Raw genomic sequence first — 55,588 nt, forward strand, 5'->3', positions numbered from 1 at the left:
ACTTGAACCAGGGACCCTTCATGCGGCCGGCCTGGTAGATGCTGTCGCGGCGCTTGATCATCACGCCTTCGATGACGGGATCGGGCGGCGCGGCGCGCAAAGCGTCGAGCTCTTCCCAGGATGAGAAAGGCACGAGCGGCGACAGATCGAAACGATCATGGGGGGCGCGATCGATGATCTCAGCCAGGCGATCGCGGCGATCCACATAGGTGTGGCCGCGAATGTCCTCCTCGCCGTCAAACAGCAGGTCATAGGCGCGGATGAAGGCGGGGTAGTCGTCGAGCATCCTCGCCGTCACCGTCTTACGGTTCAACCGCTGCTGCAGGTCGGAGAATGTGCGGGTCGGGCTGTTGGAGCGGGCGGTGCCGCCGACCAAGAGCTCGCCGTCGACAACGCCGGAAAAATCGATCGCCTCGAGAATGTCGGGAAAGGCGCCCGAAATGTCGTCGCCGGAGCGGGAATAGATCTTGCGCCGGTCGCCGGAGCGGGAAAGCTGGACGCGGATGCCGTCCCATTTCCATTCTGCGGCATAGTCGGCCGGGTCGAGGGCGGTAAGATCGCCCTCCTCCACTGCATTGGCGAGCATGACGGAGTGGAAGATCGCCGGCGTCGCCAGCGCCGGTTTCTCGCCGCCGCCCGCCAGCCACGCGAACAATGTCTCGTAAGGCGGCTGCAGGCCGTGCCAGAGGGTTTCGATCTCGGTAACGTCCTTGCCGCCGAGGTCGGCGAGCGCCTGTTTGGCAAGACGGGCGGAGACGCCGATGCGCATGGCGCCGGTCGCCAGTTTGATGAAGGCGAAGCGGCCGGAGGAATCCAGCCGGTCGAGCAGGTCGCGGACATAGCCGCGCACTTCGGTGCGCCCGAGCCCGTTCATGCGGGTGACGACCTCGCCGAGGCGCGGCTGGGAAAGGGCCGAGCGGTCGATATCCCGCTCATTGTCCCAGACCAGCGAGATGGTTTCGGCGAGATCGCCGACATAATCATAGGAATAGCGGAACAGCACCTCGTCCATGCGCTCCAGCACCAGCTCGCGCAGCATGGCCGGCTTGACGTTGCGCACCTCCAGCGTGCCGGCAATGGCGGCCAGGCCATAGCCGCGGTCTGGATTGGGCGTATCGCGGAAATAGTCGGTCAGCAGCTTGAGTTTGCCGTTGCGGCTGGGCGTCAGCACCAGGCGGTCGAGGAGGTCGGCGAAGGCTTTCATGCGGGCCTCCGGGCTTGGGAAGAAGACCCCTCCCCAACCCCTCCCCACAAGGGGGAGGGACTAACTCGTGGCGCTGCCCTGCCCTTTTTCGACTTCAGCGTTCCCGGGGGTGATTTTGCAGTGGGATGGCGCGGCAGATCTAGCCCCTCCCCCTTGTGGGGAGGGGTTGGGGAGGGGTTTTGATCCACCACACCGCTCATCTCAATCCGCCTCGTCTTCATAGCCCACGAGATGCAGCGGTTTCGCCTTGATGCCCTGCAATTGGCACCAGCGCACCAGCGCCTCCTCGCGGCCGTGGGTTACCCAGACCTCGGCCGGGTGCAGCTCACGGATCGTTTCTGTCAGCTCCGGCCAGTCGCAATGGTCGGAGATGACGAGCGGCAATTCGACGCCGAGCTGTTTGGCGCGCTGGCGCACCAGCATCCAGCCGGAGGCGAAGGCCGGCAGCGGTTCGTTGAAGCGGCGCGCCCATCGATCGGCGAAGGCCGAGGACGGGCCGATGACGACGGCGCCCTTGAAGGCGGATCTGTCGCGGCTTTCGATGGTCGCCGGCAGCAGCTCGCCGAGATCGATGCCCTCGCCGACATAATAGTCGCAGAGTTTTTCCATGGCGCCGTGAATATAGATCGGCTCGGCATAACCGGCGTCGCGCAGCAGGCGGATGACGCGCTGGGCCTTGCCCAGCGCATAGGCGCCGACCAGATGCGTGCGCTCCGGAAATTGCCTGAGCGAGGCCAGCAGCTTGCCGGTTTCGTCCATCGGATCGGGATGGTGGAAGACCGGCAGGCCGAAGGTCGCCTCGGTGATGAAAACATCGCAGGCAACCGGCTCGTAGGCCGCACAGGTCGGGTCGGGGCGTCGCTTGTAATCGCCGGAGACGACGATGCGGGTGCCGTTCCTCTCGATGGCGATCTGGGCCGAGCCGAGCACATGGCCGGCGGGATGAAAGCTCACCTTGACGCCGTTGATCAGCAGTTCCTCGCCGAAACCGGCAATCTGCTCGCTGGCGCAGAAGCCGTCGCCGTAGCGCAAACGCATGATGTCGAGCGTCTGGCGGGTGGCGAGCACGTTCACGTGACCGGGCCGGGCGTGATCGGAATGGCCGTGGGTGACGAGCGCCCGTTCCACCGGCCGCACAGGATCGACATAAAATCCGCCTTCCGGGCAATAGAGCCCTTCCGGGGCGGGATAAAGCAGGGCGTCAGCTCTCATGCAGCAAGAGATAGCGGCAAATGGACGCGAGGCCAGAGGGAGCGATTCATCAAGGAAGCCCGTCGAGGAAGGACAGCACTGCGGCGTTGAACTCGGCCGGCCGCTGCAGCGGCGCAAAGTGGCTGACGCCCCTGAGATAGATCATCTGAGCGTCTGGAATGCTGCGGGCGAGATATTCGGCATGCTCGGGCTTGATGAACTCGTCGTGTTCGCCGAGCACGATCGCAACCGGCACGCCGATGCGGCCGAGGTCTTCGGCCTGATAATTCGGCTCCGTGCGCATCATCAGGCTCACCGCCTCGACGAAGCCATTGAAATCGTCCGGCGTGGCGGACAATGCCGCATAATCCTTGGCGTGACGGCTGAAGCATCGGTCGATGACCGGCGTCGGATTAAATTCCAGCGTGCCGCTCGGATCCATGTTGCAGGCGAAGAAGAACACGCCCTCGACACGCGACGGCGCCGCCGCGGCGAGGATCAGGGCGATGCAGGCGCCGTCGCTCCAGCCGACGAATGCCGCCTGTTCCAGAGAGAGTTCGTCCATGACCGCAAGGACGTCGGCGGCCATCAGCTCATAGGTATAGGGACGGGCATCGCGCGTGCTGCGGCCATGACCGCGGCTGTCGATCAGCACGACGCGGCGGCCACCTTGGAGCAGCGCCGGGACCTGATAGCCCCAGTTGCCGCTATGACCGAGGCCGCCGTGCAGCAGGATGACGGCCGGCCCGGCGCCGTAGCTCGCATACCAGATGCGGGCGCCCTCGCGCCCGACATGGCCTTCGACTGCGGCCGGCGGCAAGGGGGCAGCGCCTTGGGCTTCGAAATGGATGAGCTCGTCGTCGTGTCGTTCCATGGCGATGACAGTCCTTTCGGGTTTATAGGCGGCCAGCATAGAAAAGCCGGAAAACAGCCCAAGAACAACCGGAATCGCTTTCTAGCTGTTGCGTCCTTCGATGCAATCAGGGGGAGCAACATGGGCAGGAGGCTTTTCTATTGCGCCGGCGCAATCGCGCTCGCCGCGGCCGGGATCTACCTCAACAATACCAGCCTTTTGGCGGAGCACCGTTCGGGTAAGCCGGTGCTGCTCGCCCATCGCGGCATCGCCCAACGCTTCGACGAGACCGATTTGAAGAATGACACCTGCACGGCGAGCCGCATGCTGCCGCCGAAACATGATTATCTCGAAAATACCATCCCCTCGATGCAGGCGGGCTTTGCGGCCGGCGCCGATATCGTCGAGATTGACGTGCACCCGACGACGGACGGGCAATTCGCCGTCTTTCACGACTGGACGCTCGACTGCCGCACCGACGGCCACGGTGTCACTCGCGAGCATTCGATGGAGGAGATGCGGAAGCTCGACATCGGCTATGGCTACACCGCCGATGGCGGCAAGACCTTTCCGTTCCGCGGCCGCGGCATCGGCATGATGCCGACGCTGGCGCAAGTGCTGTCGACCTTTCCGGATCGGCGTTTCCTCATCAACGTCAAGAGCCGCGATCCGTCCGAGGGCGAAAAGCTCGCCGTCGTGCTCAACGGGCTTTCCACCGGGCGACGGGCCGAGATCATCGTCTACGGCGGCGACGAACCGATCGACGTCATCCGCCGGCGCGTGCCCGATATCAAGACCGCCTCGCGCCAGAGCCTGAAGGGCTGCCTCACCGGCTATATCGGCTATGGCTGGACCAGCCTGCTACCGGATGCCTGCAAGCAGCGGATGATGCTGGTGCCGATCAATATCGCGCCCTGGCTCTGGGGCTGGCCGGACCGTTTCCTCAACCGGATGGCGGATGCCGGCACCGAAGTTTTCGTGCTCGGCCCTTATCGAGGCGGTGAATTTTCCACCGGTATCGAGGACCCCGCGCAGTTGGCGCGACTGCCGCAAAACTATGCGGCAGGCATTTGGACGAATGAGATCGAGACGATCGGACGGCTCCTGGAATGAGGCGGAGCGCCACTCGCCTCAGAACTCCTCCCAGTCGCCGCCGGCGACTGCCGCGTTGCCATGGAAGGCTGCGCCCACTTTTGCAGCCATTGCCCGCGGCGCCGATGCGACGGGCCTGGAAGCGGCAGTTGCCACGGCGGGGCGCTGCTGGCGTGAGGCTGGGCCGCCGATATTGAACTGGCCCAGCAGCTGGAAAAGCGCGTCGGCTTCCTTGGCGAGGCTATGTGCGGCAGCCGTCGATTCCTCGACCATAGCGGCGTTCTGCTGCGTGCCCTGGTCCATGGTGTTGACCGCGGTGTTGATTTCCTTCAACCCCGTCGCCTGCTCCTTTGAACTCTCGACGATCGCAAGAACATTGCTGTTGACCTGCTGAACCTGGGCGACGATCTCTTCGAGAGCCTTGCCGGTTTCGCCGACCAGCGTCACTCCGCTCTTCACATGCTCGTTGGAGGCCCCGATCAGCTCCTTGATCTCCTTTGCCGCCTTGGCCGATCTCTGAGCAAGCTCGCGAACCTCTTGCGCGACCACCGCAAACCCCTTGCCGGCATCGCCCGCGCGCGCCGCCTCGACGCCCGCGTTCAGCGCCAGGAGATTGGTCTGGAAGGCGATTTCGTCGATGACGCCGATGATGTTGCCGATCTCTGCGGACGATGTCTCGATCTTGCCCATCGCATCGACGGCGCTGCGGACCACCGCGCCGGAACGCTCGGCATTCTCGCGAGTTCTTCGAACCAGCTGGCCGGCTTCCTGGGCGCGGTTGCTCGAATCAGAGACCGTTGTGGTGATCTCTTCAAGGGCGGCTGCGGTTTCCTCGACGGAAGCCGCCTGCTGTTCCGTACGCTTCGACAAATCGTCGGAGGCTGAACGAACCTGCTGGGCGCTGGCAGCGATGCCCGTTGCGTTTTGAGCCACGACCTGCATCGCTGTGCGCAGCTTGGTGGCCGCTGCATTAAAATCGGTGCGGAGCCTTTCCAGTGTCGGAATGAATGGCGTTGCGACCTCCTGGGTCAAATCGCCGCCGGCCAGGCCCATCAAAGACGCCGCCAGCTGATCGACATTGTTGACGCGGGCAGTAACGTCAGTCGCGAATTTGACGACCTTGAACACCCTGCCGTTCATGTCGAGGATCGGATTGTAGGTGGCCTGGATGTAGATCCTTTTGCCGCCCTTGCCGATGCGCAGGAACTCATCCGCCACGAATTCACCCGCTGCCAGGCGCTCCCAGAACCGCCGATAATCCTCGCTGTTTGCATAGGCGCTCTCGCAGAACATGGAATGGTGGCGGCCCTGGATATCGGCAAGCTGATAGCCGAGCGCCGACAGGAAATTCTCGTTCGCCGTCAGAATCTCTCCTTTCGGCGTGAATTCGATAACAGCCTGGGCGCGCGACAGCGCGTTTAACTTGCCGGCATCTTCGGCGCTCTGCAGTTTCTGCTTGGTGATATCGGTCGCGAATTTCACCACTTTATACGGCTTTCCGCCACTGAAGACGGGATTATAGGAAGCTTCAATCCAGATTTCCCTGCCGCCCTTGCCGATGCGCTTGTATTGGCGCTGATCAAACTCGCCTCGTCTGAGCTTTGCCCAAAACTCGCGATAGTCGGCCGACGAGGCTTCTGCCGGCTCGACGAACATCCGGTGGTGCTGGCCGACAATCTCTGACAATTCGTAACCGAGCGCGGCGCAGAAATTGGCGTTGGCCGTCAGAATCTTGCCGGTGAGGTCAAATTCGATGATGGCCTGTGACCTGCTCATCGCCGCCAGTACGGCCTTGGCATCCGAACCGAAGCCGAATCCTAGTGTCTTCATGCTGTTCCCCTTAACTCAGCTCTTAAGCGAATGACTGCCGCGACCCCACCGGACTTGCGTTGGATGAGCGATCTGGGAATAGAATCCGGTAAATTCTTTAAGTTTCCATTAACCCCACCTTCGCCCAACAGGAGCCCCCGCGCCCCGGCACAAAGGCAGAAGAATTACAAATAAAATCAGTTATTTGAACAAAGATTTTCGGAGGGTCGGCTTCGGCACAGCATGTGCCGGCGGGGATTCCGAGCGTGAAGACAGCGTTTTTTCACCTTTGCCTGCCCTGAAAATTCTAAGAACGGTTTACTCTTTGTTAAGCAATCATCCGCCCCTTATCTTCGTATGTCCGGCGCTGAACGGCCTTTCTGTTTTCCCGCTACAAGTGCATATTCCATCGTCCGTCGAGCGTGCAGAATCATTTTCCGATACGGCCGGATTGCTGGACACGTCAGCCGCGAAGCGCTGGATGCGATTGTTGATCGGAGAAAGACATGATGCTCGAGGATGAGTTCAATCGAATTGAGGAAGTCGCTGCAGGCTTCAAGACGCATTACGAAGTGTTCAAATATATGAAGGGCCTCACACAGGACCTTGGAATGAATGCTTTCCTGTTCATGACACTGCCGACGGTCGACATAGTTGAGATCGGCGCGACCAAGATCATCACCAATTGGCCGGCGGAAATGGTGGATTACTATGATGCCCATAATCTGATGATCGACAGCCCGGTCATCCGCCGGATGATGAGGTCGACCAGCCCCTTCAACTATGATGTCGAAGCGATCAATACCAATCGTGGAGGAGGCAAGAAGTCGACGGTCATCGAGCTGTTCAACCGATATGGCATGGAAAAAGGGGCCTATTTCCCCGTTCACGACGCGGCGGGCGGACGTGGCTCCATGTCGATTTCGGGTTCTCGGAATTTCAGCATGATCGAAATGGCGAAGCTCCTGTTCATCGCCACGCTCATCTATGACCGGCTCTCGCAGCTCACATTGAACGAGAAGCACAAACCCATCGAGTTTACGCGGAGCGAACTGGACTGTCTCAGGCTCACCGCCGGCGGCAGGAAGGGCAACGAAATTGCAAAGCTTCTCGATCTCACCGAAAATGCGGTCAACAATCATATCGGCAGCGTGATCAAGAAGCTCGGATGCACGACGAGAACACAGGCGGTCGTCAGCGCTCTGCGTCTCAATATCATTCGGGTTTAGATTGCGGCGATCAGCAGGCTTATGAAATGACGTTCAGAGGTCCCGCGCCCGCAGCAATGCCGGGATCTCTTCCGGAGAGACGGGCTTGGAAAAGCGATAACCCTGCGCCTCCTCGCAATGCGCCTGCCGCAGGAAATCCATCTGGGCATCGGTTTCGACGCCTTCGGCAAGCACCGAAAGCTTCAGCGTCTGCGCCAGCGAAATCACCGCCGAGGCGATGGCGACGGCGGTCTTGTCGCCCGGCAGCGCCTCGACCAGCGAACGATCCGTCTTCAGCCGGTCGAAGGGGAAGGTCTTCAGCGCCGCAAGGCTGGAATAGCCGGAGCCGAAATCGTCGATCGACAGGCGCACACCGAGCGCCCGCAGCGATGCCATCATCGCAAGCGCGCGTTCGGCATCCTGCATCACCACGCTTTCGGTGACCTCGAGCTCCAGCCAATGGGATTGCAGGCCGTGGCGCTCCAGCGCCTCGGCGACATGGCTTGCGAAATCCGGATCGGCGAATTGCTTGGCCGAGACGTTGACGGCGATCGTCAGCGGCGTCAGGCCCAAATCCTGCCAGGCGCGCGCCTGGCGGCAGGCCTCGTTCAGCACCCAGAGCCCGAGGGGAACGATGAGGCCGGTCTCTTCGGCGAGCGGGATGAAATTGACCGGCGGCACCCTGCCCTTGGCCGGATGGTTCCAGCGGACCAGCGCCTCGATGCCGGTGATGCGGCCGGTGGCGACATCGACCTGCGGCTGATATTCGAGGAACAGCTGATCGCCTGTTATCGCCTGGTGGAGCTCCTCCTGCTCGCCGAGCGGCATGCCGACCGGTGTGCCGGCGCCATCGTGATGCTGCAGCGTATTGCGGCCGAGCTGCTTGGCCCGGTACATGGCGCGATCGGCATTGGCGAGGAGCTCTTCGGCGGTTGCGCCGTCGACGGGGAAGGCGGCAACGCCGATACTCGAGGTGATGGCGATGTCACCGCTCTCGCCGCGCATCGGCCGGTTGATCGCCTTCTGCAATTCGCGCAGGCGCCGCGCGATGCCGGCGTCGTGGCTCGACTGGTGGACGAGCACCACGAGGAATTCGTCGCCGCCGAGCCGCACCACCATATCCGAGGCGCGGACGCTGTTGGCCATGCGGGTGGCGATCTCCTTCAGCACTTCGTCGCCGGCGGCGTGGCCGCGGCCGTCATTGACGTCCTTGAAATTGTCGAGATCGATATAGGCGACGGTGACCTTGCGATTGTTGCGCCGGGCCTGATCGAGGATGCTGGCCAGCCTTTCCTTCAGGAAGGCGCGGTTCGGCAGGCCGGTCAAATCATCATGATGAGCCATGAAATGGATGCGGTCATCGACGCGCTTGCGCTCGATGGCGATGCCGGCGATGTGCGTGGCGAGCGCCACCAGCTTCATCTCATGCTCGCTGGGACGGCGGACTTCCCTGGAATAGAGGGCGAAGGTGCCGAGCACATTATTCTCAGAGGTGGCGATCGGCGTCGACCAGCAGGAGCGGAAGCCGAAGGGGGCAATCAGCGCGCGGAAATCCTCCCAGAGCGGATCGCTCATCACGTCTTCGACGATCACGGTCTGGCCGCGCCAGGCGGCCGTGCCGCAGGAGCCGACCTTGGGGCCGATGGTGACGCCGTCGATCAGGCGGCTGTAGCCGCCGGGCAGATTGGGAGCTGCCCCGTGATAGAGCCTGGTGCCCTCGCTGTCGAGCAGCAGCACCGATCCGTCGATGCCGGTCAGCTGCGCCTCGATCATCAGCACCAGCGCTTCGAGGATCATCGGCAACGGCTCGTTGCGGGCGATCATTTCGAGCAGTTTCGCCTGGCCGCGATGGAGATCTTCCTGGAGCTTGCGTTCGGTGATATCGCGGGAAACACCGATCAACCCGATGATTTCGCCGCGATCGTTGCGCAGCGGAATCTTCGACGTCAGCCGGCAGACCGGCCTGGGGCTGCCGGGAAGAACGACCGTTTCCTCCATGTCGATCCGGGCCTGGCCGGTCGCCATGATCTGCTGCTCAATGTCGAAATGACGGCGCGCCACCTCGAATTCGAACAGGTCAAAATCGCGCTTGCCGGTGATCTCATCGGCGCTCTTGAAGCCAAGGTTGCTGGCGGTGACGGCGTTGGCGAAGACGAAGCGGCTGTCGCGATCCTTGACGTAGAGGAAATCGGGCAGTTCGTGGATGATCGCCTTCAGGCGCAGGTTCTCGACGCCATCGGAGAGGTGGTGGGCGCTCGAGGCCATCATCGCCTCGGTCGCGGCGACGAAGCGCCGCGTCTCGGCCGTCAGAGCCTCGGGCGATTCCCATCGCCTGGCACTCGTTTCGTGCATGACGCCATTTCTCCCCGGCCCCGCAATCGTCATTTCCCTTCAAAGTAGTCCCGAAGTCCTTCGGCTTGCTTAAGTGATAGAGTGAACAACACGCCAAAATAAGCGGCGAGATCCTGCCCTCAACCCCGCCTGCAAGCGCAATTTCGCGCGCCAGGGAAAAGTCTGTGCCAAAAGAGGACAGGCGGGATGGCACGTTTCCTGCTACGGGCAGGCCATGACAAGCGCCCGAATGCCTTCACGCCGCGACATGCTTCTCTTTCTCGCCGCCTCGGCGGTTGCGGGCGGGACATCGCGCGCGTTTGCCTCACCGCTGACGGCCGCCGCCCAGCCCGATCTGCGCGGTGCGATCGACGCGGTGGAATATCGCGCCATTCCCGAAAGCGGCGACCGCAAGGCCCGCAACCTGGAGCAGATGATCAAACAGGCGGCCGCCGAGAATGTGCCGGTCTTTCTGCCTCCCGGCACATACCGGATCTCCAATCTCACTTTGCCCGACAACACCCGCATCACGGGCGTGCCGGGTGCTTCGCGGATCGTCTATTCCGGCGAAGGCCACCTGTTTGCGGCCGAAAATGTGCGGCGCATCGAGCTTTCCAATCTCGTCATCGATGGCGGCAACCGCTGGCTCGGGGATTATGCCGGCGGGCTCGTGCAATTTACCGGCGTCGACGAGGTGCTGATCGACAATTGCGAGATAGCAGGCAGCCGCAAGCACGGCCTGCAGCTGGAGCGCTGCGGCGGGCGGATCGAACGCAGCCGAATCTCGGGTGCGGCTCAATCCGGGCTTTACGCGATCGATTCCGCCAATCTTTCGGTCATCGGAAACACGATCGCCGATTGCGGCAATGGCGGCATTCTCGTGCATCGCTGGAAGAAGGCGGAAGACGGCACGGTCGTTTCCGGCAACCGCATTTCCAATATCCACGCCAATGACGGCGGCACCGGCCAGAACGGCAATGGCATCAACATCTTCCGCGCCGACGGCGTGATGGTGGTGAACAACCATATCTCCGATTGCGCCTTTACGGCAATCCGCGCCAACTCGGCCTCGGACATCCAGATCAACAGCAACCAGTGCCGCCGCTCCGGCGAGACGGCGATCTATGTCGAATTCGCCTTCGAGGGTGCGGTTGTGTCCGCCAACATGATCGACGGGGCGGCCAACGGCATCTCGATCGCCAATTTTGACGAAGGCGGCAGGCTCTCCAGCGTCACCGGCAATGTCGTGCGCAACCTGACGCTGAAGGGCCCCTACCAGCACGAGGTCGGCTTCGGCATCGGTATCGCGGCGGAGGCCGATACGCTGGTGTCGGGCAATGTGATCGAAGGCGCGCCGCGCTGGGGAATGCAGATCGGCTGGGGCGCCTATCTGCGCAATGTCGTCGTCAGCGGCAATGTCGTGCGCAAGGCCCCGGTCGGTTGCGCCGTCTCGGTGGCCGACGGCGCCGGCACCGCCGTCATCACCGACAATGTTTTCCAAGAAACCACCGGCGGCGCGGTTCTCGGCTTCGAGTGGGAGAAAAAAGTCTCCGGCGAGCTGGCGAACGGCGGCTCGCCCTATGCGCAGCTCACCATCGAGCGCAACCGCATGTCCTGACGGACGGGGCGGCTTTCGACCGCCGGCGGTAAGACCTCACGCACTTGAATTCATAGTGTCGTCACTGCGTCTGATAGGTGCCGGTGATGGTCGCTTCCGCCAAGGCATGTTTCTTTGCCTCCGCCCACATGGCGCTGATGCCGGCGGCATCGGGTGTCAGAAGCTTCGGCACGTCGAGGGCGGCGAGGCGGAAGATATAATGATGCGGGCGATCGCCGGCCGGCGGTTGCGGGCCGTCGTAGCGGGCATTGCCGAAATCGTTCTTGTAGAAGCGCGGCGCCTGTTCGGGTGCGGTGTCGACGCTTTCGGCAAGCTCAGTCCACTGCGCCGGGATATTGGCGATACCGCAGTGGCGGAAGGTGCCACGAGGGGCATCCGGATCCTCGACCACCAGAGCAAAGCTCCTGGTCTCGTCGGGGGCGCCGCTCCAGGCAAGCGGCGGAAAGAGATTCTCGCCCGCGCGCGCATATTTCTTAGGGATTGGCTGATCCTGCGCGAAGGCTTTGCTGATCAATGTCAAAGTCATGACATTCTCCTTTGTCTCCTCAGGGACGGCCTCTTCCCTTCTTATGCTCGCTTTCCTGGTTGCGGCCGCGCATGATCGCGCGATCGTCGTTTCCGGTATCCGGATCCGGCTTCAGATCGCCTCCCTTGCGATGCGCCTGCCTCGCCTGTGGATTGCGCTGCAGATCTGCTGCGGCATCGAAATCCTCACCGGCATTTGCCGTCTTCTCGCGTTTTTCGATGACGCGAAGCTGCTGTTCATGCGTCTTCTTCCCCGTCATGACATTCCTCCTTGCTGAGAACGCACTCCTGCTTTCGACGCCTTGACGGCGCCAGCCTCTGAGGCTCGAACCCGCTGGCCTACGCATTGTTCCGCCAGCCCGGGCGTATCAAAAGCTTTCATCGTCCCATCAGTGGCGGAGGCTTTTCCGCGGGAGGTGCGGCGTTTACGATTTCTCCCGACACATCGAGGGGATATGGTCATGCTGACAATCTATGGGGTCTATCGATCGCGCGCCTCGCGCGTTTACTGGGTGGCGGAAGAGCTCGGGCTCGAGTTCCGCTCGGTGCCGGTGCTGCAGGCCAGGCGGCTCGCCGATCCGCTCGCCGCAGAAGCGCCGCTCAACACGCACTCGGCCGATTTCACCGCCGTCAACCCAATGGCGCAGATCCCCAGCATTCGCGACGGCGACTTCGTCATGCACGAATCACTGGCGATCACTCTCTACCTCGCTCGCAAACACGGCGGGCCGCTTTCCGGACAAACCGTCGAGGAAGACGGATTGCTGACGATGTGGACGGTCTGGGCGGCCTCCCAGGTCGAGCTGCATTCGGTCAGGATCGTGCTGACCTATGATAACGGCCTCGAAAACAGCGCCGAGGGCAAGGAAACCATCGCCGCCGCATGTTATGGCCTGCGCCGGCCGCTCGCGGCGCTCGAAGGCCAGCTTTCAGGCCGGCAATGGATCGTCGGCGACCGCTTCACTGTCGCTGACCTCAACCTCGCCGAGGTGCTGCGTTATGCCCAGAGCGAGGCAGAGCTTTTCGATGCGCATCCGAACATCAAGGCGTGGATCGAGCGCTGCCAGTCCCGCCCCGCCTACAAGGCAATGCAGGCGGCCCGCAGCAAGGAACCGGTCGAGGTCTGAGGGCGACGGTAGAATTCAGCGTCCCGTGCGCTCGGGCACGATCCGGAATTCAGGCCGGCACCGGCTGACATCACCACCTTCTATTGCAGCAGCGATGCCAGACCGTAGAAGGATGCAGACACCGCTGCAGCCGCCGGCATCGTGACAATCCAGGCGATCACGATGTTGCCAGCCAGCCCCCAGCGCACGGCTGAAACACGGCGTGCAGCGCCCACTCCGATGATTGCGCCGGTGATGGTGTGCGTGGTCGAGACGGGAATGCCGAGCCAAGTCGCCCCGAATAGCGTCAATGCACCGCCCGTCTCGGCGCAGAACCCCTGCATCGGATTGAGCCGCGTGATTTTCGACCCCATGGTATGAACGATCCGCCAACCGCCAAAGAGCGTTCCGAGCGCCATCGCCGCTTGGCAGGAAATGACAACCCAGAACGGCACGTAGAAGGTCGAGCCGAGATATCCCTGGCTGAACAGGAGCACTGAGATGATGCCCATCGTCTTCTGCGCATCGTTTCCGCCGTGGCCGAGCGAATAGAGCGATGCTGAAACGAACTGCATCACGCGAAAGGTCCGATCGACCGCAAAGGGCGTCTGCCGAATGAACGACCACGAGACGGTGAGCACCAGCAGCAGCGCCAGGAAGAAGCCGATGGCCGGGGAAAGGAAAATCGCGCCGACCGTCTTGAGAAGCCCGCTCCAGACAATCGCGCTGAAGCCCACCTTGGCCAAACCGGCGCCCACCAGTCCGCCGATAAGCGCATGCGACGAGCTGGACGGAATTCCGAAGATCCAGGTGAGGATGTTCCAGATGATCGCCCCCATCAGCGCGGAGAAGATCACTTGCGGCGATACGATCGCTGGGTCGATGATGCCGGTCCCCAGCGTCTCAGCCACATGCAAGCCGAAAAACAGGAAGGCAATGAAGTTGAAGAATGCCGCCCAGGCGACTGCATATTGTGGTCGAAGCACGCGGGTCGACACGATAGTGGCGATGGAATTGGCCGCATCGTGGAGGCCGTTGAGAAAGTCGAAGAAAAGGGCGACAAGAACCAGGCCGGCGAGCAGCGGGAAAGCGAGAGACGCATCCATCAGACGTTCTCGATGAGGATGCCGCTGATCTCATTGGCGACATCCTCGAAGCGGTCGACGACTTTCTCCAGCTCCGCGTAGATTTCGCTGCCGATCAGGTAGGCCATCGCATTGCCGGCAGCGCCATGATGCAAGAACAGCTCCTTCAGTCCTTGGTCATAGAGTTCGTCGGAACGGCCTTCCACCCGCGTAACCTCTTCCGCAATGGCGGAAAGACGCTGCGCATTGGCGCCCACCCTGTTGAGAAGCGGTATCGCTTCGGCGATCAACTTCGCAGCCTTGACGATTTCGCCGCCCATCTGCTGCATGAGCGGATCGAAGCTCGACTGCTCGAACAGGCGGATAGTCTTGACCGTCTTATGCATCATGTCGATTGCATCATCCATCGACTGGATCAGGTCCTTGATGTCGCCACGGTCAAAAGGTGTGATGAAGCTTCGACGGACGGCGAGGAGAACCTCGCGGGTGACGTCGTCGGCTTCGCTTTCCAAGACGACGATGCGTTTGCAGTTTTTCTCGACGTCATTGCCTTTCAAAAGTTCGTCCAAGGCGTGCGCCGCAGCAACGACGGTTCTCGAGTGGGTGGAAAACATTTCGAAGAACTTATCTTCCCGTGGCATCAGCCTGCGAAAAATGCTCATCATGCCAGCGGACCTTCCTCGTGCGGCTGATTGTCATAAATCTGTCATAAACACGCCCGGACTGGTGAAGCAACAGGCAAATTCGGCACACTCATCGCCATGAAGTCCGCAAAAAAACGCAGCAAGCCCCGACCGGACAAGTCTCAGCCATTGCTACGGCAGCTTGCCGCCGTCCCGGCCAAGTTGTTCTCCGGCGCCTTTCGCCAACAGTACGGCGCGCTCTGCTTCCGCCACGCTAAAGGTGGTGCCGGGATTGAGATTCTGGTGATTACATCGCGCGAAAGCGCGCGCTGGGTTATTCCGAAGGGATGGCCGATGAAAGGCAAAAAGCCTTTCGAAGCGGCGGCAATCGAAGCCTGGGAGGAGGCCGGCGTGAGCGGAGCGGTGAGGAAGAAACCGGTCGGCCACTATACCTATCTAAAAGAATTGGACGATGGCGACGTCGTCCCCTGCATCGTCGACGTGTTCCAGGTTGAGGTCACCGAGATCAGCGACGGCTTCAAGGAGCACGGCCAGCGGGTTCTGGCATGGGTCAGCCCCGATGAGGCGGCAAGACGTGTTCGCGAGATCGAACTCAAATCGCTGCTCGTGGACTTCAAGGTTCGCGGTCGCAAGAAGGCCGCCCGTAACAAATTAAACCCGGAAGGATGAGGCAAAGGCCGATTACAGGCTATCGGAACAGCGTCAGCGTGCCGGCCATTTCCTGACGGATCCAGGCCTTGAAATCCCTGACCTTCTTGGGCTCACGCGCACCCTCGGCGGTGATGAAATAATGGCCGAAGCCGGTCTTTGCGCGGATGCCGAACGGGGCCGCCAGCCGACCTTCGGCAAGCGCAAAGTGGGCGAGGGTCTGCCAGGCAAGCATGACGCCCTGGCCGGCGATCGCCGCATCGAGGCAGAGCGAGGCGTCGTTGAAGACATGGCGCGTCGCAAGCGTCGCGCCCGACAGTCCCGCTTCCCGCATCCAGACTTCCCAGCTGAACATGGCGCGGCCATCGATGATGGCAGGCAATGTCAGGATATCGGCGGGCTCTTTCAATGTCGCCGCCATCTCGGGCGAGCAGACCGGAAAGACCTCCTGTTGCAGCAGCAGCTCGGCCTTCACGTCAGGCCATCTGCCAGTACCGACGCGGATGCCGATATCGACATCGCCGAGAGCGGGTTTGACGAGATTGGTCGTCGCATCCAGCCGCAGCTTAATGTCGGGATGGCGCTCGGCGAAGCGGTCGAGCCGGCAGACGAGCCAGCGGGCGGCAAAGACCGGGGCGACCGAGATGGTCAGGATCGTATCGTCCTTGCGGCTGGCGATCGACACCGCCGCCGAAAGTCGGGCGAAACCCTCGTCGAGTGCTGAAAGCACCGGCCGGCCGGCTTCGGTGGCGATCATGCCGCGAGCGGTGCGCTCGAAGATCACCTGCCCCAGCTGTGCCTCAGCCTTGATCACCTGCTGGCTGACGGCGCCGACCGAGACGCCAAGCTCTTCGGCGGCCGCCTGCAGCGAGCCGAGACGGCCGACCGCCTCCAGCGCCCTGAGGCCGTTGAGATGGACCGTGTTGAGGTTCTTCATATAGTTTTTCTATAGCAGCGCCGCGGTAAACTCAATTGAAATTCCGCCCAAGTAAGCCGAGATTACAGCATACGATCATGACCCAGCACCGCTGGAGAAAGCGAGGCCTGCCGTGTCGTTTCTGAAGTTTTTCTTGAAGCCTATTGGTGCTATCAGCAGGACGCAACCTGCCAATACCCCGACCTGGGAGGAGGATCCGCTGCGCCATCCAGAGGTCGAGCGCATGTCGCTGCGCGAAATCGCCGATCTGCCGCTTGGGGCGGAGACCGGTTTTCATGCAGAGGCGAAACCGCCCCTGGCGAAATGCGCGTGACATCGTGCTAAGTTTCCCCCGAAAAAAGGGGCGGGACAATGGCCGGCGAAGTCGACCTTATCTTCGGGCGCTTGAAGCGGCTGGCGGCGGAGGGCGGCCTGCCCGCGGTCGAGGAGAGCACCTCCTACGGCAATCCGGCGCTGAAGGCTGCCGGCAAGAGTTTTGTGGCGGTGAAAAACCCCGAGACGATCGTCATCTCGATTTCGCTCGACGACAAGGATCACCTCCTGGAAATGGCACCCGAGATCTACTTCCAGACCGATCATTATGTCGGCTGGCCGTATTTGCCGGTACGCGCCGCCCTGATCGGCGACGAGGAATTGCGGCTGCGGCTGATCGGCGCCTGGCTGTTCCGGGCGCCGAAGAAGTTGGCCGATCGTTTCGGGCGTCAGCCGCAGTCATAGGCGGGCGCGCTGGATGGCGGGCGCCGCAACCGCGGGCGTGGGCGCTGATCTTTTGAAGCAAAAAAGCAGGAGAGCGAATCTGAAAGATCGCGCCTTGCTTCAGGCAACGGTCTCGCAAAAAGCGATCGCGCAGGGTAAGCCTCTCTGGCAATATACGCATCTCCGCATCGATCGACAGTCCATCCAGGAGGCCCAGCATGAACGCCGACGTCGCCTTGGTCACCGGCGCAAGCCGCGGCATTGGCCGCGGCATCGCACTTGCTTTGCTTGCCGAAGGGTTCACGGTGCATGTGACCGCCAGGACGCGTTTCGAGGCAGAGGCACAGCAAGCCGGATCGGCGGGCTCACTCGAGGGGCTCGAGCTCGAAGCGGCAAAACTGCCGGGACGCATCGTCGTCCACCGATGCGATCACGGCAAGGAGGCCGACACCGAGCGTGTGGCCGACGCCATACGGGCGGGCGGCAGGCTCGATATTCTGGTGAACAATGCCTGGCCGGGTTACGAGAACATGGTCGAAGACGGGGATTTCACCTGGCCCCACCCGTTCTGGCAGCAGCCGGCCTGGCGATGGGAGGCGATGATCGGCACTGCGCTGAGAGGGGCTTTCATGATGTCGCGGGCGGTCGCTCCGCTGATGATCTCGGCGCGACGAGGCCTGATCGTCAACATTTCCTTCTGGGCGGCTCAGCTCTACGAGGGCAATGCAATCTACGGCATCGCCAAGGCTGCCGCCGACAAGATGGCCGCGGATTTCGCGCATGAGCTGCGCTCTCACAATGTCGCGGCGATCGCGCTCTATCCGGGACTGGTGCGCACCGAAGCCGTTCTTGAGAATGCCGAATATTTCGACATGAGCAATTCGGAATCGCCTCAGTTCATCGGCCACGTCATAGCGGGGCTGTGGCGAGACCCGGCGCTGATGTTGAAATCCGGGACAGTCTCGGTTGCGGCCGCGTTGGCGCGGGAATATGGCATCGCCGACGTCGACGGCTACCGGCCGGTTCCCCTCTCCGCCGGAGACTTTGCCCGGGACTGAAGTTGCTTCGGCTGGCCATCAGGCGGAGCTGCCGAAGCTGAAAGCCGTTGAAAAATCGGGATCGCGATGATATCGCTGCATCGGGTCTGCAGTTCACCCAGGCATCGCCGTTCTCCGGAACACGCTAAACCTGACAATGACGAAGATATGGACACCGATCCCGTGCCATGTCGGAAGGGCGATCACCGATAATCCATCCCGGAACGGCACGACCAAAGGATAGGTCATGTCCAGAAAACCCATTCCACTCACGGTGGGCGACACGTCGGCATTTGCCAAGTCGCTGCGCCTGCAGCTCGCCGCACATGAGGGGCTTCCCTCTCACCTCCAGTTCTTGAACATGATGGCGAGGGCCGGTCACGGCAAGTTCCAGAGCCTGCGTGCAAAAACCGGCTCCGGGAGCGAGAAAGAACCACCCACACCGGCACGTGTTGCCGATGCGGCGATCGATCGCAAGCATATCGAGCGCGTTCGACGCAGTTTTGACGAGGAGCTTCGGCTCATGCGCTGGCCCTCGCGGCGCATGGACCAGATCACGGCGCTTTGGCTTCTCTGGTCGCGCATTCCCTCCGCAAGGGAAATGTCAGAAAAGGAGGTCAACGCTCTTCTCCGCGACAGGCACCTGTTTGGAGATCACGCTTTGCTGCGCCGGGAGCTCTGCGAACTCGGCCTGATGAGCCGGACGCGCGACGGCAGCATCTACAGGCGGGTCGAGCGGCCGATGCAGATACAGGCGGCGACGATCCTGCGTCAGCATTCCTCACGCCAGGCAAACTGATCGCCATTGCTGAGGCGCCTTTTCGGGAGCTCACCGTCGTTTAAAGCGCGTCGCGATCTTTAGATTCGCCGCGCTTTAAGTCTAGTTTTTTGCCCGTCACCAGCTGCAGTTTTGCGTGACATGCATCGGGCGCCTCATTCTGCGCCGCTGCCAGCCTGCCACTGGCCAAGCGAAGGGCGATTGCCGAAGCGCATATAGTGCTAGGCATCCGTCAGCCGCGATCGTAGACGAGCGCGCGCTGAACGGCAGGGCGTTGCAGCATGCGGGCGTGGTGGTCAGTGATTTTTGCGAAGCGGGCGGGGTCGACGCCGTCACCCGGCAGCCAGTCGGTCATGACGAAGAGATAGGGATCGGCGAGCGAATAAGTCTCGCCCATCACCCAGGGGCCCTTGAACATCGTCTCTTCGATCAGGGTGAAGCAATCGGCCATATTCCCGGGTACCTTTGCCTTCATCGCCTCGATTGCTGAGGGATCGTCGGCCCAGCGGGGCCCGCGTCGGCGATGGGCATGGTTCACATGCACAGTCGAGCAGAGATAGCTGTTGAAGGACTGCAGCCGCGCCATCTCGAAGACATCGCCGAGCGGCGCCAGTTTGGCGGCCGGCGCGCTTTCAGCGATGAAGCCGAGGATCGCCGGCGTTTCGGTCAGCACGCCGCGCTCGGTCACCAGCGCCGGCACGCGTCCTTTGGGGTTGATCTTCAGATAATCCGGCGAACGCTGCTCGCCATTGGCGAAGCTGAGCTTCTTCGTTTCGAAGGCAAGGCCGGATTCTTCCAGGGCGATCAGGCTTGCAAGCGCGCAGGTTTCCGAGGCGTAATACAATGTCAGCATGGTTCTCGTCTCCCTTTCGGGAAGTGGTATAGCGCAGGGATGAGTGCGCCGGAACCGGGGATGGCGTTTTGCTTTGCGTCGAGCCGCCCCTCATCCGCCTGCCGGCACCTTCTCCCCGTTCTGACGGGGAGAAGGGAACATGCCGCACCCTCTCACCCCCCACAAACCCCTCGCAGGGCACGTCCCCTCTCCCCGTTTCCGCGGGGGTTCGAAGGACGGGTCGAGACCAGTGGCTCGACCCCGGCAAGGGTTAGGGTGAGGGGCAGTCCACAGTCACGAACTCTCGCCCCTCAGCCGCAGCCCGGCACATCCTCCAGCCTGTGCCAGACCGGGATGCCGCGTTCCCTGGCGATGCGCACGTCGTTGTCGGCGCCCTTGGAATCGCCCGGCAGGCGCAGCACGCCTTCGCAGAGCTGCAGCAGCCGGCCGGCGACCGGGTGAAAAATTTCCTCGTAGAGCGCGTCGCCGACCGATCTGCCGCCGGCGGCATGCCAGACCGGCAGCGCCACCCATTCACCGATCATCGGCACGTGGCCGGCGGCAAACAACTTATGAGAAGGCTCTTCCAGCCGCTTCAGGTTGGCGGCCATCTTTTCCGGGTCGTCGCCGGTTCCAGACCGGTAGTGTCCGGCAATCAAAATCAGCATCTTCCACTCCATCGCTGAGCACTCCCGGCCTCATGCACGGGACTTCCCGAAAATGCACGATAATTCTTGAAAGTCGAGTCATTTCGTGCAAGCTCACGCTATCTCGTTCAATTTCGTGCGGAGAGACGATGCTGACCACGCAACGCAAAGCCCTGATCCTCGACATATTGCGCCGTGACGGCCAGGTGATCGCCAAGCGCGTCGCCGAGGATTTTTCGCTCTCTGAGGACACGATCCGGCGCGACCTCCGAGAAATGGCGGCGGAGGGGCTGTTGAAACGCGTGCATGGTGGGGCGATGCCGCTTTCGCCTGACCTGCCCGATTTCACCCAGCGCCGCAGCGTCTCGTCCGAGATCAAGGCGCGGCTCGGGGCGGCGGCGGCGGCGATGGTCAAGCCGGGGCAGATGATCTTTCTCGATGGGGGTACGACGACGGCGGAGATCGCCCGGCACCTGCCACGCGACATGGCGTTGACGGTTGCGACCCACAGCCCGACGATCGCCGCCGAGCTGGAGCACCATCCGACGGCCGAGGTGATCCTTGCCGGCGGCCGGCTCTACAAACATTCGATGGTGGCGACTGGGGCAGCGGCGATGGCGGCGATCTCGCAGCTGCGCCCCGATCTGTTCTTCCTCGGCGTCACCGCCGCCCATCCTGTGCACGGGCTATCCACCGGCGACTTCGAGGAAGCGGCGATCAAACGCCATATCGCCCGCTGCTCGGCCGAAACCCATGTGCTGCTGACGCAGGAGAAGTTCGACCTCGTCTCGCCCTGCCCGGTGCTCGGTATTTCCGAGGTGGCCGGGCTGATCGTGCCGGCGGAGATGACGGCCGAACGGCTGCAGCCCTATCGCGATCTCAACGGCACGATCACCGTGGCATAATCACTCGGTCAAGGCCGAGGTAACGCTGATATCGCCGACATGGATGCCGTTCCAATTGCGCATCGAGGTTGCGGCAAAAGCCGTCAGGCCGGCATGCACCGTCTCTTCCGTCTCGAAGAAGCGGGCGAGTGTCGCCGCCACCATGGCTTCGGCAGCACGCGTTGCGCCATCCTCGCATTTCAGCGCGATGGCGATGCCCTTCTCCGGAATCGCGGCGCAGAAGACGCCCTCGGCGCCGGTCTTGACGAAGATGCGGCCGGGGGCGATCTGCATCAGTTTCGTGCAGGCGCGGCCGGAGCCGGCGACATAGAAGGGCTCGGCCATGCAGGCCTCGATCAGGCGGCGGGATGCCTTGGCGCGCAAAGGCTCCAGGCCGTTGCCGGTCGCCATTTTGGCAAAGCCGTGGGCAAGGCTGCGCAAAGGCACGGCATAGGTCGGAATCGAGCAGCCGTCGGTGCCGCAGCTTTCGGCGCCGAGCACGGCGCCGGTCAGGCTTTCCATCGTCGCGCGGATCTCGACCTGCAGCGGGTGCTGATAACCGACATAGCCTTTCGGATCGATGTCCCGGTGGCAGCAGGTGCAGATGAAGCCGGCATGTTTGCCGGAGCAATTGTTGTGCAGCGCGGTCGGCGCCTCCAGCCTGCGGACTTGCTGGATCAGGACCTTCTGGTTCATCGACCAATGGGCGCCGCATTCGAGCGCTTCGGCATTGCGGCCGGCGCGCGCCAGCATGGAAGCGGCAAGCGCCACGTGCTCGTCCTCGCCATTATGTGAGGCGCAGGCGAGCGCCAGTTCCTTGTCGCCGAACCCATAGGCGTCGGCCGCACCGCTTTCGACGAGCGGCAGCGCTTGCATCGCCTTGCAGGCCGAACGCGGAAAGACGGCAGCCTCGATATCGCCGAGTGAAAAGATCAGGCTGCCATCGCCATCGACGACCGCCACCGCGCCGCGATGACGACTTTCGACGAGCAGGCCACGGGTGACTTCGACGACGACGGGATTGGTCATGGGCTCTCATCCTGGTGCTGGCGGGATGCGGCAGGCATAACGCGTCAGGGCGCGAAAGCCAACGGTTTAGCCAACCGCTCCGTCAGTCGGCCTTGAGCCGAGCATCCATACCGCATCCACCAACAGCAGCGGCATGGATCCGGGGTCAAGCCGAAGGACGACGGTGGATGGAGAGCAGTCCGCGCCTATTCTCTTTCAACAACGATTTTCCTGAGGACACCGCCACTGTCGGGAACCTCGACTTCGATGGCTTTGCTCTTACGTCCGGACGGCGCTTTGCCGCAAACCGCGATTGCAGCCCTCATGAGACCTCTGTCGGTCAGGCGTTCTCTGTCGGTCGGGATGACTGGCTTAAACGTATCTGTGGCTTTTTTCGCCGATTCCCATGTCATCTGGAAACCACATCCGTTCATCACGAGATTCCGGAAGAAGTGCTGAACGAGCGGCCGACCATCGGGGGCTGTGTGCGTGCAACCTGCAACGGCGAAAGAAAGCGCGACAACGCCAAGAATGCGAAATTTCATCGTCCCATCCAAATGATCAACCCCGGCGAGCACTAAAGACAGAAAATTGGTAGAGTCAATCGGCCAGAGCACGGCGCGCATTTACGCCGAAGGGCCCACATACACTCGGTCATCCCAGGCCTTGATGGATGCGGTGTGGATGCTCGGCTCAAGGCCGAGCATGACGGAGGGTGGGGTGGCTTGTGGAGCAGAACCGCAATGCCGGGCGGAGGATGCGCATGCTGCCAATTCGGCCTCGACCGCCGTCATCCCAGATCTTGCGCCTGGCTCCAGCCGGATTGATGTCCGCGCCGCGTGTAAATGCAAGCCTTGAGGTTGGACGCGTAGCGACGCTATCTTGCAACCAAAATCACATTCGAAGAAAGTGTTTTGCAATCAGGTCTATCCATTTCAGCTTCAATATTGTGAATATTTTTCACGCTCGTCTCTCTCGGTCTGGCGTGCCGGTTGGCGCGCTGGCCCAAAAGGACAAGCGTTGAAATCATCCTCGGAGCGCTTCTGGGGTTGGTCTTGATGTCGATTGCTTCAGTTCTGACCGGTTTCCTCGGAAGCGTTCTTCCCCCGGGGCAAATCGATTTCTGGCTCTCCAGTTTGACGGCGCAGATCTGACGCAGCAATCATCACAGGAATTGACTGAAACGATCGCAAACTATCGTTTCTCTGATGCATCGGACGCGGCTAAAGATGGTGCATCAGGAACCGCCCCGAATGTCATCCACTCTTTCCTTGATTCTGCGCGACAACAGGATCCGCATTCCCACCGTGACGCTCGTCGCGCTCGCCTTCACCTATGCCTCGACCGTGCCTTACCAGTCGATCATCGGCATCAATGAACTGGGCTTGAGCAACGGCACCTATTCGGCGCTGGTGTTCTTCTCGGCGATCGTCAACGTCACGACCAGCCTGACGCTGGGGATCTGGTCGGACCGGCTGAAGGAGCGGCGGCCGCTGGTGCTGGGGCTTTCGGTCGCCGGCATGCTCGGCTTCGGATCGATCGCGATCATCCACAGCCCGGCGATCTTCATCGTCTCGACGCTGTTGCTGGTGCCGATGAGCAATTCCACCTATTCGTTGCTTTTCGCCAGCCTGCGGGCCAGGACCAACCAGATCGAGCGCGGCGAGGCAGCCGCGGTCACGGCAACGGTGCGGGCGCTGTTTTCCGGCTCCTGGGCGCTGGCGCCGGGGCTGATCGGCCTCTATCTCGTCAATTCGCCGTCGATGACGCCGGCCTATGGGATCGCGGCCTTCGCAAGCCTCGTCTGCTTCTGCCTGTATTTCTTCTTCGCGCCGGGCAACGGTACGGCCGGCTCCGCCCCCGATCCCGTCGGATTCCTGGCTTCGCTGAAACGGATCTTCATGCCCTATGTGCTCTCGCGCGTCATCGTCATGTCGCTGCTCTTCGGGCTGCAGCGGCTGAACGGCATGCTCTCGCCGCTGATCATCACCAATGCGGCCGGCGGAACAGTGGTCGATGTCGGCTTCATGGCCGGTCTGATGGCCCTTCTCGAAATGCCGTTCACGATGATATGGGGTTTTGCCCAACGGCGCTTCCGCACCGTGCATGTGCTTGCCTTCGGAGCGCTGATCTATTGCGCCTATCTGATGCTGCTCGGCTTCGCCTCGGCGCGCTGGCACATCTATGCGCTGCTCCTTCTCAACGCCTGCGGAGCGGCGGCGATCCTCAGCGTGCCGATCACCTATCTGCAGGATCTGATCGCCGACCGGCCGGGGCTCGGAACCTCATTACTCTCGCTTAATACCTTCATCGGCACCGGCATCAGCGCCGCAATTTTCGCCTTCGGCACATCGGTCACCGATTATTCCGGCACCGCCTTCGTCGGCGCTGCCGCGGGCTTGGCATCGATCGGCGCCTTGCTTTATCTCGAAAGCAGCAGACGGCAGGTGCGGCAGCCGGCTTAAGGTGTGGGCCGCACGTCAGCGCGCCGCCTCAAAGCGGCGTGATGCGATAGGCGCAGCGGCGGGCGCCGGCGAGGATGTGTTCGCTGCGCTCGACCTCGGCGCCGAGGGCGGCGCGGAAGGTTTCGAGTTCGGAGCGGCAGAAGCCGGCGCAGGCGGTGGCCGCCGCGCAGATCGGGCAGTGGTTTTCAACCAGCATGAAGGAGCCATCGGCCTCCCGCCAGCTGTCGGCCATATAGCCCTCGCGGGTGCGGATGGCGGCAAGGCACTCGACGCGGGCGGCAAGGTCGCCGGCCGTCTCCAGCTCTTGGCGATAGCGCTCCAGCGTCTCGGCCTCGCGGGCGGAGATGACGGTGTCGAGCGCTGCGGCTCCAAGCTGTTCGGTGAGGGTGGCGAGCAGGTTTGCCGTCAATTCGGCATGGCCGTCGGGAAAGCGGCGGTTGCCGGCCGCGGTCAGATGCCAGAGCTGACGCGGGCGTCCCCGGCCGGCGGCGGCGACGGTCACCGGCTCCACCAACCCCTCCTCCGCCATCCTGGCCAGTTGCTGGCGGGCAGCCTCTCCGGAGATGCCGAGCGCATCGCCGATTGCGGAGGCAAGCTGCGGACCCTCGGTCTTTATCAGGATCAGGATCCGGTTGGCTGGGGATTGGCGCATATTTTCCAAGTCAAGTCTTGTTTTAATCAGGACGGCATGTAATTTTCCAATTTATAACTTGGAAAATTATTTCCCGCCAGCAAAAAACGTCGAGGATCGCCCCATGTCCGAAATCGACCAGACCATTGCTATTCCGAATACCAGCTCCGTCCTCCGCCTCTTCCTTCCCGAGCACCTGGCCGCAACGCTGATGCTGGCCGGCGGCGTGACGCTTTATGCGGTCGAGAGCTACATCACAGCGACCATCGCGCCTTCGATCGTGCGCGACATCGGCGGTCTTGCCCTGCTTTCGTGGGTGACAAGCCTGTTCGTCGCCGCCGCCGTGCTCGGCTCGATCTTCGTCGCCATGCGCCCGCGAGGGATTACGCTGCGCGGCGTCTATGTGATCGCCGCCCTCGTTTTCGGCGTGGGCAGCCTCATCGCTGCAATTGCCCCGTCAATGCCGGTGGTCCTGGTCGGACGCGCGCTTCAGGGTCTCGGGACGGGCGCGCTTGCGGCCCTCGGTTATGCCTTCATCCGCTTCGTCTATCCCGAGCCGCTGTGGCCGAAGGCCACGACGCTTTACGCGGCGATCTGGGGCATCTCGACCGTCATCGGCCCGACGCTCGGCGGCTTCTTTTCCTCCGGCAGCAGCTGGCGCTACGCCTTCATCGTGCTGGTGCCGCTCGGCATCCTGATGGCGGCGCTGGCGCCGCGACTCTTGCCCGATGTCGAGGACGACCGCGATCACGTGAAGACGCCGGTTGCACAGATCGGGCTGCTGCTTGCCGCCGTGCTGATGATCAGCGCCGCCGGTGCGATCGAGGCGACAGCCATGAAAACGGCGTTGATCGCCAGTTCGGTCGTTGCGGTGGTAGCCATGCTGCTCATCGAGGCGCGAAGCCGCAACCGGCTGCTGCCTTCCGGCGCCGTCAGCCTCTCCAAGCCGATTTCCCGCGTCTATCTGGCGATGCTCGCCATGACCGTCGTGCTCGTCAGCGACGTCTTCATTCCCTATTTCCTGCAGGTCCTGCATGGGGTGACGCCGCTGATCTCGGGCTATCTGGTGGCGCTGGTCGCCCTCGGCTGGACCTTAGCCGCCTTCCTCAGCAGCTCATTGACCGGCCGGCGGGCGCACGCGGCGATCATTGCCGGCGCGCTGATCGAGGCGGCGGCAACCGCTTCGCTGGCCATCTTCCTCGCCAAAGACAATCCGCAGGCTCTTTTGCCGCTGATCGTGCCGGCGGCGGTCGCCATGTTCATGATGGGCTTCGGCATCGGCCTCGGCTGGGCGCATCTCGTCGCCATGGTGCTGAAGCTCGTCGCCAGAAACGAACAGGACAAGGCATCTTCGGCGATCCCGACGATGAGCTCGCTCGGCGGCGCTTTCGGCGCAGCCTTTTCCGGCGTCATCGCCAATGGAGCCGGCCTCGTCGAACCGGGCGGCATATCCGGCGCGCTGTCGGCGGCGCACTGGCTCTATGTCGCCATGGCAGTGCCCGGCATCGTCGCGATCGCCGCAGCAATGACGCTGAGGGACAACCGGAATTGAAAAGGCGCCTCAGGGTTCGAGGCGCCTCTGTAACGAAGGTTAAAGCTTTCAGGCGACGTTGCGCTCCGGTTCCGGCGCCTGCTGGACGGCCTGCTGCTTCACGCCGAGATAGAGGATGGAGTCGCGACTGATGCCATAGGTCTCGCAGACCTCGGGCGTGAGGAATTCGGTGACCGGGATTTGCTGGACAGCCAAACCGGCGCGCTGGATCACATCGACAAAGCCGGACCTTGAGAAGAGACGCACGTGGTCGTCCTGGCCGAAATGCGCCCAGCGGCCTTCCGGCGTCGTCACCTCGGGATTTTCATAGGTGTCCTCGATCGACAGGCAGATCGGCGCCATCAGGATGGCGACGCTGTCCTGCTTGAGAACACGCCGGATTTCGGCGGTGGCACGCACTGGATCGTCGACGTGTTCGAGCACGTGGGAACAAAGCACGAAGTCGAAGCTCTCATCGGCGTAGGGCAGGTTGTGGATATCCGCCTTGTCGTCTGCCTCGGGCAAATACATATCGCAGCTACGGTAGAAGATATGCGGGTGGCTTTTGAGCCAGAAGGTCAAGGCGCGGCCGGGCGCAATGTCCAGGAAGCGGACAGCCTGCGCCTGGTTGAGGCGCTGGAATACCGGCGTCAGGAACAGCGCGAAGAGCCTGTCGCGATCGGTCGAATGACAATTGGGGCAGCTATAGGCCTGATGGTTGATCGTCTCGAATTCATGCAGGCCATAGGGAAAGCCGTGCTCGACCGCTTTGTCGACGTAGTAGCGTGGAAGCGGTACGAAATGCGGAATTCTGCTGCGGCAGATGGGGCACGCGTGGAATAGAGCCATTGTATCCTCATAGGGACCGTACAACGCGCAAGCAACGCCACGTCAAGATGCGCAGTTTCGGGGCCAGGTTTCGATCAGACAACTGTTCAACGATCCCGGAGACTCACGAAACGCCCAGGATCAGCTTCACCTTGCGTACGAATGCTGGTCCGAAGCTGACCTCAGACGGTGAGCACCACCTTGCCGATATGGCTGCCTTCCTCGATCAGGCGGTGTGCCTCGACGACTGCTTCGAAGGCAAAGACCTTGTGGATGACCGGGGCGATGGCGCCCGTTTCCAAGAGCGGCCAGACTTGCGAGAGGAGGTCGTCGCGGATGGCGCGTTTTTCCTCGGCCGTGCGCGGACGCATGGTGGAGCCGGTCACCGTCAGCCGCTTGACCATGATCGGCGACAGATTGACCCTTTCGGCAACGGCGCCGCCGAGGAAGGCGATGATCGACAGGCAGCCGTCTTTGGCGAGCGAGGCGAGGTTGCGCTCGAAATAGGCGGCGCCGATCATGTCGAGGATGATGTCGACGCCCTGGCCGGTCTCGGCCTTGATCACCTCGGCGAAATCCTCGCTGCGGTAGTTGATCGCCCGTTTGGCGCCGAGCTTTTCGCAGGCCTCGCATTTCTCGCTCGAGCCGGCCGTCGCATAGACCTCGGCGCCGAAGGCGCGGGCAAGCTGGATCGCCGTCGTGCCGATGCCGCTGGTGCCGCCATGGATCAGCACCGTCTCGCCTTCGGTCAGCCCGGCCATCTGGAAAAGATTGGCCCAGACGGTGAAGAAGGTTTCGGGAAGGGCGGCCGCTTTCACGGCATCATAACCCTTGGGAAAGGGCAGGATCTGGCCTGCCGGCAACAGGCAATATTCGGCATAGGCGCCGCCATTGGCAAGGCCGCAGACCTTGTCGCCGACGGCGTGATCGCTGACACCGGGCCCGACGGCGACGATTTCGCCTGCAAGCTCCAGGCCGAGGATCGGGCTCGCGTCCTTCGGCGGGGGGTAGCTGCCCTGGCGCTGGGCAATATCGGGGCGGTTGACGCCGATCGCCTCGGCGCGCACCAGCACCTGCCCCTCTTGCGGCATCGGCAGCGGGCGGCTGCCGATCACCATCACCTCCGGCCCGCCGAAGGAGTTGAGATCGACGAAACGCATTTCTCGAGGCAATGGCATGGTGCGATCCTCCCTGATCCAAAACAGGGGAATTAAATCAGCACCGCCGGCTTGGGAAGGTCGGAAACGGCAAGGGCGTCAATTCGCCTCGCCCAGAACGTGGAAGGCGAGGCCCTCCTCGCTCTCCTTGGCGGCCGACTTGATGACGGCGATCTCGGCGCTGACACGGTTGATATCGTCGATGACGAGGCCTTCCGCCAGTTCGATCACGCCGATCGAGCAGCGCATCAGCGGGAACAGGGCTTCGGCGCCGCTGCGGTCGTGACCGAGGATGCGGCCGGCGGCGCGGTGCTCGTCGGAATAGAAGTCGAGCACGTCGTCGTGGAAATCGCTGATCAGCCGGTCGAGGATCTCCGTCAACTCCTCCTTGATCCAGCCGACGACGCCGATGAAGAAATCGTCGCCGCCGACATGGCCGAGAAAATGCCGCTCGGCGAAGAAATAGCGGCGCATCAGCGCGGCAAACAGCGAGATCGCGTGGTCGCCGAGATGGAAGCCATAGGCATCGTTGAACGGCTTGAAATTGTCGAAATCGCAATAGCAGAAATGGCGGACCTCATCGCCGTCGCGGCCGGACTGGCGCATGAAATCGCGGATGGCGCGATTGCCCGGCAGGCCGGTCAATGGGTTCTGGTCCTGGGCCGTCTTCAACTGCTTCTCGTTGATGACCTTGATCAGCGAGGCGGCGGAGACGACGCCGGCATAACGCATATTGTCGGTCAGGATCAGGCAGTTGCTGCCCTCCATATTGGCGAAGATCGCCATCAGATGCTCGGCATCGCTGTCGAGGCCGACGATCGGCGCCATCTCGACGAAATGCGAAATGCTGCGCTCATACATCTTGTTCTTCAGGAGATCGCGGCCGAAGGGCTGATAGATATATTCCTTGAGGTGATGCTCGTGGATGATGCCGCGCGGCTCGTCATTGGCGTTGAGCACGGGGAAGAAAGCCTGGCGCGGATTGCGGCGGAAAAGCTCGAAGACGCTGTCGATGCTGTCGTTCTCGTAAACCGTCGGCAGCAACTCGATCTGCCTGCGGATGAGGATCTCATCGAGCGACTGGCTGGCGCGCTTGCTTTTTCCGAGCTCCTGCAGGTGCGGGAAGGACGGCGCCAGTTCGGACATATGCGTCGTCGGACGCGAGATGAACCAGCCCTGGACGAGATCGACGCCATATTCTCGGCACGCAATGAATTCGGCTTCGGTCTCGATGCCCTCGGCGATGACGCGAGTGCCGAGCACATGGGCGATATTGACGATGCTTTTCAGCAGGTGACGCTTGCGCGGGCTGCGATCGATATCGGCGACGAAATGACGGTCGATCTTCAGATAATCGACGGGATGATCGCAGAGCAGTTTCATCTCGCCGTGACCGACACCGAAATCGTCGATCGCCAGCTTGAAGCCGGCCTTGCGCAGCTTCGACACCAGAGCTGAAAATTCCGGCACGCTTGTGTTGTCGAAACGTTCGGAGAATTCGAAACAGACCGAAGACGGCGGGATATTCGCGCTCCTCAGATGCTGCAGCAGGCTTTCGACCAGCCGCTCGCCATCGGGGATCAGCCGGACATCGAGATTGAGGAACAGCGTCGCGGTGGAGAAATTCGGCAGCGTCGCAAATTTGGCGAGTGCGCGGCTCGCCAGCATCTGTTCGAGCGCCAGCAGCTGGCCGGCCCGATGGGCTTCATCGAGAATATCGGCCGGCGTATCGTAGCCGATGCGATCCTGGCCGCGCATCAGGGATTCGTAGCCGAACACCGTGCCTGTGCCGGCCTCGACAATCGGCTGAAAAGCGTTCTCGACGACGAGCTTGGCAAGGGTGACGATCTGATCGCTGGCATAACGGCGCAGGACGCCAGGTTCGACGGCGGCAGTCAGGGATGTGCCGGTTTTCATCTCGGCCGATCTCCACTGTGACTTGTTCTTCTTGAGCCAGGACCATGCCGCAGAAGGATCAATGAACCCTTTCGCCAATATGAAAGTTTTGTGAAAGACGCAGGGCATCGCCACGCGTTCCGCGTTTAATCGGATTTTCCAACGCAATCAGACGCTTGTTCAGGCGGAGCGACGGCGCTGCGCCTCATGATCTGCGAACATGTCGGCGACACATCTGCCGCCGGAGGCACCGCTCTCGTCATCGAGGAGTTCGGCCTTGATTTCGCCGAGCTTGCGGGCGGCATCCCAGAGGCGCAGCGCCTCGCGGACGACCTCGCTGCTTGAGGCATAACCGCCATTATCGACAGCGGCGCGGATGCCCGCGGCCTGTTGCGGAGAGAGGGAAACGGTTACCATCGGCATGAACTTCCTCCCATATCGATCAGGCAGAACCCTGCCTATCGGGATGCACGACCATTTTTGCCATTCTCGGCGATCTCGCCGATCCTTAAACCGATACCGATCTAAGGAATTATGCGGTGGTGCATTCGCACATCGGATGATCCCAGTAGTTAGGATCGGCCGGTAATCCTTCAAGTCTAATCCCCAGGCATCTGCTTGTCAAAAAGCCGGGTCACCCTTCTCCACCGTTTCAATCCGGATGCCGAGGCCGAAGGCGATCATCGTCGAGCCTTGGACGATGAGATCGGCGGCAAGGAAAAGCCCGAGGATCCAGAGGCTGTTGACCGGCCAGCCGAGCACTATGACGAAACCGGCAAGGGCGGTTATGACGCCGCTGATTACGATCCATGCCCAGCCTTTGGCCGGCTTCATGCGCCTGCCGACCCAGGTGCGGAAGACGCCGGCGATGAGAAGGGCGAGCGACAGAAACAGCGTCAGCGCCGCCGAGGTCAGGATCGGATTGACGAAGGCCGCGATACCGGCCAGCACGTAAAGCAGGCCGCTCAGCGCCCAGAACAGCACGTCGTCCCAGCCGCGCACCTGGAAGGCGTGGACGAGATAGATGATGCCGCCGAACAGCATCAGCATGCCGACATAATAGACCGAGACGACGGTGGCGAGCATCAGATTGCCGAGCGCGATCAGACCACAGACCAACAGCAGAACGCCGAGGCCAACGAACCAGACCCATTTCGACCGCAGCTGGGATGTCGGGGTTCCCTCAAAGACATCGGCCATGATGCACCTCCTGAATCCAGATATGTTGCAGTAGGTTTTCAGGGAAAGATCGGCGCTCGCCAAACCGACAAAGATTTTTGTTGATTGATCAGTCAATCAAAAATAATCTGGCGCCGTGTTCATGGGAGATGCCGTTGCCGAAGGTCGGAATGGAGCCTCTGCGCCGCAAGGCGCTTGTCGATGCGGCGCTGCGGGTGATCGGCGATCACGGCTCGCTTGCCGTCACCATGTCCGATATCGCCCGCCAGGCCGGCGTGTCGCCAGCCCTTGCGCATCATTATTTCGGCAGCAAGGAGCAATTGCTGATCGAGACGATCCGCTCGCTGCTGCGGCAATTGCGCAGCGATACGGTGGCCGCGCTGCGCGCCGCCGAGACAGCGCGCGCCCGGCTTTCGGCGGTCATCCGCGTCAGCTTTCACGCCGACCAGTTCGCGCCGGAGACGATTGCCGCCTGGCTTGCCTTTTACGCCGAAGCGCAGCGCTCGGAGGAGACACGGCGCTTCCTGGTGATCTATGCCCGACGGCTTCGCTCCAACCTGCTTGCCGATCTCAAGACGCTCCTGCCGGCCGATGCCGCAGAACGCGTCGCCGAGGGCGCTGCGGCGATGATCGACGGGCTCTATATCAGGCAGAGTCTGAAATCGGCGCCGATCGGCATCGAAGCTTCGATCGCGCTGACGGAGGATTATCTGAATGCGCTTCTGGCCGGCGCCTCCCCTTCTCCCCGGCGGGTGAAGGCCGAGACTGCCGCCCCCTCATCCGGCCCTGCGGGCCACCTTCTCCCCCAGGGGAGAAGGAACGACCACATCGAACCCCATGGATAAATGACATGAAAGCCCAGCCGAACGCCTCGCACTTCATCGATGGCGAATATGTCGAGGATAGCGACGGCGCCGTCATCGAGAGCCTTTATCCTGCGACCGGCGAGGTGATCGCCCGGCTGCATGCGGCCACGCCCGCAATCGTCGAGAAGGCGATTGCCGCGGCCAAGTGCGCTCAGACGGAATGGGCAGCGATGAGTCCGATGGCGCGCGGCCGCATCTTGAAGCGAGCCGCCGACATCATGCGCGAGCGCAATCGCGAGCTCTCCGAACTGGAAACGCTCGATACCGGCAAGCCGATCCAGGAAACGATCGTCGCCGACCCGACCTCGGGCGCCGACGCCTTCGAGTTCTTCGGCGGCGTCGCACCGGCCGGGCTCAACGGTTCGCATATCCCGCTCGGCCAGGATTTCGCCTATACCAAGCGGGTGCCGCTCGGCGTCTGCGTCGGCATCGGCGCCTGGAACTATCCGCAGCAGATCGCCTGCTGGAAAGCTGCCCCGGCGCTCATCTCAGGCAATGCCATGGTGTTCAAGCCTTCGGAGAATACGCCGCTCGGCGCCTTGAAGATCGCCGAGATCCTGCATGAGGCGGGGCTGCCGAAGGGGCTCTTCAACGTCATCCAGGGCGATCGCGATATCGGGCCGATGCTCGTCAACCATCCCGATGTCGCCAAGGTGTCGCTGACCGGCTCGGTGCCGACCGGGCGTCGGGTCGCGGCGGCTGCAGCCGGCAATCTCAAGCATGTGACGATGGAGCTCGGCGGCAAGTCGCCGCTCATCGTCTTCGACGACGCGGATCTCGATTCGGCGGTCGGCGGCGCCATGCTCGGCAATTTCTATTCGACCGGCCAGGTCTGCTCGAACGGCACGCGCGTCTTCGTGCAGAAGGGGATCAAGGCCGAGTTCCTGAAGCGGCTGAAGGCGCGCACCGAGGCGATGCTGATCGGCGACCCGATGGACGAGGCGACGCAGATCGGCCCGATGGTTTCCTGGGCGCAGCGCGAGAAGGTGATCGCCTATATCGAGAAGGGCAAGGCCGAGGGCGCCACCCTGATTGCCGGCGGCGGCATTCCCAACAATGTCTCCGGCGAAGGCTATTACGTGCAGCCGACCGTCTTTGCCGACGTCACCGACGAGATGACCATCGCCCGCGAAGAGATCTTCGGGCCTGTGATGTCGGTGCTCGATTTCGACGATGAGGACGAGGTCACCACACGCGCCAATGCCAGCGAATTCGGCCTGTCGGGCGGCGTCTTCACCGCCGACCTCACCCGCGCCCACCGCGTCGTCGATCGGCTGGAGGCGGGCACGCTCTGGATCAACACCTATAATCTCTGCCCTGTCGAAATCCCCTTCGGCGGCTCGAAACAATCCGGCTTCGGCCGCGAGAATTCGCTGGCGGCGCTGGAGCATTATTCCGAGCTGAAGACGGTCTACGTCGGCATGGGGCCGGTGGTGGCGCCTTATTGAGTAACAAGCTCCGGCCTGCCCCTCACCCTAACCCTCTCCCCGCACGCGGGGAGAGGGGACGTGCCAGACGAAAGGCCTGCGGGGAACGGACAGGTTGCGGCAAGATCCCTTCTCCCCGTCAGAACGGGGAGAAGGTGGCGGCAGCCGGATGAGGGGCAGGCGCGGCAAACAAGCAGCCGGCCGAAGGGCAAATCGAGAAAGACAGAACCATGCAAGCAGATTTCGTCATCATCGGCTCGGGCTCAGCGGGGTCCGCCCTCGCCTATCGCCTCTCCGAGGACGGCAAGAACAGCGTCCTCGTCATCGAGGCGGGCGGCAGCGATTTCGGGCCGTTCATCCAGATGCCGGCAGCGCTTGCCTGGCCGATGAGCATGAAGCGCTACAATTGGGGTTATCTCTCCGAGCCGGAGCCGAACCTTAACAACCGGCGCATCACCGCGCCGCGCGGCAAGGTGATCGGCGGCTCCTCCTCGATCAACGGCATGGTCTATGTGCGCGGCCATGCGGAAGACTTCAACCGCTGGGAGGAGCTCGGCGCCAGCGGCTGGGCCTATGCCGACGTTCTCCCCTATTTCAAGCGGATGGAGCATTCGCATGGCGGCGAGGAGGGCTGGCGCGGCACCGACGGGCCGCTGCATGTCCAGCGCGGCGGCTTCACCAATCCGCTGTTTCGCGCCTTCATCGAGGCCGGCAAGCAGGCGGGCTTCGAGACGACCGAGGATTATAACGGCAGCAAGCAGGAAGGCTTCGGGCTGATGGAGCAGACCATCTTTGCCGGCCGTCGCTGGTCTGCCGCCAATGCCTATCTGAAACCGGCGCTGAAGCGGAAAAATGTCGGGATCGTCTACGGTGTGGCGTGGAAAATCGTCATCGAGGACGGCCGGGCAACCGGTGTCGAGATCGAGCGCGGCGGCAAGGTGGAGGTGGTGAAGGCCAATCGCGAGGTGATCGTTTCGGCCTCCTCCTTCAATTCGCCGAAGCTCTTGATGCTGTCGGGCATCGGCCCCGGCCAGCATCTCACGGACATGGGCATTGCGGTGAAGGCCGACCGGCCAGGTGTCGGCGCCAACCTGCAGGACCATATGGAATTCTACTTCCAGCAGGTGAGCACCAAGCCGGTGTCGCTCTATTCCTGGCTGCCGTGGTTCTGGCAGGGGGTGGCGGGCGCGCAATGGCTGCTGTCGAAGGGCGGGCTCGGCGCCTCCAACCAGTTCGAGGCCTGCGCCTTCCTACGCTCGGCACCCGGGCTGAAACAGCCCGATATTCAGTATCATTTCCTCCCCGTTGCGATCAGCTATGACGGCAAGGCGGCGGCGAAAAGCCATGGCTTCCAGGTGCATGTCGGCTATAACCTGTCGAAATCGCGCGGCAGCGTGACGCTGCGCTCGCCCGACCCGAAGGCCGAGCCGGTGCTGCGCTTCAACTATATGAGCCATCCGGAGGATTGGGAAAAATTCCGCCACTGCGTCCGCCTGACCCGCGAGATCTTCGGGCAGACGGCCTTCGACGCCTATCGCGGCCCGGAGATCCAGCCGGGTGAAGGCGTGCAAAGCGACGAAGAGATCGATGCCTTCCTGCGCGAGCATCTGGAAAGCGCCTATCACCCCTGCGGCACCTGCAAGATGGGCGCCAAGGACGATCCGATGGCGGTGGTCGATCCGCAGACGCGGGTGATCGGCGTCGAGGCCTTGCGCGTCGCCGACAGCTCGATCTTCCCGCATGTCACCTACGGCAATCTGAACGGCCCCTCGATCATGACCGGCGAGAAGGCCGCCGACCACATCCTCGGCAAGCAGCCGCTGGCGCGCTCGAACCAGGAGCCCTGGGTCAATCCAAGGGCGGCGGTCAGCGATCGGTGACGGCGGAGGCCTGATCAAGCGTCCGTTGTCAAGCCAGGCGGCACCTTGTAGCCTGGGACGGCAGCTGGGAGGTTGGAAACATGGCGCTCAAGCGGATGGACAATGTCGGAATCGTCGTCGAAGACCTCGCGGCGGCGATTGATTTCTTTCGCGAACTCGGCCTCGAACTCGAAGGACAGGGCACGATCGACGGCGAATGGGCCGGACGAGTGACCGGACTTGTCGATCAGCATGTCGAGATCGCCATGATGCGCACACCAGATGGACACAGCCGGCTCGAGCTCTCCCGCTTCCTCAAGCCGGATGTCATCGCAGATCACCGCAGCGCCCCGGTCAACGCGCTGGGCTACCTCCGCGCCATGTTCACCGTCGACGATATCGACGACACCCTCGAAAGGCTCCGCAGGCGCGGCGCGCAGCTCGTCGGCGAGGTCGTCCAGTATAAGGACGCGTATCGGCTCTGCTATATCCGTGGTCCTGAGGGGCTTCTCATCGGACTCGCCCAGGAACTCGGCTGAGCGCAATGAGGGTCTGTCAGAGTGAGAGAAATACTGATGCAGGCATGAGAAATCGCTCGCTCAGCGCGCGCGCCTGCCTGAGATTGATTTGCCGTTTCCCACTGAGGATCTCAGAGACGACGGACTGAGCGCCGACTTCCGGCACCTCGGACTGGCTGAGGCCCCGCTCCTCCATAATATAACGAAGTGCATCGGCTCCGGTCACGGGAGGCATCGGCCGGTTCTGCTCGTCATAGGCCTCAACAAGGTCCGCCATGCGAGACGCAAGCAAGGCCAAAGGATGATCATCATCGTCGCCCACTTCAACGAGAATCTCATCAAGCTGCTCCACCAGACGATCATACTCAGCCTCGTTGATCGGCATGGCAAGAAGAGGAGCCACATGCGTCCAGTGCTCGCTTACAAGTTTTACAAGTGCGCTCATTGGCCTAACCCTTCCATGCTCCTTCAGCCTATTGATATAAACTCATTTCGCGATCGACGAAATCTTTCACAGAAATCCGATCCACCGTCCGGCCAACAGGGCGGCGATCCAGGTTGCGGCCGACAGGGCCGCGGAGAAGCGCAGGCCGGGCCGGATCAGGCCGGTTGTCATGAGCGTCTTCCACGCTGGCCCGAGATGGACGGCAAGGAGATTGAGCAGGCCGAGCCCGATCAGGACGAGCTTGGTGAGGAAGGCGGGATTGGCGGCATATTCGACCGCCCGCACGCTGAAGAGGCAGAAGCCGGTGACGACGGCCGCGGCAAGGCCGATGCCCGCCGCGCGCGACAGAAACGGCGCGATGATCTCCGCCGGCACCTTGCGGAAGAAGCCGGCGAGCCTCAGATCGAGCGGCAGGATGGCGCCGACGAGAAGGCCGATCGACAGGATATGGCCGGCATTGACGAACATGTAGAGGGTTGCGGAGCGCCGGAGCGCAACCGCGGGCATCGTGGCCGACAGCCATTCGAGAACGGCGATCACGACAGGTCAGTTCGTCCGGATGCGATCGGGATAAATATCGTAGCGCTTGTCGCCGATGGTGATGCGCACGGCCTTCATCCGCTTCTCGCTGCGATCCTGCGAACGGTTGCCGAGAGCGATCACCTGGTCGCCGGGCTTGGCGACGCCCTCGACGAAGCCCGAGCGTTCCGTCTGGCGCGGATTGCCGAGCTCGACACGCCAGACGCCGTCATCGGCTGTGGCAACGTCGAGCGTCGGATGCGGCCCGCCCATGGAAATCTTCTCGATGGTGCCGCGAAGCTCGATCTGATCCGCCTCGGCCCATGACCAGCCGTGATGGGCGGCAGCGCTCGTCGCCAGGGCAGCCGACAGACCAACGGCCGCCAGCAGATGCTTTGTCGAAATTGCAAACATGGATCTTCTCCCTACCCGAATGGACAGGCAGGTGGAGCATCGCAGCGGCGAGAAAAGGCATTTCACCAAATCTTGAAGAAGGTCCCGCAGACTCTCGAGCGATGCTCAGGCGAGCAGGCGGGTGACTTCGGCGCCATGCCGCGGCCCGACGGCATCGGCGATGGTCGTCGAGAACAGCACCTTGCGGGTGGCGTCGGCGACCTTGGCGAAGACGTGGCGGATTTCGCAGGTCTGTTCGCCGTCGCAATCGTCGCATTTGCGGTAGGCGGTGATCGACAGGCACGGCAACGGAGCGATCGGGCCGTCGATGATGCGCAGGATTTCGCCGAAGGTGATGGTGTGGGCGGGTTTCAGCAGCAGATAACCGCCCTGCTTGCCGCGGCGGCTGACGACGATGCCGTGATGTTTCAGGTCGAGCAGGATTTGTTCGAGGAACTTCTTCGGGATCTTCTGCTGCGCGGCAATGTCGGAAATCATCACCGGTTCGTCGGCATCGGCATCTGCCAGAACCGTCAGCGCCCGCAGCGCATATTTCGCCTTTTGCGTAATCATCTCGGACCGTCGACACACACATGCGGCGCGAATTCCGCGCCGCTTCAAAGGTACATCAGCCTCTATGGCACAGCCAGCATGAACGGAATTTGAACGCGCCGGAGAAAGCCTTGAGGAACAAGCGTTTTGGCCTTGTTTTTCGCCCTTAGCCAAGCTTACTCAATCTACGCCGAAACTGTGGCTTCCGCACCTTTTTCGCCATCACTTCAGATTTCGAATTGACAGGCTGCGTGTAACTCTACTATTTTTGTAGACATACCAGCTGTTCGCGGGGATTTTTATCCTCGGGCGGCTGTTTTTTTGCATTGCGGCAGCTTCGGAGAGATATTTGCTCCTCCGGCCGCAGCTTTCGAAATCCCTTTTTCTGTCCGATCCAGGATTGAACTGCGATACTCCGGTCAACAAAGGACAGGATTCTCATGACTGTTATCGATACGATTGCGGAAGAAGGGCCGATTGCGGAAGCCAAGGCGCTGAACGACAAGCTGGCGGGCCTCGACCTTGCCGGACGTCTGTCGCTGGTGGCAGGCCTTGGCAGGCGCGTCGTGTTCACCACCTCGCTCGGCATCGAAGACCAGGTGATCAGCGCCGAGATCGGCACGCACCGCCTGCCGATCGACATCGCGACGCTCGAGACCGGCCGGCTGTTTGCCGAGACGCTGTCGCTGATCGAGGAGACGGAAGCCCAGTACGACATCCATATCCAGCGCTTCACCCCCGAAAAGGCCGATATTGATGCCTATGCAGCGAAATACGGCCTGAACGGCTTCTACGAAAGCGTTGAAGCCCGGCATGCCTGTTGCGGCGTGCGCAAGCTGAAGCCGCTTGCGCGCGCTCTCGAGGGTGCAACGATCTGGATCACCGGCCTGCGCCGCGGCCAATCGGCCAACCGCGCCGAGACGCCCTTTGCCGAATATGACGCCGAACGGCACCTGTTGAAGGTCAACCCGCTTGCCGATTGGGACCTGGAGGCAATCAAGGCCTTCGTTTCCGACAATGGCGTGCCGGTCAATCCGCTGCATGCCCGCGGCTATCCGTCGATCGGCTGCGAGCCGTGCACCCGGGCGATCAAGCCCGGCGAGCCGGAGCGCGCCGGCCGCTGGTGGTGGGAGCAGGACGAGAAGCGCGAATGCGGCCTGCATGTCGCCGAAGAGGCCTCGGTGATCGCCGCACAATAATCAACCCTCACGGCTTTCCCAATCAGGGCGCGGCGACCGCCGCAGCCTTTGGGGAAGCCAACATCAAGGACTTGTTTGCGGGCAGCCGCAAACGACCGATAGCCTGGAGTAAGACATGCCCGATAGCCGTCCGGATACGGAACTCAGCAATCCCCAGAGCGCCAAAGCGCCGCTCGACCCGCATCTGAAGGCGCTGGAAAACGAATCCATTCATATCTTCCGCGAGGTTGCGGCCGAATTCGAGCGTCCCGTCATGCTCTATTCGATCGGCAAGGATTCCTCGGTGCTGCTGCACCTGGCGCGCAAGGCCTTCTATCCCGGCCGCGTGCCCTTCCCGCTCCTGCATGTGAACACCGGCTGGAAGTTCCGCGAGATGATCGCCTTCCGCGACGAGACTGCCAGGAAGTACGATCTCGACCTGATCGAGCACATCAATCCGCGCGGTGCGGCCGAAAACATCACGCCCTTCACCCATGGTTCGGCCGCCTTTACCGACATCATGAAGACCGAGAGCCTGCGCCAGGCGCTCGACGCCGGCCAGTTCGACGCTGCCTTCGGTGGCGCGCGGCGCGACGAAGAGGCAAGCCGCGCCAAGGAGCGCATCTATTCCTTCCGCACGCCCGATCACCGCTGGGATCCTCGCAATCAGCGTCCGGAACTCTGGAACGTCTATAACGGCATGATCCGCAAGGGCGAGAGCGTGCGCGCCTTCCCGCTGTCGAACTGGACCGAGGTCGATATCTGGCGCTACATCCAGGCCGAGGACATTCCGCTGGTGCCGCTCTATTACGCCAAGAAGCGCAAGTTCGTGGAGCGCGACGGCATGATGATCCTGGCCGAGGATCCGCGCCTCGAACTCTTGCCCGGCGAAGTGCGCCAGGAAGGCATGATCCGCTTCCGCACGCTCGGCGACTTCCCGCTGACCGGCGCCATCCGCTCGCAGGCGACCACGCTGGAAGAGGTGATCGCCGAACTCGAAATAGCAACGGTGTCCGAACGCCAGGGCCGCGCCATCGACCGCGACCAGTCCGGCTCCATGGAAAAGAAGAAGCGTGAAGGATATTTCTGAGATGACCGCAGCCAACACCGCCGTCTCGGCCGCAACCGCCGTCAGCCTCCCCGCGGCCGAGCCGCAGAAGGCCCAGCGCGACTCGCGCCCGCTGCGCCTCATCACCTGCGGCAGCGTCGATGACGGCAAGTCGACGCTGATCGGCCGCCTGCTCTGGGACACCAAGGCGGTCAAGGAAGACCAGGCCGCCACGCTGCAGCGCGATTCCACCGGCAAGCAGAACGATCTCGGCCTGCCCGACTTCGCACTGCTGCTCGACGGTCTGCAGGCCGAGCGCGAACAGGGCATCACCATCGATGTCGCCTATCGCTATTTCTCGACTGACAAGCGCTCCTTCATCGTCGCCGACACGCCCGGCCACGAGCAATATACCCGCAACATGGCGACCGGCGCCTCGACCGCCGACCTCGCCATCCTGCTGGTCGACGCACGCTTCGGCATTCTGGAACAGACGCGCCGTCACGCGACCATCGCTTCGCTGCTCGGCATCAAGCAGTTCGTGCTTGCCGTCAACAAGATCGACCTGACAGGCTACGACCGCACCGGCTTCGAGAAGATCAGCCATGAATTCCGGGAATTTGCCCTGTCGCTCGGCGTCAAGCAGATCACTGCCATTCCGATGTCGGCACTGAAGGGCGAAAACGTCGTCTATTCTGGCCAGGCCGCCATGCCTTGGTACACAGGCCCAACGCTGGTGGAGACGCTGGAGCTGGCGACCGTGCGTTCGTCGCAGACGGTCGGCTTCCGCCTGTCGGTCCAGCGCGTCTCGCGTCCCGGCGAAAGCTTCCGCGGCTATCAGGGCACGGTTGCCGGCGGCTCGGTCAAACCGGGCGACAGCGTCATGATCCTGCCGTCGGGCATGGTCGCCAATGTCTCCAAGATCGTCACCTTCGATCTGGTGCGCAACGCCGCCGTCGCCGGTGATGCGATCACGCTGGTGCTCGACCGTCAGGTGGATGTGGCGCGCGGCGACATGATCGTCTCGATCGACGCCCAGCCGCAGGTCGGCCTCGCCTTCGACGCGCAGATCGTCGCCCTCCAGCCCGAGGGCATCGAGCCCGGCAAACGCTACTGGCTGAAGAGCGGTAGCCGCCGCCAGCGCGTCCAGGTGCAGCCGTTAAGCCAGTTGGAACTGAAGACCGGCACGTGGAACGCCGCCCAGCGCCTCTACATGAACGCGATCGGCAAGGTGCGCCTTTCCTTCGACGAAGCGGCGATCTTCGATCCCTATGAACAGAACCGCCAGTCCGGCTCCTTCATCCTGATCGATCCGGAGACCAACAACACGGTCGCCGGCGGCATGGTGACCGGCAAACGCACCGAACTCGGCGGCCTGCACACCGGCGACGCCCGCGTCATCCTCTCGCTGCCGGCCGATCTCGCCGAACAGATCATGGCCAGCGAACTCTTCGCCAGCCGCAGCCACGAGGCCGAGGTGCGACGCATGACGGCCGCCGAAGCCGCCGACCTGTGGTCGAGCGCTGCGAGCGATATCTGATAGGAGATTAGGGCTCCCTCCGCCCTCATCCTGAGGTGCCCCGAAGGGGGCCTCGAAGGACGAGGGCGGCCACCGGCGTCTCTTCGAGGACGATGGGGAGTGCTCATCACCCGCCCCCGTCCTTCGAGGCCACTTCGGGGCACCTCAGGTTGAGGGCTGATCGATGTGCCGTGTGGCTGCTCCCTCAACTTAAATTTTCTCTGCCGGCCTCTAGGGGCGCCCAAAAATATCTTTTGCAGAAAACGGACGTCTTCCGTTCACGATTCGCTGTCTGGCGCTTGCCCGCGGGCCGATGTGGGACCATTTTAGATCAGATCCTGGCGATGCGGTAAGACGAGAGGTCATGCCTTGCAACGCTCATTTCGACCTCGACTTGACGTGGCGCCTTTTCTCGACTGATCCCCGAGCGAGGAGGTTGTCCATGTCCACGCCCTATGTCGACCATCCGCTGCAACCGGGCGACCCGGTCCCGAACGTTGTGTTTGACGCGATCTCGCGCGAGGGGAAGATCGCACTTGATGATTTTCGTGGCCGCAGCCCCTTGTTGATCGGTTTGTTTCGAGGCCTGCATTGTCCGTTCTGCCGGCGCCATGTCGCGGCCATGGCCTACCTCAACCCGATGCTGCGTGAGAAAGGCGTTCAGTCCCTGGCTGTGGTAAACACCCCGGTCGAACGCGCGCGGCTCTATTTCCGCTACCATCCGATACCCGATCTTCTTGCGGCTTCCGACCCGATAAAGGCTTCGCACCGAGCCTTCGGCTTACCCGAGGTCGGGATCGACGCGGTCATGGCGATACGGATCGATCTTCCGGGCGAGTTGCCCGAGCCGATGAACCCGATGGCAATGGATGAATTTATCAACGAGAAGGAAGGCTATCCAATTACCGAGGCCGACCGGCAGATGATGACTGCCGACAAGGGACAGCTTGTCGGTCAGTTCCTCATCGACCGGGAGGGCATCGTACGCTGGAGCTTCACGGAAGTTCTGGAGCCTGGGGTGCAGACGTTCAAGGCACCGAATTCCCAGGAATTGATATCGGTAGCTTCCCAAGTCGCACTGTGACAACGAAATACTCCCACCGTCCGGTTGGGCCTTTTGCGGTAGAACACTCGGCATCACCCGTCTATAAAGGTGATGCTGCGTTGGCTTTTTTAGCGGTAACCGATGCCCCATTCTCCCGAATCCACAGGTGAAAGCGTTAGCGGTTCGAGTTCGGGTCGCAATCAGAACCTGGATCCGGCAGCGCCAGCGGCCACCTCGGATTCGCCAGGAACCAGCCAAAGCGACGACCCGCAGCCGCCCCATGGATCCTTCGACCAAACCAGGCAGGCCGCCAGAACTCTGTTCCGTGCGATACGCCAAGATTTGCAGGCAAATTCTGCCTTGGCGAAGGTCAAGGCGGCCGTTTTGTCTTGGAGGGCGAAGCTGAGGAGGTCGGAGCGACCTGGGCCAGCCTCGGCTCCCCTGACATGGATGACGACCGCCTTGGTCAAGGCGGGGCGCGGCATTCGCGATCGGCGTTTAAAGCCGCGTGAAAGTCGAAAGAGCGGATGTCTCATCGCGGGCTGGCGGAAATATGCGGTGGGGTTCGCGCTTCTTGTCTGCCTCCTCGTCGGAAGCGTGCTGGTGTGGGCACTGAAAGACGTGCCGTGGAGTGAAATCCGCGATGGAACGTTAAAGCCGGTCGTCGTTTTGGAAACCGCTGACGGTGCGCCGTTGGTAAGACAGGGGCCTTATCAGGGTCCATATGCGCGATATGACCAGTTCCCGCCGCATCTGATCGATGCCGTCCTTTCGATCGAGGATCGCCGGTTCATGGATCATTTCGGCATCGATCCCCGAGGCATCGCGAGGGCGCTTCTGCGGAACCTGGAAGCAGGCTCGGTGGTGGAGGGCGGCAGCACGATCACCCAGCAACTTATCAAACTGCAATATCTCGACAGCGACCGAACCATAAAACGAAAGATCCAGGAAGTCGTCATCGCTTTCTGGCTGGAGTGGAAGCTCGGCAAGGAGGAAATCCTGACGCGCTATCTCAACAGCGTCTATCTCGGCGCCGGCGCCACCGGCATGCCTGCCGCCGCCCGCATCTATTTCAACAAGGACATCGGTGCCCTCAACCTGCCGGAGTCGGCGATGCTGGCGGGATTGCTGCGGGCGCCGAGCCAATGGAATCCCATCGATAATTTCGAAGGCGCCCGGCAGCGCACCATGGTCGTTCTCGACGCGATGGCGGCCAATGGCAAGATCACCGCGCCACAGGCGTCGGAGGCCAAGACGAGCTTTGCCAAGCTGCACCCGACGACGCCGACGCCGCGCTCCGGAAGCTGGTTTGCCGACTGGATTTCCCCGCAAGCGAGCGAAATCGCCGGCGCCTCGCCAGGCTCGACCACGGTGCGCACCACGCTGGTGCCGCAGTTGCAGCAGATCGCCGAACGGGTGGTGAAAAGAGCCCTGGACGGTGAGGGAAAGACGGTCGGAGCATCGCAGGCGGCCTTCGTTGCGATGACGCCGGACGGCGCGGTCGTTGCGATGGTTGGCGGGCGCGACTACAAGGCGAGCCAGTTCAACCGCGCCGTCACGGCGATGCGCCAGCCGGGTTCCACCTTCAAGCTGTTCGTCTATTACGCAGCGTTGAAGGCTGGGCTCACTCTGTCCGACTCGGTTCTGGACGCGCCAATCGACATCAACGGCTGGTCGCCGGAAAATTCCGGTGGCGACTATCGCGGTTGGGTAACGCTTGCCGAGGCCTTCGCGCGATCGCTGAATGCCGCGTCGGTGACGCTTGCCGAAGAGGTCGGTCTCGACAATGTGATTGCCGCAGCCCGCGAACTCGGCATCGACGCGCCACTGGCCGATACGCCGTCTTTGGCACTCGGCACATCCGAAGTAAATCTGCTCAACCTCACCAGCGCCTATGCCTCCGTCCAACTCGGCAGGGCGCCCGTCAAGCCCTGGGGCATCATCGACTTCCAGGCGGCAGGGCAGCCCAACACATTTCGCGTTGGCCAACAATCAAAGCCGAATGTCGATCTTTCACGCTACCAGTCGGATCTCCTCGGCCTCCTGCAACTGGTGGTCGAGCGCGGCACGGGACGTGGCGCCGATCCCGGCAGTTTTGCGGCCGGCAAGACCGGCACGAGCCAAGATAATCGTGATGCCTGGTTCGTCGGCTTCACGGACGCGCTCGTCGTCGGCGTCTGGGTTGGCAATGATGATGATGCGCCGATGAAGGGGGTAACGGGCGGGGGCCTGCCGGCGCATATTTGGCGGGACTTCATCCGCGGGGCGACGACCGAACCAACGCTGAACGGCGTGCGATCTGCCGAAGCAGTCGTCGATGGTCAAGGCGCACCGTCCTGCAACATCACCGCCTGCTCGCGCAGTTACCGCTCCTTCCGGCCATCCGATTGTACCTATCAGCCCTATTCCGGCGGCCGACGGCTCTGCGAAAAGTAAAGTGGCTCCGGAGCGCCGGCCATGCTCGCCCGGCGTGCGGTGTTTCCGATCAGCTGCAGCAGGCGCCCGCGAACCAGACGCAACTACTCCCCCAGAACGTTTTTCAGCGCATCGATGACGACGCGAATGGAGGGGACGTCTTTGATATCCGAATGAACAACCAGCCAGACTTCTCTGGTCAAAGGATGTTCCGTCTCGATGCGCCGGAGACCACTGGATTCCAGGACGACGAAATCGGGTAGCATGACGACACCTGCGCCAAAACTTGCGGCTGCGGCCTGAAACTCCAGAACGGACGACCTGACCGCGATCGGCCGGCCGGCGGCCAGCTCGATCAGCCGCAACTGTTGCGGTGAGGCGTTCATGGTTTCGTCGTAACCGATGAAGGTCCAGTCCTGCGGTGGAACGGTTTCAAGATAGGTCTTTGTTGCGTAAAGGTGAAACCTTGTCTCGCCGAGCTTGACGATCGAGTAATCGCCGTCCTCGGGACGAGACATCCGCACGGCGATGTCGGCCTCTCGTCTGTTCAGCGAGGCGAGGCGCTTTTCCCCGACAAGCGTGATCTCAACGCCGGGATGGTTGCGCCTGACCGCCGCGATCGGCTTTGCCAGCAGCACGCTCGAGAGTGCCGGGGGAGCGCTGATCCTGACGTGACCGCGCAATTCCGTGGTGCTGCTGCGACCAAGCTGCTCGATGGCCGCTGTCTGGACCGCCACGAGAGCTGCGTGCCTGGCAACCTGCTCTCCGTCCTGGGTCAAATTGATGCGCCGCCCGCGCCGGTCGACGAGCTTGCGATCGAGGCTGGCTTCAAGCGAGGAAATCCGCCGGCTTATCGTGGCGTGTTCGACGCCGAGCTGCTTTGCGGCGCCAAGCAGCGTTCCCGACTGGGCGAGCGCCAGGAAATGCCGAAGATCGTCCCAGTCGATATTTGTGAATTCTCTCCCAATCATTGTGAAACAATAGGGAATTTTCACACATCACGCCATCGCTTAATTTCCCGGCATAAAGGAGAGCACGAGCGATGACCGAGCAAATCGTATGGCTGAACGCCCCCGGCGATGTCACCCAGTTCCATGTCGAGCAGCATGATTGCAAGCCTCCCGGTGACGGCGAGATCAAAATTCGTCATGAGGCGATCGGAACCAACTTTCTCGACGTCTATCACCGAAAGGGCCTTTATCCGATGCCGTCCTACCCCTCAGTGATCGGCGCCGAGGCGGCGGGCATCGTCGAGGATGTCGGCGCCGGCGTCTCGATGTTCAGAAGGGGTGACCGCGTCGCCTATGCCGGGCCTCCGGTTGGCGCCTATCGCTCCGCGCGGAATATTGCCGCTGAAAGGGCGATCAAGCTTCCGGATGCCGTTTCAGCAAAAACGGCAGCAAGTTCGCTTCTCAAGGGCATGACGGCCTATATGCTGTTGAAAAAGACTTATGATGTGCGTGGGGGAATGCAGGTTCTGATTCATGCTGCCGCGGGCGGGCTCGGCAGCATCCTCGTTCGCTGGGCCAAATCGCTCGATGCCACGGTGATCGGGACGGTCGGTTCTGCCGAGAAGGCCGCGCTCGCTGCATCATGTGGAGCCGATCACCTTATCGTTGGACGAGACGCCGATATCGTCGCGGAAGTGAAGCGGCTGACGAACGGGCTCGGCGTAGACGTCGCCTATGACGGTATAGGCGGCGACACGCTCCTCAAAACCATACGCTCTGTCCGGCCATTCGGCATGGCTGTCACCATTGGTCAGGCCGCCGGTGCCATTCCGCCTGTGCCTGTCGAGGAACTTCGCCCGGGCAAGGCCCTCTGCCATCCGAGCATCATGGCCTGGTGTGCTGACATCGGACAGTATCGCGAGGCCGCGCTCGCTGCAGTCGGCGCGATGGAAACAGGAATCGTTTCGCAGATCGCTGCCGAGTACCGTTTGGCCGATGTTGCCAAGGCGCACGAAGAGATGGAATCCGGGCGCTCGGCGGGCAGTATCCTGCTGATACCCTGAGTGCTGTTAGAAGAGGCGCCGGCGAGCTATTGTTCGGTGGTGCTTCGCGGTCCTCCGGCGCGGTTTCGGTCCATTTATCCAAAATATGGCATTATATTATGCATTATAGATATCTACTGCTGTAGTCGGTGTTGAGCTAAACGTGCCCGCCATTGAGGTGGGCTATCGGCATGGGCCGGCCGCCCTCCCCGCATAAGACGCCTGGCAATCCCGCCGGCAGCCAATGAAGGGAAGGATGAAAGCCATGTCTACAGACAACAAGCCGCTGATCGCGGTTACCGGTGCAACGAGCAAACAGGGGCGCAGTGTCGTTGCGACACTTCTTCAAAGCCAGCGCTTCCGCGTCCGTGCTTTCACGCGCAGAAAGGATTCGCCGGAAGCTTTACGTCTGAAAAGACTCGGCGCTGAGATCGCGACCGTGCCTCTCGAACTCGGCCGTCAGGAGGATCTCGTTGCCGCCTTCAAGGGCGCGGATGGCGCCTTTCTGATGACGCCGCCGATCGCCGCGCCGGAGGAAATCGAGGCGCCTCTCGGCCGGCAATTGGCGGATGCGGCCGTCGAGGCCGGCGTCGGGCATATTGTGTTCAGCACGCTCGAGAATGTCGACAAGATCACCGGTGGGACGAAATATGCGCCGCATTTTACCGATAAGGCCAGCGTTGCAGATTACATTCGCGGCCTGCCGGTCTCGCATTCCTTCATCATGCTGGCATTCTTTTACACCAATCTAATTGAATATTATGCGCCTCGCATGGAAGGTGACACCCTGCTGTTGCCGATTTATCTTCCTGAAGATTTCGCCGCACCTTTTGTCGATCCGCTGACGGCGACCGGGCCTGTTGTCCTCGAAATCTTCTCAAACCCAGAGCGCTACAACGGCAAAACGCTGCCGGTCATCGGCGAGATCATTTCTCCGCGGGAGATGGTCGAAACCTTTCAACGCGTGACCGGCCGCAAGGCCGAGTATCGGAACGCTTTCGACAGGGAGGGCCTGCTCAACTATTTTCCGGAGTTTGCCGCCAACGAATTTTTCGTTCGAGAGCTTCTCGGGATGGTCGAATATGCCGTCGAGTATGGCTATTTCGGCAAGGAGCACGATCTCGAATGGAGCCGGCGCCTGGCTCCCGAGACGCTCAACTGGGAGCAGTTTCTACGGACGTCGGGATGGCGCGGCGACAAGCGGTCTTTCGGAGCTTGAAGCCCTTCTCGCGATAACGACATGCTTGAAAACAAAGACTTACGATGGCCGGATGCCCGGCAGCTTGGCGATCTCGGCGGCAAGAAAGTCGACGAGGAGCCGAACCCGGGCAATGGCTGCACGCTCCGGCACAATCAGCAAGCTCACCGGAACCGGAAAAGGCTGATAGTCTCCAAGCACGACCTCGAGCCGGCCATCGTCGAGAAGATCGTGAACCAGCCAGAGATGGGTAGGACCAATGCCGCGCCCGGCGGCCAGGGCTGCGCGCGCCGCAAGCCCGTGATCGACGCGCAACCGCCCGCTGACCGGGATTGTCAGGCTGGTGCCGTCGGGAGCGGAAAGAAGGAGCTGATTGCTGCCTGCGACGTTGGACATCACGACGGTTTCGTAGCGTGACAGATCGGCCGGACGCTCCGGCCGTCCCCGGGCGGACAAATAAGCCGGAGCGCCGACCAGCAGCCGCTGGCTCTCTCCGACCGCATGAAGTTTCATCGAGCTGTCGGCGAGCGGTCCAAGACGCAGCGCCACGTCAACGCCTTCGCGAACCAAATCGATCCGCTCGTCCGTCAGGTTGAGGTCGATGCGGATATCAGGATGCCTGTCCTGGAAGGCAAAGATCATCCGCGTGACATGCATGACGCCAAGCGCTGCCGTACAGGAAAGGCGAACTGCGCCGGCGGGCGCCTGGCGGGCATCTCTGGCTTCTTCGGCAGCCTGCTCGACCAGGCGCAAGATCTGCAGGCAGTTGGTATAATAGCGACTGCCTTCCTCCGTCAGGGTGACGCGACGCGTGGTGCGGCTGAGAAGCGCCACGCCGACAGCCTCCTCCAGTTCATTGAGGTGCCGCGTCACGGTGGATTGGCCGACGCCCAGCTCCCTTGCGACCACCGACAGGTTGGCGCGCTCGGCGACGCGAACAAAGGTACGCATTCTGTCGAAAGACAAGCCTATCTTATCCATTTTTTGAGCACAGTGATTGTCATTCTGTCCATATACGGAATAGTCCCGATGATGCCCAGCCCAGGCTTCAGCAAGGCTCGGCGCCACGCCTATTGTCGCGGTGTCTTAACAGGTTACCGTGTCGAGCCGCGCGGGATGATCGAAAAACCGCAATTGACCCTGTCTTCGTCAAGCGGTTCGTCGCGGATGGCGCGCAGCAGCATGTCGGCGACGCGGTAACCGATGTCCTGGCGCGGGATGTACACCGTCGTCAGCGACGGCTCGATGAAGGCGGAGAATTCCAGATCGTTGAAGCCGCAGATGCCGACCTCCTCCGGCACGCGGATGCCGCGCGCCTTGCATTCGATAAGGACGCCGAGCGCCAGTTCGTCGCTCTGGGCAAAGACGGCATCGACGTCGGGCACGCGTTCGATTAGCCGGGCAAACAGTTCCCGGCCGAGGCCGGTCCGGCTTGTCGCATCGCCGCCGATGATGAGAGCAGGGTCGAAACACCGGGCTTCCCGCATCACCGCCTCATAGCCTTCTATCCGCCGGAGCGAGCGGACATCGGCGCCGCGGCCGAAGAAGGCGATCCTCTTGTAGCCTCTCGACAACAGGAAACGGGTGGGTTCGGCGCCTGCCGTATAATGATCGAGGCCGACGACCAGCTTCTGCGGCTCCTGGCTGAGATCGGTGACATGGGCGATGGGACAGGCGGCATTGTCGATCAGCGGCAGAAGATCGCGGTAGGATTCGGCGCCGGCAATGATGACGCCGGCCGGCTTCTGCGTCAGGAAGGATTTCAACAGGCCGGCCTCGCCCTCGGCATGGCGCAGCGTATTGGAATATTGCACGGTGAGATCGGTGTCGCGGAAACGATCCTCGATACCGACCATCAGGCTGGTAAAGCCGTATTGGTGCAAGGCGGGCGTGATGACGGCGACGATGCCGTTGTGGCGGCCGGCCAGCGCCCGGGCGGCGAGATTAGGAATATAGCCCATCTCCTCGACCGCGCGCAGGATCTCCTCGCGCAGATCCTCCGAGACGATTTCGGGATTGCGCAGCGCGCGCGAGATGGTGATCGGGCTGACACCCACCTTCTTCGCCACATCGCTGAGCTTCACAGGCGCGCTGCGCCTCGGCTTCTTCCCCCGCTCCACCGACTTGCTCATCGCCTCCCCGTCTGCCGCTGCGGACTCGGCGATTCTCCGCCATTACTTTCTGCAGAAGAAATAATTTAGAGTCTACTAACATCGTATGATGACGACATATTTCGCGCAGGCGGCGGGATCGTCTGCTGCCAATAAGCCTATTGTTTTCGATGGATATCCGAGCGGAAGGGATATGCCTGAGAGAACCAGCCGGCATTTGCCGATGCGCCGCAGCCGCCTTGAGCAGCGGCCGGAAATGAAGGTTAAACCCAAGTGAAACCTTACAAATCGGCAATATAAACATGATCGATATTTAATTTGTAAATCGGTCCGGCGGGATCATATGAATCCCAAGCGCGAATTCTTCCATTCGCCAGGCCGCCGCCCCCGACGACTGCGCGTGTCCCCAAGAGAATTGGCGCCCTACGCCATCCGACGCCAGGTCCCATGACATGGAACCACGACGCCACCAAAAGCCAATCTTCTTCCAAAGGGCGACCGCCCAAGGGATTACCGCCATGTCACACATCCTCCGCAAACACCGCACCGCAGCGCTCGTCGGAGCCGCCATCCTCGCCGGCGCGGCCTGCCTGCCCTTTGCGATCAACAGCACGACCGCGCTGGCCGCCCCTTCGGATAGCGGCGGCATTCTGGCCGCAGGCGGCTCATTCGCCACGATCGTCGAGGCCGACAAGCCGGCTGTCGTCACCATCACCACGACGATGAAGGCGAGCGACGTCAGCGCCGATCAGCAATCGCCAATGGACGAACAGTTCCGCCAGTTCTTCGAGGATCAGGGCATCCCCCTGCCCCGACAGGCGCCGCGCGATCAGCCCTCGCAGCATGCGATGGCGCTCGGCTCCGGCTTCATCATCAGCCCCGACGGCGTCATCGTCACCAACAATCATGTCATCGACAATGCTCTCGACATCAAGGTGACGCTCGACGACGGCACCGAACTGCCGGCCAAGCTGATCGGAACCGATCCCAAATCCGATGTCGCCGTGCTGAAGATTACGGCCGGCAAGCCGCTGCAGACCATCGCCTGGGGCGATTCCGACAGGCTGAAGCTCGGCGACCAGATCCTGGCGATCGGCAATCCCTTCGGCATCGGCACCACGGTGACGGCCGGCATCGTCTCGGCGCGCGGCCGCGACCTGCACAGCGGGCCCTATGACGATTTCATCCAGATCGACGCGCCGATCAACCACGGCAACTCAGGCGGCCCGCTCGTGGACCGCGAGGGCAAGGTGGTCGGCATCAACACCGCCATCTATTCGCCGAACGGCGGCAGCGTCGGCGTCGGCTTCGCCATTCCCTCCGACGAGGCCAAGGCGATCGTCGCCAAGCTTGAGAAGAACGGCTCGATCGACCATGGCTATCTCGGCGTGCAGATCCAGCCGGTCACCAAAGACGTCGCCGATGCCGTCGGTCTCGACAAAACAGGCGGGGCGCTGGTGGCCGCCGTGTCCGCCGATACGCCGGCCGCCCAGGCCGGCCTGAAACCCGGCGATATCGTCACCTCGGTCGGCGGCGAGGCCGTCAAGACGCCGAAGGACCTGTCGCGGCTCGTCGCCGATCTTTCGCCCGGCACGCGGGAATCCCTCGGCGTCTGGCGTGACGGCAAGACGATCGATCTCAACGTCACCGTCGGCACCCACGAGGACGGCCAGAAACAGGCGGCGGCCGAAAACCCGGAAACGCAGGGCCAGGCTTCGGGCCAGCCGAGCCTCGGCATCGGCCTTGCCGACCTGACGCCCGACGTGCGCCGGCAGCTCGACCTGCCGCGCTCCGTCAGCGGCGCCGTGGTCGCCAGCGTCAATCCCGACAAGTCGGCGGCCGCTGCCGGCATTCAGTCGGGCGACATCATCGTCTCGGTCAACGACCGGCCGGTGCACAACGCTCGCGATGTCAAGGCTGCGATCGCCGAAGCCGGCAAGGCCGGCCGCAAATCGGTGCTGCTGCTCGTCGAACGCGACGGCAGTAAGACCTTTGTCGCTGTACCCTTTGCCGCGGCCTGATGCGGCCGCGTCCGGCAGCAAAACCTTCGTCTCCGTGCCGTTTGCCGCGGCCCGAGACGGCCGAGCGTTGCGACATCCGAAACCGGAGAGGGAAAGCCCGTGATGACGGGCTTTTGCTTGTTTCTGTCCGGTCCCGGCACACGGCTGCCGCCTCCAGGCCAATCCTGCCACTCGTATGGTAAATTCCCGAGATTTCCCGCGAAAATCTGGTGAAGCCGGCGGTTTTCCGTGCCGGAAAGCGACACCAAAACAAGCTGTTGCGCCATTGCCTGACAAGCCGGCGTGGGGCAACAAGCTGCCGCCGGGCGAATTAACCCTACCGGCTTACCTTAATATCAGCATCCGCTTGAATGCCCCCCGCCCTATGCCATCGTATTTTCACGATTACTAATTGTCCGGAACAGCTCACCGGACCCATAGCCCGCCTTTCCCTGGAGAGACCGGCTTCATGCAGCAAGGCGCAGCAACATCAAACGGAGGATATACCATGAGCAATGTCGTGGAATTTCGTGCCAAATGCCCGCATGTCGAAACTGTGTCGGACTGCCGGCAGGCGCTTGAAGCGCATGTGATGAAGATCGTCGCCGAGGCGGTCGGCTGGGGCTTTGCACCGGCGGAAGCGGCCATGGTGGTCGCCGATATTGCAGATGATTACATTCTGATGCTGTCGCGCGAACTGCGGCATTGAACGGCTGGCGCGGACGACCGCATGCCGCCCCCAGCCAAGGGTGGTTTCAGTGGGCCGCGCAGCGCCTGCAGGGGTAGCAGGGGATACAGGAGACGAAAACCCTGCCACGCGGCCCTGCGACCAAAACACCGGCTCGCGCCGGAAGTTCCGAGTGGAGATACTGAAACGGAAGAGTATTTCCTAACTTATTTCTCGATACGGAAATATTCCGTGAGGCACAGTCGCGCAGCCCGAGTAAAAATTGACTATACTATTTGTAGCTGCCGGAGTTTCTGCTTCCGTCTTCGGAAATACAGACAGCAAGTCACCGCCATTTCGGCTGGCGCGGCGGCGCATTGGCCTGGATCTCGTGCAACGGCGCGTGAGACCCGAGCAGCTTCTTCAGCTTCTTCTCCTCCGCCGGCCCAATGCCAAACTTGCGGCAATGCTCCGCGACATCATGCTCCCGCGGACCGGGAATGCGAACTTGGCGATTGTTCATGCTCTTCATGTCTGTTTCCTCCTGAAAAGGATAACAAACAGACGGCGGTTTGGTTCGTTAGAGAATGCTAAAATTTCGATATGCTGGTTGAGCTTCGGCTGTAGCAATATATCAAACCGGGCGGCTGGCGCTTTGCTGCGTTTACTTGGAAATGTTTCCGCCACATGCTGGATTCCTAGAAAAGATTTATGATTCTGCTCAGCTAATCTTCAACCAATGCCTGAGCGCCGCCACCGCGCCATCGCTCGCATAGGCGACAATCCCGCCGGTCGTCAGTCCCGCAAAGGCGATCAGCCCCGAGATCCCGTAGCCGATCGATTTCATTCGTTTCCACTCCTCGAGCGCCGGCCCGACCGTCTCCTGGTTCTTCTCGACGGTTTCCTTGAGCGTTGCGATCTCGGCGCGGAACTGCGCATCGGCGCCGCTGCCGATCGCCACTCTCGTATCGAGATGGGAGATCTGCCTTACCTGCTCGTCGAGGCGCTTGTGGATCACCGCCCTTCCATCATGAGCATTGGCTTTTTCGTCGCTCATCTCCTGGCGCAGCAGTGCGACATTTTCCTCGATGCCGGTCAGCCGGCCCTCCACGCGCCCGAGGGCGCGCAGGATATCGTCATTCGATGTCATATCGGCACCCTGTTATGAATTGAATTTCAGCTTTTCGGATTGCGGAATCCCGCTCGCGATGCGGTCGATCATGATGGGTTGCGGGTGAACAAGGGATAGCGGCGAGAGTTCGCCGACGGATGGGGCCGGGCGAACGATGGAGCCCACCGGCAGAATGACGGCGCTGGATCCCATATAGGTGATCACATTGCCCGAAATGCCGGCGATGGTCTGGGTGCTGAGACGAACGACGCCCTCCGGACCGGCGTAAAAATGCAGCTGCTGCTCAGGCCTGAAAATGCTCGCGTCCACGACGGTGATCTGGTTGTAGGCGGTGACACCATCCGTTCCGGCCTGCACGGCGATTGTCGTATTCGGAAGCTCCAGCATGCCGGGCCAGGCGCCGGCTTTCTCAGTCGAGGCCCAGGCTGCGTAGGTATCAATTGCGTCATCGCAGCAGGCCGAAGTCCCGGCGAGAATGTCGTCACGCAGACGCCATTTACCGGAAGCGTCGGTTCCGTCGGAAGGGTAAATGTTGTTTGCGCCGTAAGACTGCCAGGCGGCCCGCATGCCCAAATCATTGACAATGATTGATCCTGTCGCCGGAGAGGTGGCCGAGCCGGCGAACTGATAGGTAAACTGCGTCGGGCTCAATACCGTCACCACGACGTTGCCATTGTATTCCGCCTGAGCTGAACCGGAGATCGTGACTGTCTGCCCTGTCACAAGTCCGCCCGTCGCAGTGGAATGGGTTGCCGTGACCGTCGTTCCCACCGACGTCAGCGTTGCGGACTTGGTGACGGTCGTGCGGCCGAGCGGAGGGAACGCGACGATCTTGACGCCGGCATATTCGGCGCGGATGCGGTTGACCAGCGACCGATAGTTC

The 55,588-nt window shown here is 62.1% G+C and carries 56 protein-coding genes (2 of these 56 only partly in view); 26 read left to right on the plus strand and 30 right to left on the minus strand.

Translation table 11 applies throughout. From position 1 onward, the window contains the following. The 3 genes from EFR00_RS23515 to EFR00_RS23525 form a co-directional block, all read right to left on the minus strand. On the minus strand, nt 1–1,204 hold the 5' portion of the coding sequence (locus tag EFR00_RS23515; protein ID WP_077994755.1) for a cisplatin damage response ATP-dependent DNA ligase. Its footprint begins 422 nt before the window's first position; the window shows 1,204 of its 1,626 coding nt (coding positions 1–1,204); its start codon is at nt 1,202–1,204; the stop codon falls past the left edge of the window. A gap of 201 nt (nt 1,205–1,405) precedes the next feature. Continuing rightward, the gene (locus EFR00_RS23520; protein ID WP_077994754.1) at nt 1,406–2,416 is read right to left on the minus strand and encodes a ligase-associated DNA damage response exonuclease; all 1,011 of its coding nucleotides are present in this window, start codon (nt 2,414–2,416) and stop codon (nt 1,406–1,408) included. 49 nt (nt 2,417–2,465) lie between these two features. After that, complete coding sequence (locus tag EFR00_RS23525) at nt 2,466–3,269, minus strand: alpha/beta fold hydrolase (RefSeq protein ID WP_077994852.1); 804 nt, start codon at nt 3,267–3,269, stop codon at nt 2,466–2,468. 120 nt (nt 3,270–3,389) lie between these two features. Here EFR00_RS23525 and EFR00_RS23530 point away from each other — a divergent pair, with 120 nt between their 5' ends. Then, nucleotides 3,390–4,361, plus strand: coding sequence for a glycerophosphodiester phosphodiesterase family protein (locus tag EFR00_RS23530; RefSeq protein ID WP_077994753.1), 972 nt, complete (start codon nt 3,390–3,392; stop codon nt 4,359–4,361). Between the two features lie 18 nt (nt 4,362–4,379). Here EFR00_RS23530 and EFR00_RS23535 read toward each other — a convergent pair whose 3' ends face one another. Then, a complete protein-coding gene (locus EFR00_RS23535) occupies nt 4,380–6,170 on the minus strand; it encodes a methyl-accepting chemotaxis protein (protein WP_077994752.1) in 1,791 nt (596 codons plus the stop codon). Nucleotides 6,171–6,354: 184 nt separating this feature from the next. On the opposite strand from EFR00_RS23535, the gene EFR00_RS23540 reads away from it, so the two are divergent. Further along, nucleotides 6,355–6,672 (plus strand): hypothetical protein, encoded by a 318-nt coding sequence (locus EFR00_RS23540; RefSeq protein WP_125461964.1) that lies wholly within the window; start codon nt 6,355–6,357, stop codon nt 6,670–6,672. Beyond that, nucleotides 6,656–7,378, plus strand: coding sequence for a LuxR family transcriptional regulator (locus tag EFR00_RS23545; RefSeq protein ID WP_009996341.1), 723 nt, complete (start codon nt 6,656–6,658; stop codon nt 7,376–7,378). The genes EFR00_RS23540 and EFR00_RS23545 overlap by 17 nt, the downstream gene beginning before the upstream one ends. Before the next feature lie 33 nt (nt 7,379–7,411). On the opposite strand, the gene EFR00_RS23550 is transcribed toward EFR00_RS23545, so the two are convergent. Then, nucleotides 7,412–9,709, minus strand: a complete 2,298-nt coding sequence (locus EFR00_RS23550) for a sensor domain-containing protein (RefSeq protein ID WP_077994751.1) — start codon at nt 9,707–9,709, stop codon at nt 7,412–7,414. A 229-nt stretch (nt 9,710–9,938) separates the two neighbouring features. Between EFR00_RS23550 and EFR00_RS23555 the strand changes: the two genes are divergently transcribed. After that, nucleotides 9,939–11,306, plus strand: coding sequence for a TIGR03808 family TAT-translocated repetitive protein (locus EFR00_RS23555; protein WP_077994750.1), 1,368 nt, complete (start codon nt 9,939–9,941; stop codon nt 11,304–11,306). 61 nt (nt 11,307–11,367) lie between these two features. Here EFR00_RS23555 and EFR00_RS23560 read toward each other — a convergent pair whose 3' ends face one another. Together EFR00_RS23560 and EFR00_RS23565 are read right to left on the minus strand one after the other, a co-directional pair. After that, nucleotides 11,368–11,832, minus strand: coding sequence for a YbhB/YbcL family Raf kinase inhibitor-like protein (locus tag EFR00_RS23560; protein WP_039618572.1), 465 nt, complete (start codon nt 11,830–11,832; stop codon nt 11,368–11,370). A 19-nt stretch (nt 11,833–11,851) separates the two neighbouring features. Further along, nucleotides 11,852–12,091 (minus strand): hypothetical protein, encoded by a 240-nt coding sequence (locus tag EFR00_RS23565; RefSeq protein WP_038687613.1) that lies wholly within the window; start codon nt 12,089–12,091, stop codon nt 11,852–11,854. Between the two features lie 201 nt (nt 12,092–12,292). Here EFR00_RS23565 and EFR00_RS23570 point away from each other — a divergent pair, with 201 nt between their 5' ends. Then, entirely contained in the window at nt 12,293–12,958 is a 666-nt protein-coding gene (locus EFR00_RS23570; protein WP_077994851.1) for a glutathione S-transferase family protein, read from the plus strand. Between the two features lie 80 nt (nt 12,959–13,038). Here the strand turns inward: EFR00_RS23570 and EFR00_RS23575 are convergent, their stop codons facing one another. Both EFR00_RS23575 and EFR00_RS23580 read right to left on the minus strand, forming a co-directional pair. Continuing rightward, nucleotides 13,039–14,043 (minus strand): inorganic phosphate transporter, encoded by a 1,005-nt coding sequence (locus tag EFR00_RS23575; protein ID WP_077994749.1) that lies wholly within the window; start codon nt 14,041–14,043, stop codon nt 13,039–13,041. After that, on the minus strand, nt 14,043–14,687 hold the full coding sequence (locus EFR00_RS23580) for a DUF47 domain-containing protein (protein WP_077994748.1): 645 nt from the start codon (nt 14,685–14,687) through the stop codon (nt 14,043–14,045). Before EFR00_RS23580 ends, EFR00_RS23575 begins: the two co-directional genes overlap by 1 nt. A gap of 96 nt (nt 14,688–14,783) precedes the next feature. Here EFR00_RS23580 and EFR00_RS23585 point away from each other — a divergent pair, with 96 nt between their 5' ends. Continuing rightward, entirely contained in the window at nt 14,784–15,335 is a 552-nt protein-coding gene (locus EFR00_RS23585) for an NUDIX hydrolase (protein WP_077994747.1), read from the plus strand. A 19-nt stretch (nt 15,336–15,354) separates the two neighbouring features. On the opposite strand, the gene EFR00_RS23590 is transcribed toward EFR00_RS23585, so the two are convergent. Further along, complete coding sequence (locus EFR00_RS23590; protein WP_077994746.1) at nt 15,355–16,251, minus strand: LysR substrate-binding domain-containing protein; 897 nt, start codon at nt 16,249–16,251, stop codon at nt 15,355–15,357. Between the two features lie 112 nt (nt 16,252–16,363). On the opposite strand from EFR00_RS23590, the gene EFR00_RS23595 reads away from it, so the two are divergent. The 4 genes from EFR00_RS23595 to EFR00_RS23610 all read left to right on the plus strand — a co-directional run bounded on the left by EFR00_RS23595 (nt 16,364) and on the right by EFR00_RS23610 (nt 18,783). Then, nucleotides 16,364–16,564 carry a hypothetical protein gene (locus EFR00_RS23595; protein ID WP_077994745.1) on the plus strand — a complete coding sequence of 67 codons (201 nt, stop codon included), beginning with the start codon at nt 16,364–16,366 and terminating at the stop codon, nt 16,562–16,564. A gap of 38 nt (nt 16,565–16,602) precedes the next feature. Next, nucleotides 16,603–16,968, plus strand: a complete 366-nt coding sequence (locus EFR00_RS23600; protein ID WP_077994744.1) for an MmcQ/YjbR family DNA-binding protein — start codon at nt 16,603–16,605, stop codon at nt 16,966–16,968. A gap of 197 nt (nt 16,969–17,165) precedes the next feature. Continuing rightward, nucleotides 17,166–18,005 carry an SDR family NAD(P)-dependent oxidoreductase gene (locus EFR00_RS23605; RefSeq protein ID WP_077994743.1) on the plus strand — a complete coding sequence of 280 codons (840 nt, stop codon included), beginning with the start codon at nt 17,166–17,168 and terminating at the stop codon, nt 18,003–18,005. A 226-nt stretch (nt 18,006–18,231) separates the two neighbouring features. Further along, entirely contained in the window at nt 18,232–18,783 is a 552-nt protein-coding gene (locus EFR00_RS23610) for a DUF2087 domain-containing protein (protein WP_077994742.1), read from the plus strand. 211 nt (nt 18,784–18,994) lie between these two features. Here EFR00_RS23610 and EFR00_RS23615 read toward each other — a convergent pair whose 3' ends face one another. Both EFR00_RS23615 and EFR00_RS23620 read right to left on the minus strand, forming a co-directional pair. Further along, nucleotides 18,995–19,615 (minus strand): glutathione S-transferase family protein, encoded by a 621-nt coding sequence (locus EFR00_RS23615; protein WP_077994741.1) that lies wholly within the window; start codon nt 19,613–19,615, stop codon nt 18,995–18,997. A gap of 290 nt (nt 19,616–19,905) precedes the next feature. Continuing rightward, nucleotides 19,906–20,262, minus strand: a complete 357-nt coding sequence (locus EFR00_RS23620; RefSeq protein ID WP_077994850.1) for a DUF4406 domain-containing protein — start codon at nt 20,260–20,262, stop codon at nt 19,906–19,908. 128 nt (nt 20,263–20,390) lie between these two features. Between EFR00_RS23620 and EFR00_RS23625 the strand changes: the two genes are divergently transcribed. Beyond that, complete coding sequence (locus EFR00_RS23625) at nt 20,391–21,146, plus strand: DeoR/GlpR family DNA-binding transcription regulator (protein ID WP_077994740.1); 756 nt, start codon at nt 20,391–20,393, stop codon at nt 21,144–21,146. On the opposite strand, the gene EFR00_RS23630 is transcribed toward EFR00_RS23625, so the two are convergent. Continuing rightward, nucleotides 21,147–22,154: an asparaginase gene (locus EFR00_RS23630; RefSeq protein WP_077994739.1), complete on the minus strand. Its 1,008-nt coding sequence runs from the start codon at nt 22,152–22,154 to the stop codon at nt 21,147–21,149. It lies immediately after the preceding gene. 185 nt (nt 22,155–22,339) lie between these two features. Then, nucleotides 22,340–22,678: a hypothetical protein gene (locus EFR00_RS23635; protein ID WP_010055075.1), complete on the minus strand. Its 339-nt coding sequence runs from the start codon at nt 22,676–22,678 to the stop codon at nt 22,340–22,342. Between the two features lie 708 nt (nt 22,679–23,386). On the opposite strand from EFR00_RS23635, the gene EFR00_RS23645 reads away from it, so the two are divergent. Then, nucleotides 23,387–24,598: an MFS transporter gene (locus EFR00_RS23645; protein WP_077994737.1), complete on the plus strand. Its 1,212-nt coding sequence runs from the start codon at nt 23,387–23,389 to the stop codon at nt 24,596–24,598. A gap of 28 nt (nt 24,599–24,626) precedes the next feature. Here EFR00_RS23645 and EFR00_RS23650 read toward each other — a convergent pair whose 3' ends face one another. Beyond that, entirely contained in the window at nt 24,627–25,250 is a 624-nt protein-coding gene (locus EFR00_RS23650; RefSeq protein ID WP_009990893.1) for a helix-turn-helix transcriptional regulator, read from the minus strand. 103 nt (nt 25,251–25,353) lie between these two features. On the opposite strand from EFR00_RS23650, the gene EFR00_RS23655 reads away from it, so the two are divergent. Further along, nucleotides 25,354–26,781 carry an MFS transporter gene (locus tag EFR00_RS23655; RefSeq protein WP_077994736.1) on the plus strand — a complete coding sequence of 476 codons (1,428 nt, stop codon included), beginning with the start codon at nt 25,354–25,356 and terminating at the stop codon, nt 26,779–26,781. Nucleotides 26,782–26,829: 48 nt separating this feature from the next. Here EFR00_RS23655 and EFR00_RS23660 read toward each other — a convergent pair whose 3' ends face one another. The 5 genes from EFR00_RS23660 to EFR00_RS23680 form a co-directional block, all read right to left on the minus strand. Next, nucleotides 26,830–27,609 (minus strand): class I SAM-dependent methyltransferase, encoded by a 780-nt coding sequence (locus EFR00_RS23660; protein ID WP_077994735.1) that lies wholly within the window; start codon nt 27,607–27,609, stop codon nt 26,830–26,832. A 161-nt stretch (nt 27,610–27,770) separates the two neighbouring features. Continuing rightward, nucleotides 27,771–28,766, minus strand: a complete 996-nt coding sequence (locus EFR00_RS23665; RefSeq protein ID WP_077994734.1) for an NAD(P)H-quinone oxidoreductase — start codon at nt 28,764–28,766, stop codon at nt 27,771–27,773. A gap of 78 nt (nt 28,767–28,844) precedes the next feature. Next, nucleotides 28,845–30,662, minus strand: coding sequence for a GGDEF domain-containing protein (locus EFR00_RS23670; protein ID WP_225882562.1), 1,818 nt, complete (start codon nt 30,660–30,662; stop codon nt 28,845–28,847). 159 nt (nt 30,663–30,821) lie between these two features. Then, nucleotides 30,822–31,064: a ribbon-helix-helix domain-containing protein gene (locus tag EFR00_RS23675; protein WP_077994732.1), complete on the minus strand. Its 243-nt coding sequence runs from the start codon at nt 31,062–31,064 to the stop codon at nt 30,822–30,824. 198 nt (nt 31,065–31,262) lie between these two features. Continuing rightward, entirely contained in the window at nt 31,263–31,841 is a 579-nt protein-coding gene (locus EFR00_RS23680; protein WP_077994730.1) for an HdeD family acid-resistance protein, read from the minus strand. Nucleotides 31,842–31,975: 134 nt separating this feature from the next. Between EFR00_RS23680 and betI the strand changes: the two genes are divergently transcribed. The 4 genes from betI to EFR00_RS23700 all read left to right on the plus strand — a co-directional run bounded on the left by betI (nt 31,976) and on the right by EFR00_RS23700 (nt 36,511). Beyond that, nucleotides 31,976–32,665: a transcriptional regulator BetI gene (gene betI / locus EFR00_RS23685; protein ID WP_077994727.1), complete on the plus strand. Its 690-nt coding sequence runs from the start codon at nt 31,976–31,978 to the stop codon at nt 32,663–32,665. A gap of 5 nt (nt 32,666–32,670) precedes the next feature. Next, nucleotides 32,671–34,134 carry a betaine-aldehyde dehydrogenase gene (gene betB, locus EFR00_RS23690; RefSeq protein ID WP_077994724.1) on the plus strand — a complete coding sequence of 488 codons (1,464 nt, stop codon included), beginning with the start codon at nt 32,671–32,673 and terminating at the stop codon, nt 34,132–34,134. A 209-nt stretch (nt 34,135–34,343) separates the two neighbouring features. After that, the gene (gene betA, locus EFR00_RS23695; protein ID WP_077994722.1) at nt 34,344–35,993 is read left to right on the plus strand and encodes a choline dehydrogenase; all 1,650 of its coding nucleotides are present in this window, start codon (nt 34,344–34,346) and stop codon (nt 35,991–35,993) included. A gap of 80 nt (nt 35,994–36,073) precedes the next feature. Beyond that, entirely contained in the window at nt 36,074–36,511 is a 438-nt protein-coding gene (locus EFR00_RS23700) for a VOC family protein (RefSeq protein ID WP_077994719.1), read from the plus strand. 16 nt (nt 36,512–36,527) lie between these two features. Here EFR00_RS23700 and EFR00_RS23705 read toward each other — a convergent pair whose 3' ends face one another. The 4 genes from EFR00_RS23705 to EFR00_RS23720 form a co-directional block, all read right to left on the minus strand. Then, a complete protein-coding gene (locus EFR00_RS23705) occupies nt 36,528–36,935 on the minus strand; it encodes a helix-turn-helix domain-containing protein (RefSeq protein ID WP_077994717.1) in 408 nt (135 codons plus the stop codon). Between the two features lie 66 nt (nt 36,936–37,001). Continuing rightward, complete coding sequence (locus EFR00_RS23710) at nt 37,002–37,475, minus strand: DUF6644 family protein (protein WP_077994715.1); 474 nt, start codon at nt 37,473–37,475, stop codon at nt 37,002–37,004. A 6-nt stretch (nt 37,476–37,481) separates the two neighbouring features. Continuing rightward, nucleotides 37,482–37,868: a DUF6152 family protein gene (locus EFR00_RS23715; RefSeq protein WP_038687577.1), complete on the minus strand. Its 387-nt coding sequence runs from the start codon at nt 37,866–37,868 to the stop codon at nt 37,482–37,484. Between the two features lie 105 nt (nt 37,869–37,973). Beyond that, nucleotides 37,974–38,420 (minus strand): RrF2 family transcriptional regulator, encoded by a 447-nt coding sequence (locus tag EFR00_RS23720; protein WP_010034604.1) that lies wholly within the window; start codon nt 38,418–38,420, stop codon nt 37,974–37,976. A gap of 419 nt (nt 38,421–38,839) precedes the next feature. On the opposite strand from EFR00_RS23720, the gene EFR00_RS23725 reads away from it, so the two are divergent. The 5 genes from EFR00_RS23725 (at nt 38,840) to EFR00_RS23745 (ending at nt 45,625) form a co-directional block, all read left to right on the plus strand. Then, complete coding sequence (locus tag EFR00_RS23725; protein ID WP_077994713.1) at nt 38,840–39,598, plus strand: phosphoadenylyl-sulfate reductase; 759 nt, start codon at nt 38,840–38,842, stop codon at nt 39,596–39,598. Nucleotides 39,599–39,713: 115 nt separating this feature from the next. Continuing rightward, the gene (cysD, locus tag EFR00_RS23730) at nt 39,714–40,667 is read left to right on the plus strand and encodes a sulfate adenylyltransferase subunit CysD (protein WP_038687572.1); all 954 of its coding nucleotides are present in this window, start codon (nt 39,714–39,716) and stop codon (nt 40,665–40,667) included. 1 nt (nt 40,668) lies between these two features. Continuing rightward, nucleotides 40,669–42,165 carry a sulfate adenylyltransferase subunit CysN gene (gene cysN, locus EFR00_RS23735; RefSeq protein ID WP_077994712.1) on the plus strand — a complete coding sequence of 499 codons (1,497 nt, stop codon included), beginning with the start codon at nt 40,669–40,671 and terminating at the stop codon, nt 42,163–42,165. Nucleotides 42,166–42,586: 421 nt separating this feature from the next. Beyond that, nucleotides 42,587–43,228, plus strand: coding sequence for a redoxin family protein (locus tag EFR00_RS23740; RefSeq protein ID WP_077994711.1), 642 nt, complete (start codon nt 42,587–42,589; stop codon nt 43,226–43,228). A 102-nt stretch (nt 43,229–43,330) separates the two neighbouring features. Next, the gene (locus EFR00_RS23745) at nt 43,331–45,625 is read left to right on the plus strand and encodes a PBP1A family penicillin-binding protein (RefSeq protein ID WP_077994710.1); all 2,295 of its coding nucleotides are present in this window, start codon (nt 43,331–43,333) and stop codon (nt 45,623–45,625) included. An 83-nt stretch (nt 45,626–45,708) separates the two neighbouring features. On the opposite strand, the gene EFR00_RS23750 is transcribed toward EFR00_RS23745, so the two are convergent. Continuing rightward, on the minus strand, nt 45,709–46,575 hold the full coding sequence (locus EFR00_RS23750) for a LysR family transcriptional regulator (RefSeq protein WP_183758837.1): 867 nt from the start codon (nt 46,573–46,575) through the stop codon (nt 45,709–45,711). Between the two features lie 71 nt (nt 46,576–46,646). Between EFR00_RS23750 and EFR00_RS23755 the strand changes: the two genes are divergently transcribed. Both EFR00_RS23755 and EFR00_RS23760 read left to right on the plus strand, forming a co-directional pair. Next, on the plus strand, nt 46,647–47,618 hold the full coding sequence (locus EFR00_RS23755) for a quinone oxidoreductase family protein (RefSeq protein ID WP_077994706.1): 972 nt from the start codon (nt 46,647–46,649) through the stop codon (nt 47,616–47,618). 244 nt (nt 47,619–47,862) lie between these two features. Continuing rightward, on the plus strand, nt 47,863–48,816 hold the full coding sequence (locus tag EFR00_RS23760; protein WP_077994849.1) for an NmrA/HSCARG family protein: 954 nt from the start codon (nt 47,863–47,865) through the stop codon (nt 48,814–48,816). 39 nt (nt 48,817–48,855) lie between these two features. On the opposite strand, the gene EFR00_RS23765 is transcribed toward EFR00_RS23760, so the two are convergent. Together EFR00_RS23765 and EFR00_RS23770 are read right to left on the minus strand one after the other, a co-directional pair. Then, entirely contained in the window at nt 48,856–49,776 is a 921-nt protein-coding gene (locus EFR00_RS23765; RefSeq protein ID WP_077994705.1) for a LysR family transcriptional regulator, read from the minus strand. Between the two features lie 113 nt (nt 49,777–49,889). Beyond that, nucleotides 49,890–50,927 (minus strand): LacI family DNA-binding transcriptional regulator, encoded by a 1,038-nt coding sequence (locus tag EFR00_RS23770; RefSeq protein ID WP_077994704.1) that lies wholly within the window; start codon nt 50,925–50,927, stop codon nt 49,890–49,892. A gap of 497 nt (nt 50,928–51,424) precedes the next feature. Here EFR00_RS23770 and EFR00_RS23775 point away from each other — a divergent pair, with 497 nt between their 5' ends. Continuing rightward, complete coding sequence (locus tag EFR00_RS23775) at nt 51,425–52,927, plus strand: DegQ family serine endoprotease (protein WP_077994702.1); 1,503 nt, start codon at nt 51,425–51,427, stop codon at nt 52,925–52,927. Nucleotides 52,928–53,414: 487 nt separating this feature from the next. Beyond that, complete coding sequence (locus EFR00_RS23780) at nt 53,415–53,615, plus strand: hypothetical protein (protein WP_038687547.1); 201 nt, start codon at nt 53,415–53,417, stop codon at nt 53,613–53,615. A gap of 304 nt (nt 53,616–53,919) precedes the next feature. Here the strand turns inward: EFR00_RS23780 and EFR00_RS23785 are convergent, their stop codons facing one another. From EFR00_RS23785 to EFR00_RS23795, 3 genes are all read right to left on the minus strand, one after another. Then, nucleotides 53,920–54,105 (minus strand): hypothetical protein, encoded by a 186-nt coding sequence (locus tag EFR00_RS23785; RefSeq protein WP_004669502.1) that lies wholly within the window; start codon nt 54,103–54,105, stop codon nt 53,920–53,922. Between the two features lie 189 nt (nt 54,106–54,294). Then, nucleotides 54,295–54,723 (minus strand): DUF1515 domain-containing protein, encoded by a 429-nt coding sequence (locus EFR00_RS23790; RefSeq protein ID WP_077994701.1) that lies wholly within the window; start codon nt 54,721–54,723, stop codon nt 54,295–54,297. A 12-nt stretch (nt 54,724–54,735) separates the two neighbouring features. Next, nucleotides 54,736–55,588, minus strand: partial view of a hypothetical protein gene (locus tag EFR00_RS23795; protein WP_077994700.1) — the 3' end only. 1,001 nt of this gene lie beyond the right edge of the window; only the last 853 of its 1,854 coding nucleotides appear in the window; the start codon falls outside the window, past its right edge; its stop codon occupies nt 54,736–54,738.

It is taken from the genome of Rhizobium sophoriradicis, from assembly GCF_003939025.1.
Classification (GTDB): domain Bacteria; phylum Pseudomonadota; class Alphaproteobacteria; order Rhizobiales; family Rhizobiaceae; genus Rhizobium; species Rhizobium sophoriradicis.

Coding starts and splice junctions, on each gene's coding strand:
- EFR00_RS23520 (WP_077994754.1), bottom strand. CDS start 2,416: ATGAGAGCTGACGCCCTGCTTTATCCCGCCCCGGAAGGGCTCTATTGC.
- EFR00_RS23525 (WP_077994852.1), bottom strand. CDS start 3,269: ATGGAACGACACGACGACGAGCTCATCCATTTCGAAGCCCAAGGCGCT.
- EFR00_RS23530 (WP_077994753.1), top strand. CDS start 3,390: ATGGGCAGGAGGCTTTTCTATTGCGCCGGCGCAATCGCGCTCGCCGCG.
- EFR00_RS23535 (WP_077994752.1), bottom strand. CDS start 6,170: ATGAAGACACTAGGATTCGGCTTCGGTTCGGATGCCAAGGCCGTACTG.
- EFR00_RS23545 (WP_009996341.1), top strand. CDS start 6,656: ATGATGCTCGAGGATGAGTTCAATCGAATTGAGGAAGTCGCTGCAGGC.
- EFR00_RS23550 (WP_077994751.1), bottom strand. CDS start 9,709: ATGCACGAAACGAGTGCCAGGCGATGGGAATCGCCCGAGGCTCTGACG.
- EFR00_RS23555 (WP_077994750.1), top strand. CDS start 9,939: ATGCCTTCACGCCGCGACATGCTTCTCTTTCTCGCCGCCTCGGCGGTT.
- EFR00_RS23560 (WP_039618572.1), bottom strand. CDS start 11,832: ATGACTTTGACATTGATCAGCAAAGCCTTCGCGCAGGATCAGCCAATC.
- EFR00_RS23565 (WP_038687613.1), bottom strand. CDS start 12,091: ATGACGGGGAAGAAGACGCATGAACAGCAGCTTCGCGTCATCGAAAAA.
- EFR00_RS23570 (WP_077994851.1), top strand. CDS start 12,293: ATGCTGACAATCTATGGGGTCTATCGATCGCGCGCCTCGCGCGTTTAC.
- EFR00_RS23575 (WP_077994749.1), bottom strand. CDS start 14,043: ATGGATGCGTCTCTCGCTTTCCCGCTGCTCGCCGGCCTGGTTCTTGTC.
- EFR00_RS23580 (WP_077994748.1), bottom strand. CDS start 14,687: ATGATGAGCATTTTTCGCAGGCTGATGCCACGGGAAGATAAGTTCTTC.
- EFR00_RS23585 (WP_077994747.1), top strand. CDS start 14,784: ATGAAGTCCGCAAAAAAACGCAGCAAGCCCCGACCGGACAAGTCTCAG.
- EFR00_RS23590 (WP_077994746.1), bottom strand. CDS start 16,251: ATGAAGAACCTCAACACGGTCCATCTCAACGGCCTCAGGGCGCTGGAG.
- EFR00_RS23600 (WP_077994744.1), top strand. CDS start 16,603: ATGGCCGGCGAAGTCGACCTTATCTTCGGGCGCTTGAAGCGGCTGGCG.
- EFR00_RS23605 (WP_077994743.1), top strand. CDS start 17,166: ATGAACGCCGACGTCGCCTTGGTCACCGGCGCAAGCCGCGGCATTGGC.
- EFR00_RS23610 (WP_077994742.1), top strand. CDS start 18,232: ATGTCCAGAAAACCCATTCCACTCACGGTGGGCGACACGTCGGCATTT.
- EFR00_RS23615 (WP_077994741.1), bottom strand. CDS start 19,615: ATGCTGACATTGTATTACGCCTCGGAAACCTGCGCGCTTGCAAGCCTG.
- EFR00_RS23620 (WP_077994850.1), bottom strand. CDS start 20,262: ATGCTGATTTTGATTGCCGGACACTACCGGTCTGGAACCGGCGACGAC.
- EFR00_RS23625 (WP_077994740.1), top strand. CDS start 20,391: ATGCTGACCACGCAACGCAAAGCCCTGATCCTCGACATATTGCGCCGT.
- EFR00_RS23630 (WP_077994739.1), bottom strand. CDS start 22,154: ATGACCAATCCCGTCGTCGTCGAAGTCACCCGTGGCCTGCTCGTCGAA.
- EFR00_RS23635 (WP_010055075.1), bottom strand. CDS start 22,678: ATGAAATTTCGCATTCTTGGCGTTGTCGCGCTTTCTTTCGCCGTTGCA.
- EFR00_RS23645 (WP_077994737.1), top strand. CDS start 23,387: ATGTCATCCACTCTTTCCTTGATTCTGCGCGACAACAGGATCCGCATT.
- EFR00_RS23650 (WP_009990893.1), bottom strand. CDS start 25,250: ATGCGCCAATCCCCAGCCAACCGGATCCTGATCCTGATAAAGACCGAG.
- EFR00_RS23655 (WP_077994736.1), top strand. CDS start 25,354: ATGTCCGAAATCGACCAGACCATTGCTATTCCGAATACCAGCTCCGTC.
- EFR00_RS23660 (WP_077994735.1), bottom strand. CDS start 27,609: ATGGCTCTATTCCACGCGTGCCCCATCTGCCGCAGCAGAATTCCGCAT.
- EFR00_RS23665 (WP_077994734.1), bottom strand. CDS start 28,766: ATGCCATTGCCTCGAGAAATGCGTTTCGTCGATCTCAACTCCTTCGGC.
- EFR00_RS23670 (WP_225882562.1), bottom strand. CDS start 30,662: ATGAAAACCGGCACATCCCTGACTGCCGCCGTCGAACCTGGCGTCCTG.
- EFR00_RS23675 (WP_077994732.1), bottom strand. CDS start 31,064: ATGCCGATGGTAACCGTTTCCCTCTCTCCGCAACAGGCCGCGGGCATC.
- EFR00_RS23680 (WP_077994730.1), bottom strand. CDS start 31,841: ATGGCCGATGTCTTTGAGGGAACCCCGACATCCCAGCTGCGGTCGAAA.
- betB (WP_077994724.1), top strand. CDS start 32,671: ATGAAAGCCCAGCCGAACGCCTCGCACTTCATCGATGGCGAATATGTC.
- betA (WP_077994722.1), top strand. CDS start 34,344: ATGCAAGCAGATTTCGTCATCATCGGCTCGGGCTCAGCGGGGTCCGCC.
- EFR00_RS23700 (WP_077994719.1), top strand. CDS start 36,074: ATGGCGCTCAAGCGGATGGACAATGTCGGAATCGTCGTCGAAGACCTC.
- EFR00_RS23705 (WP_077994717.1), bottom strand. CDS start 36,935: ATGAGCGCACTTGTAAAACTTGTAAGCGAGCACTGGACGCATGTGGCT.
- EFR00_RS23715 (WP_038687577.1), bottom strand. CDS start 37,868: ATGTTTGCAATTTCGACAAAGCATCTGCTGGCGGCCGTTGGTCTGTCG.
- EFR00_RS23720 (WP_010034604.1), bottom strand. CDS start 38,420: ATGATTACGCAAAAGGCGAAATATGCGCTGCGGGCGCTGACGGTTCTG.
- EFR00_RS23725 (WP_077994713.1), top strand. CDS start 38,840: ATGACTGTTATCGATACGATTGCGGAAGAAGGGCCGATTGCGGAAGCC.
- cysD (WP_038687572.1), top strand. CDS start 39,714: ATGCCCGATAGCCGTCCGGATACGGAACTCAGCAATCCCCAGAGCGCC.
- cysN (WP_077994712.1), top strand. CDS start 40,669: ATGACCGCAGCCAACACCGCCGTCTCGGCCGCAACCGCCGTCAGCCTC.
- EFR00_RS23740 (WP_077994711.1), top strand. CDS start 42,587: ATGTCCACGCCCTATGTCGACCATCCGCTGCAACCGGGCGACCCGGTC.
- EFR00_RS23745 (WP_077994710.1), top strand. CDS start 43,331: ATGCCCCATTCTCCCGAATCCACAGGTGAAAGCGTTAGCGGTTCGAGT.
- EFR00_RS23750 (WP_183758837.1), bottom strand. CDS start 46,575: ATGATTGGGAGAGAATTCACAAATATCGACTGGGACGATCTTCGGCAT.
- EFR00_RS23755 (WP_077994706.1), top strand. CDS start 46,647: ATGACCGAGCAAATCGTATGGCTGAACGCCCCCGGCGATGTCACCCAG.
- EFR00_RS23760 (WP_077994849.1), top strand. CDS start 47,863: ATGTCTACAGACAACAAGCCGCTGATCGCGGTTACCGGTGCAACGAGC.
- EFR00_RS23765 (WP_077994705.1), bottom strand. CDS start 49,776: ATGGATAAGATAGGCTTGTCTTTCGACAGAATGCGTACCTTTGTTCGC.
- EFR00_RS23770 (WP_077994704.1), bottom strand. CDS start 50,927: ATGAGCAAGTCGGTGGAGCGGGGGAAGAAGCCGAGGCGCAGCGCGCCT.
- EFR00_RS23775 (WP_077994702.1), top strand. CDS start 51,425: ATGTCACACATCCTCCGCAAACACCGCACCGCAGCGCTCGTCGGAGCC.
- EFR00_RS23780 (WP_038687547.1), top strand. CDS start 53,415: ATGAGCAATGTCGTGGAATTTCGTGCCAAATGCCCGCATGTCGAAACT.
- EFR00_RS23785 (WP_004669502.1), bottom strand. CDS start 54,105: ATGAAGAGCATGAACAATCGCCAAGTTCGCATTCCCGGTCCGCGGGAG.
- EFR00_RS23790 (WP_077994701.1), bottom strand. CDS start 54,723: ATGACATCGAATGACGATATCCTGCGCGCCCTCGGGCGCGTGGAGGGC.